The sequence below is a fragment of the Halobacteriovorax sp. YZS-3-1 genome (assembly GCF_047084945.1).
GTDB lineage: Bacteria > Bdellovibrionota > Bacteriovoracia > Bacteriovoracales > Bacteriovoracaceae > Halobacteriovorax_A > Halobacteriovorax_A vibrionivorans.
On sequence record NZ_JBKIYI010000001.1, the window covers coordinates 173,015 to 230,685 of the forward strand.

Consider the following 57,671-nt stretch of genomic DNA (forward strand, 5'->3'; position numbering starts at 1 on the left):
AAACTTTAAAAATGAATCAGCAGATCGAAGAAATTACAGTCGCTGCTAGAGAGCAAGAAAATGGTGTTATTGAACTAAGAGATGCTATTCATCTAATCAATAACTCAACTCAAAGAAGTACACTTGTCGTTTCGCAAACACTGAAACTAGCAAGTACTATTAATGATTACCTAAAAGACTTAAGACACTCAATTCATAAAACTAAAACTGAAAAGCATATTGTAACTTCTTCAGCAATCGAAGAGATTCCTTGGGATAAAAAATATGCAATTGGTATACCGAAGGTAGATAGCGAGCACGAGGAATTATTAAAAAGAATCAACACTCTTATCCGTGCGATGAACACTCAACAAGGTATCGCTAAAGCTTTTGAGGATTTAAAAGGATACGTAGTCTTTCACTTTGATGAAGAAGAAGAATATATGCGTTCAATAAACTATCCATCTTATGAATCTCATAAGAGAGTACACGAGAAGCTTCTTTCAAATGTTGCAAAGTTTGAAGCGCAGCTCAAGACTGGACAAGTTGAAAAAGATAAGCTTGCAAGCTTCCTTAAAAACTGGCTATTCACACATATTATGGGAATTGATACGAAGTATGCAGATCATGCTAGGCAACAAGGTGTTAAACTCGTTGCCTAACTAAGAGAAATTAAAACTCTCTAAAGAACACTTTAGAGAAACGATTATAGTCTTCAAACTGAGGCATATGCCCTAAGCCTTTTAGCTCAATGAGCTTAAGCTTAGGGTTTTCTTTTTTTATTTCTCGACCTAAATTTTGATACTGTCCTAACTTTCTCTTAACACCTTTTCTTTTCCAACCTCGTCCAGGACCTGTTCGATCGCGAGTACCTAATATTAAAACCGTCTTGGCTTTAATTTTAGGAAATTTAACAACGATATTATCTTCAAATATAGGTCCATAAGTTAAGGCCGCATTCCAAGCAACAACTTCATAATCTGGTCCATTTAACTGACCTTTAAATGGAGTTAATAATGCTTCATATGAATTTGACCAAGCTCCATCATAATAATTTTTTCGCTGATAGGCGCGGGCCTTATCGACTGTTTTATTCATTTCACTTTTAAAGAAAAATTCAGGGTCTTTATATTCGACATAATCAAGATATGCTTCTAAGCCAATTGGATTTACGAGTACAACCTTTCTAATGTCTCGATACATGGCCCCCATATTCACAGCAAGCATTCCCCCCATTGAATGACCAACAACGATATACTTACGCACTCCTAGTGATTTTATTAATCCATGAGTATTCTTTGCTAGCTGAGGAAAACTATAATGATAGTTGTCTGGTTTCGAGCTTTTTCCAAATCCTATTTGATCTGGAATAATAACTCGATAACCTTTTTTCACAAGATCATTTGCAATTCTCTCCCAATAAAATCCTGCAAAGTTTTTGCCGTGAAGTAGGACAGCAACTTTTGACTTTGACTTACCAATATCCATATATCTCATTTTTAACTTTTGCGTTTGAGTTGAGAATTCATATGTTTTAACTGGAAATGGATATTTAAATTGAGATAATTCTGCATCAAATGAGAGTTCGTTCTTAGATGAAGAAGCACAAGAAGATACAAAAATTAATATGATTAGAAGATTGAATATTTTCATGTTCTGTCCTTTTGTTATTTTAAAATTTTAAAAGGAAACATGTATTTGTGTAAAGCTGGCCTACACAAATATGACGAAACAGTTGTTTAAATTAGATCTTCAAAGAAGGCACCGTATTCATTCTCAGGATGGCGAATATGAATTTCTAAAATCCAAAGATTCTTCTTTGGCTTTATATCACTTGAACCAAGGCTTCCACGGAAATAGACAGCATGTGGAAAGTCCGCTAAACGATGACCACTCATTTTTAAGTTAAGTTCATAACCTAAATCTCTAGCGTATGATTGCGCAAACTCATATAACTCAACTCCAGTAAGGCCCTCATCGCGACATTTATTGGCAGTAGTATGAAAAACATCTTCACTAGCTTTTTTAATTTTCAAATATTCTGGATTATTAGATGTTACGAAGGTTTCACCGTAATCACCTTCGTGGCCATCAAAGACGGGACCGATATCAATAAAGAAGAGATCATCTTCTTTTAGAGTTACACCTTCATCAGACTTCTCTCGAAAAGACTTTACTGTGTTCTTTCCAATACGAAATTTCGTTGGATGCCATTTCTTCTCTACACCCTTCCTGGCCAAAACTTCATCTATTAGCTTTTGACCATCATCTTCTGTCATACCGACACAAACCAAAGCAGAGACTTCTTTAACGGCCTCAATCGTTAGCTTTCTTGCATTTAAATATTTATCAATATCAAATGAACAACCAACATCTTGAATGGTTTTAGATTGATCTTTCATATAATTGTTTTTGATTGTTTATTAGAAATGGAAAAGATTTAAAAATGGCGGAGAAGGCGAGATTTGAACTCGCGGTACCCGTAAGGGTACGACACCTTAGCAAGGTGCTGGATTCGGCCACTCTCCCACTTCTCCACATAGAAAAAAAGTGGCGGAGGACACAGGATTCGAACCTGCGGAGCTCGCGCTCAACGGTTTTCAAAACCGCCGCTTTCGACCACTCAGCCAATCCTCCGCAAAATACAAATTTTGCATTCGTGAGATATATTATTAAGATTCTTGCATACATTTGTCAACGCTTTAATTGATTTATTAAGCTCATAATATTTCTACGATCAGGCGCGTTAGGACTTAATGTTAAATAACGATTAAATTTATCGATAGCAAGATTCGGTTGTCCAAGTTCTTTATATAGGAAACCCATCATCTTATTTAAGTCTGCATCAGTCGGATTTAAGCGGTATGCGCGCTGAAAGAACTGCAGAGAAGGCACAAACTCACGTGTTTGAAATGTAAGCTTCCCCATTGAAAATATCGCATCAAAATAGCGTTTATTAATCTGAATAGCTTTAGAAAGATTTGCCTTGGCCTCTTGAACTTTTTTGGCCCTTAAATAAATTTCGCCTAGAATATAGTACCCATATTCAGAGTTTGGATGCATTTCTATCTCTTTCTTAGCAAATGCCTCGGCCTGCTTATAATTATTTTGCTCAAAGAATATTTTTGATCGGTAGTAATTAATACGAGGATAAGTTGGAAGTCTCTTTTCTAAGATATTAATATGCTTAGTTGCATTCGCATATTGCTTTAAATGAATATAAGTAATGATAAGTTTTTCACGTATTAATAAATTTCCTGGCTCATACACAAGTAACTTTAAAGCATTTTCAACCAAGTCATTATAATCTCTTTCTATTTCAGAAACCTCGACTAGGTATGCATATAGTGCACCATCTTTTTTATTAAGACGATCAAGAACTTCTTTCATTTCTTTAAATGCTTCAAAGTCCTGATCACGGTAATAATAAACTGCAATTTGACCATATAACTTAGGGTTATCTCTATGCTCGAGAAGCTCCTGTCTTAAGTAACCAATGGCAGTTCTTACACCATCTGTTTCATATAAAACCTTACTATTAAGAATTTTATAATCAATATTTGAAGGGTTTAAACTCATGGCCTCATTTAAGAATAATTTTGTTTGTTTAAACTTTTTATTCTTAAATGCAATCTTTGCCATTTCAAAGAATGCTTCATCACTTAACGGGTTAATTTGAGAAGCTGCTTTAAACTTATCAAATGCCATTTTATCATTAGCAATTAGGTTATAATAATGAGCAAGTAGCATTTGAAATTCAAATGTTTCTCTAAACTCCTCACTAGTTGAAAGTGCAGATAATAATCTCTTGGCCTCATCTTTCTTATAAGACTTCAGATTTGCCATAATTAGAGCATAATTGATTCTAGGATTAACAGGGTGAAGTGCTCTTAGCTTTGTAAGTGTCTTTATAGCAAAATCAAAGTATCCACGCTTAACTTGTAACTCAGCTAAATATAGTTTTGCATCGATACTTGTTTCATCTAAAGATACTGCTCTTAGGGCCAATTCAAATGCTCGGTCCCAATTTAGAAGCATAACTTCATCTTTAGACTGTCTAATCAGAACTTTAATCTTACTTGTTGAAATAACCTTTTGTGTTAGATCACTTCCGGCAACGTCTAAAGTAGCGAGGGTGTCTCTAAGAGATTCATCATCATAAATTTTTAATGATTGTTGGAAAAGCTTCGTTGCTCCCTGGATATCCTTATCATATGCTTTTACAAATCCCATAAACTTGAGACCTTGTGCAAAATTATAAGGAGATCCCCCACCATATTTTGCTGTTAAAATAGCACCAACTTTCTTTAAGGTATCCATTTTTTCAAGCTCTAAGAGAAGCTCCCCATAGACTATTAAGAATCGATAATTATTTTTAAACTTATTCTCATGTTTTTGAATAAGTTTAAGGGCATCAGTACTATTTTCATTAAGTAGTAGGTAATTAACCATTGCATCGATTGACTCTACTGTTTTCACCTTAGCGCCACTTAGTTTTTCGTAAACGATTTTTGCTTTGTCTAACTCCCCTGCTTTTAATAGGTAATTTAGATATATTGAAAATAGTTTTACAGAGGGTTTATTAGACTTTAAGTAATTATATCTCTCGATTGTAAAGATTGCTGTTTCATACTTTTTAAAAAAAGCATAAAACTGTGCTGCACCTATTACAACATCAATATCATTTAATAATTTACTTTCCTCAATACGCAAAAGCTTAGAGATAACTTGCCCAGCTTTCTTTGTTTTTTGAGTGTCTATCAACAAATCACTATAAACATGAATAAGTTTTCCTGATGCTGGGTTCTTGTTAAACTTGTAACGTAGAGACTCATAGAACTTTTGGGCCGCAGCTACGCGTGAGACATAATCATCTTTTTGAAATAGTTTAAGCCCCGCAATATAGCTTTCTTGGGCCTTCTTTGGAGCTGCTACCTCTGTTGCGACTGGAAAGACAATCTTTGGAACAACAACTGTCTCGATATCTTTCTTCTCATCTGGCATTAAAAAAATGAGGGTAACAACCAAGAAAAGGGCCATCGTAAGATTTCTTCTCTTATTACTGGCTTCTTTCTTTGTCTTTTTAGACTCAAGCTTAGGCTGCTCTTTTGGCTTCCCCTTCTTTTTAAGGTTTCTCTCTTCTTGTTTAATCTTTAATTCTAAGTCACTGTAATCTTCAGTCTTAGTTGGCAATTGCTCTTTTTTAAGCTCTTCTAGATTGAACATAGCTGTAGCTGCATCATCCTCGACAACCTCTTCTGGCTCCTCTACAACCTCTTCAGCTTTCTCTTTTTTCTCATCTTCTTCATCATCAGATTCATCAAGTACATCTTGCAGATTATTAACAACTACTGTTTTTTCTATTTCATCACTTTCTTTCTCTGGTGGCTTAAAAGCTGGCATTTTAACAACTACTGTTTTCTCAACACCTGCATTTTGTGCTTCAATTTCTTCCTGTTCTTTCTTGGCCTTAAACTTCTCTTCGATTTCATCGTAGTTAATATCGAGCTTCTTATCCTTAGAGAACTTGAATTCATTGAACTCTGTTTTATCTTCACCAATTAATGTGTGATGCTTTTGCTCACTATCAGTTTGTGCATATCTAACCTCTTCTTGAGGTTCATCTTTGTCAGTATTCTCACTTAATTTTAAAGGTTCATCTGAGTTTATTTTTTCAAAGAGATTTGAAAGCTCTGGAATTGCACCCACCGGTGCCCAGTCTCCTGTAGGAAACTTCTGAAAAAGGCAGTTTTGATCGATAGCATCTTTTTCGCCTAATTCAACAAGTTCAGAGAATATAAAAGGGCCCAAAACCTTGTTCGACTTGGTTTTGACACGAAACTTAATCATATGACTATTATCTTAAGTAATTGAAATTAAATCAAACAATCGCTTTGCGTGGACTATTTTGCACAATACCAAATAGGTTTTGACGATAAGCGAGTGTAACAATCAAGAATATCACTGAAAGTAGCTGTAAATTCGTTAAGTAAGTATTGTGTAAGTATGCGACATAGCCAATTAAAAATAAATAAAGGACATGGACAATACTCAATAACTTGGCAACGATCTCTGACTGCTTAGACTTATAAGAAAAAACAAGAAGATAAACTATTAAAAATAGTTGATAAAAACTATCAATTCCAAATACAGGTAATAAGATAATTGCACTGGCCATACAAATCGACATCAATTGAATGGCCTGATATTTCTCATCAATTTTAATAAATGAGAATGCTACTTGTAGAAACAGAAATAATAGATAGAAATAAGGACTTAATTCTATATTTAAAGCTATAAATCGATTTAAAACAGATAAACAGAAAATATACTGGAGAATAGAAAGAAAAGGTGAATCCTTCTCTTTTGGAACCAATAAAAGAGTGGAAACCACTAGAAGTATTTCATAAAAGAGACTTCCAAGTTCTCCACCTTGAAACTCTTTAACAAAGAAATAAACTACAGCAATTATAATCCACGATAGGTTATAAAATAAGCTATGCTCACTTTTCTTATCAGTATCAAAAAAACAAAACATCCCAAGTAAAAGAACGATATCCGTTACACCTGTAAAGTTCCATATATTAAAAAGAGAAAACCATAATAATGTAATGGCCTTAAATAATACTCTCGAATTTCCACGACTATTTAAAAAGAATAGTGAAAATGAAACTGAACATATAGCAAAATAACTTCTATCGACAGAAGAGAAGATGAAATCTCTAAATAGAAAGTAAAATGATGATAAGAATACGAAAGCTAATACAGATGTTCTCTGTTTAGAATTAATTGAAGTAACCTTAATAAGGAAGTTATTTAAGAAATATATAACTGGATAAAGCAGAAGAAGAAAATAGAAGTTAGACTGCATGATTAACCTCCACATTATTCTTATTGTATTCAACAAACACAGTAAGTACCACAATTAGTGGTATTAACAAGGATTGCGCTGACAAAAATGACATTGAAATTATAATTGTAGCAATTGTCACATTAGAAGTTATTATCTTCTCTTCATTTGAGCGATATTTATCAAATAATATAGAAATACCTAGTAAGCTATATGCTGTTAATATCAACGATAACGTTACATCTCCCGAGAGAATGATTAAGGCCAAGGCCATAACATTGATAGAGTTTCTAACCTTTCCTCTTACATATAAGAAAAGAAGTAAAAGAACACAAAAAGGGATCAAAAATAAATGTACTGAGCTAATCGTTGAATTAATATCCAACAAGACAAAATATTGGAATAGAAATAAATTTAACAATGATATCTTTTTTGTAAACGAAAGTATTAAGAAAGCAGATACAACAAAAGTTAGATTACTAATTACAATGTCATTCTTAAAAATTAAAAGAGCTAATAAATTCAAGATTGCAAATAATAAGAATTTAACATTTTCAATTTTTAATATAGCAAAAAATGCACCTGTAAAAATAACAAAGGGCAAAATAGTTGCTGAGGAGAATGCAAACACTGAAAGAGGCAGACTAATAACTCTATCTAGAAAACTTTCTTCTCGTACAAGTACTGCGGCTATTAATGTTCCAACAATTGTTGGAAGTCCAAACTTAAAAGACATACTAAAATACGGAAACGGCGTTTCCACAGTATAGCCATTTAAGAAAAATGAAATAAGAATTGAGCCAATTAAAACAGCTAAATATATAATAAGATTCTTATACTTCATCCTGCCACCTGCACAATTAAAACTAAGAAATAAATGGCCGTAACAATTAAACTAACCGTTCTTACTGTCTTATATGGTACTGAAATATGTGACAGTATACTCTTCCCTTTAACTACTTGATTTTTTTGAGCAAGAGATCTTCTCTCATTATAAAAAATATTATTCATATAAATGAGTCTTTTTTTATTAGATAAATGTAATTGTGTCGAAATAGGCTCAATCACTGCTCTAAACTTATAACAAATCACGATAAATGTAATACCTATCACTAAGTAAGATGTAATTGCATGTAGATAGAATTGGTCATTAATAGAAAATGCCTTACTTGAAAGTAGAAACAAAAGAGAGCCAAAAACGCTAAAGAAAACAAGTGAATAAAAGCTTTCATACCATTTGCCACTCATCTCAAATGAGGTCAATTCATCGCTACCTAAAATATAAACAAAGAAAGTAAGTATAATTGACAGAGCAATAAAGAATGGATTTTGAGTTGAAAATGACATTGCTAGAATTCCAATCAATCCAAGATGAGATAAAGCATTAACTAGAACATACTTATCAAAAACCGCAATTTCCCTAGCAGAAATTTTTATACATGTTTGAAAAGATCTAATCATATAATAAAAAACGATAAGACCCATTAATTGAGATTCAGAATTTAAGAAAACACTCACGATTGCAGTTAATACAAATATGATCTTAAAAATATTTTCTTTATTTAATAAGCTCAAAAAGATTAAAAAAGAGAGTCCAATTAAGAATTGGTTTAAGTTTTGTGTTACATACTGAATATCACTAGTGAGTAGGTAAGAAAGAATCACTCCATCTGTAATCGCAAAGTCCTTATTATCAGTGTCTAAAAAAGATAATAATAAATAAACAGAGAATAAGTATTTAAAGGCCAAAGTTTTATCAACGAGCGTAATAAATGCGATAATCGCAAGTTTAAGAATATTAAGCGACTGTTTCTTATAGCTACCTAAATTCAGATATACACAAGAAGCAAAAGCTATAATCTTTATATTGATATCAATTGGAAAGAGTAAGATTCCAAATGGTAAAATTTCGTAAACATTTCGTTTTTTTTCATCAATAACTAAAAAAGATAAAATGAACGGGAAAATAGAATTAAGGTAATTTATCTCCATACCAGAAAAATATACGACAACAATCGAAAGTATAGGTATTAAAGAAATAAATGAGCGTCCCCAGTTATTAATCTTTGATGAGAAGTGAACCGCCAATAGTGTAAGTAAGAATAAAGAGACATTAAAATAAATCAATTTGCCCCCTGTCTTACACGAAATTCCTTAAACAGAGAATTTATCAGAAGAAAGATTGGCGCTACATAGATAAAAAGCATAACACCATCGCTTAAAGATATAGACTCCTGAACTCTAAGGTCGATTAGTAAAAGAAAGATTGCAATATTTGAAAACAAAGAAAAAAGCTTCTTTGTAAATCTCTGTGTAAATAAATAAACTCCGATATTAATAACAAAAACAATTGTTAGGAGTGTAAATGTATCGATATTATGCATTCTCTTCATCTCCATTTAGGTTCACTAGTGACAGAAATGCAGTAAATACTAATAAAACACAAAACTTTAATAGGATTGGCCAATTAATATGGGTATCAACATTGTAGTTATTGATTATGCTAATAAGATTATTATCGTTATTTAAATGATAAATATTAACAGAGAAAACTCCCAGTAAGATAATGGTAAACAGTATATAAGGCGTATAAGAAAACTTTTTAAACTTTACTTGAGTTGTGGGAAAACAATATTCTATTAATGTTATAAGAAGAATAAAAACAACAAGAAATAGACCTAAAAAGTAAATAAGTACAGTTGAAGACACTCCCATCAAACTTACCAACAAAGATGAAAGGGCAACAGAGTAGAGCATCATTGTGTAGCGACCTTTTGAAAAAGCCGCAAATATGAAAAGCAATATAATGATAATATTAGAAAACATTAAAAGCCTTTAAACTACAAAAGATTACAAAAATAAAAAATGAAGTTAACACTCTCTTTTTAGAAGAAGTTATCAAACTTTGATAATCCCTTAGAGGTTGAAACTTAATATATATATTACTCAAAATAATTGATATTACCTGTAATACGATTACCAAAACAGTTAAAGCTCCATAATGGATATAGCCTGGACTAAACTTTGAAATAATTAGTTTTGAAAAGTCGCTTCCCGTAAGTATCAAACTTATAACAAAAAGGATGAATCCACATTGATATAACAATCTTATATATGAGGATTTTATTTCTAAGTATTTCTTATCTGAATAAATTGAGCCTGACTTTATCATTTGCAGCTCAGTTGAATAAAAGAGGATACACAATGGCAGTAGGAAAATAGACCTTAAAATAATTGAATCAGACTGAACTAAGAACCAAGTTAATACAATGATACTAATCAAAATTAACTGCGACAAAGTGATCTGTGTAATCTCTATAACCTCTCTTCTTATCAGTGATAATCTAAAACGATAAATCCCTAAGAAGATCGTTGAAATTATCATCATGAAATAGAACGGAAGAATATAAGAGAGCTGATTTGTTAATATAAAGAAAATTGATAATGTTTGAAAAAATAGAACAGATAAAAGTATTACAAAAAAAGAATTAAAACTTAGAGCATCTACTTCTTGTGCTTTATGAGATGCAATAAGATACTTCTTGAGACTGTATGTAGGCGCAAAGTCTTGTGAGTTTACAAGTGCACCAACAAATTGAATTAAGATCAGCCATAGTGGCAAAGTTATCATTAACTCCAAGAACTATCCCTATTTCTTAAAAGACTATAAAATTAATAATATTAAAATTGTAGCAAGGCCGGCCAATATTGAATACGCTTCTTTATAAAATTCTAGATTTCCTGCACCAGTAATAATAACTGTAATCATTGCAAGAACTAAAAATACAATCGCGTATTTAAACACAGATTTTAAAGGGACAATATTTGAATTCGCAATATTAGTTTCGTTATGAACTTTACGAAATGGGCCGCCAGACTTCTTTGGCTTGAAAAACAAAGGGTAGCCTAAGACTACCCCAAGTAATAAAAATAAGATTGTAGTTGTCAGTAGTACTAATTCCATACTACTTAATTAGGAGCAAGGCTCCATTGGCAAGAGAAAGTAACTTTTGCCAGAAGATACCAATAATCAGTACTGGTGCAGTGTAAACACCAATAATAAGTTGATTAACAAATCCAAGACCTGCAACCTTCTCATCTGATTCAGCATCTTTCAGTACCATCACTCTTACAACTTTCATGTAATAGTAAAGCGAGATAACTGAGTTAACAGCAGTGATAACAGCTAGTACATAGTACTTTTGCTGAACAACTGCAGCTAAGATATTAAATTTTGCAACGAATCCCGCTAGAGGTGGAAGACCTGCTAATGAGAACATTGTAATTGTCATAGCGATTGCAGCAAATGGATGCTTTTTAATAAGACCAGCAAAACGATCGATATGATCATTACCGTAGTGATCTTGAATAAATGAAGCAATATAGAATGCTACAAGAGTCATGAAAAGGTATGTTACCGCGTAAAAAAGGATAGCTGTTGCACCCATTTCACCAAGAACAATGGCCCCTAACATCATTACACCAGCGTGTGAGATAGAAGAGAAAGCTAGCATTCTCTTAATTGATCTTTGTCCAATTGCAGAGACATTACCTACTGTCATAGTTAATGATGCAACTACCATTAGCAAGAAGATCCAAGAATGTTTAAGCATCCCAACATCCCCTGCAAAGAAGATTTGAGTTAGTCTCGTAAATGCTGCAATACCTGCAAACTTCGGAACTAATGAGAAGAAAGCAGTTACAGGAAGAGGTGAACCTTCATAAACGTCTGGTGACCACATATGGAATGGTACACAAGCAATTTTATATCCAATACCAACAAAGAATAATAAGAACGAAGGAATCAGAATAAGTGTTTGATCTTCAGTTAATGCAGACATCATTGGGATCATCTCAGAGAAATTAATTGTTCCAAGAGTTCCAAAGATGTGACTCATACCAAATAACATCATTCCTGAAGTTGCACCACCATATAGTACATACTTAAGACCTGCTTCAGTAGAGCGCTCATCATTTTTCTTAAGAGCTGCCATTGCATAAGAAAGGATTGAAAGTGTTTCAATACCAATAAAGAAAATTAGCATGTTGTTTGCAGATGCTAGAAGCATACCACCAACTAAGATTCCCATTGCTAAGATACCAAACTCAGCTTTCGTACCTTCATAAAGATCTTTAGAAACTTTAGAAAGATAAATTGCCCCTGCCGTACTTAAGATCATAACAATCTTAGCAAAACCAGAGAAATGGTCCATGACAACAGACTTTGTAAAAATATGTGTTGCATCAGTACCAAGACCTTTAACTTGATAAATCAGAGCACATAAAAGTCCAATCATCGAACTCCAGTAAAACATTTTTTTCGAGCTCCCCTTATCATCATTTCCGTAAGTAGCTTCGATGAGGATTAAGGCCCCCATCGTGAAGCATACTAAAAGCTCCGGAATATAATGTGAGATACTCGCTAAATAATTTAAAGCCATCACTTCACCTATTGACTATTAAAAAGTCGCTAATAATGAAACTAGTTTACCTACAGAAGCCTTCATCATGTTCAGTAGTGGAGACGGATAAATACCGAATACAATTACTGCCACACAAAGTGGAAGCATGTAGAAGATTTCTCTAGCATTCATATCTGTGTAAGATTTATTTTCTTCAATAACTTCACCAAAGAACATTCTCTTGAACATCCATAGTAAGTAAGCTGCACCTAGTAGTAGACCAAGAACTGCAATTACAGTGATTGTTGTAAATCTATCGTAGATCCCTAGGAAAATTAAAGCTTCAGAGATGAAACCTGAAAGTCCTGGTAGACCCATTGATGCGAACATCGCGATGATGAAAACAATTGAGTATTTTGGAAGTTGTGTATAAAGACCACCAAAACCTTTTGTTCCATCTGGTCTAACGATCCATCTGTGGTGTGATCTTTCATAAAGAATACCAATAAGAAGGAACATCATTGCAGTTGAAGTACCATGGTTGAACATCTGTAGAACAGCACCATTCATACCTTGAACAGTCATTGCTGCAAGACCTAACATTACGAATCCCATGTGAGAAACTGAAGAGTATGCAACAAGTTTCTTAACATCGTTTTGTGCCATGGCACAGAATGCACCGTAAATAACGTTAATAAGACCTAGCCACGCAATAGCATCTGCAAAGTAAACAGAAGCTGATGGGAAAATTGGGAACGCAATTCTTAAGAAACCATAAGTACCCATCTTAAGTAGTACACCGGCAAGGATAACTGAGATCGCTGTTGGTGCCTGTACGTGAGCGTGTGGTAGCCAAGTATGGAAAGGAAATACTGGAACTTTAATAGCAAAACCAATGAAAAGTGCTACGAAGAATACTTTTGCAAATGGTAGGGCCATTCCGAATAGTTCAACAGTTTCGTTTACAAACTTACCACCAGAAAGAGCTAGAATATTGAATGAGTCAACACCTTGACCTGTTACGAAGTATAGAGCAACCATACCAACAAGCATTAGGATTGAACCAAAGAATGTATATAAAAAGAATTTAACAGCTGCGTATTCTCTATTTTCTCCACCCCAAATTCCGATTAAGAAGAACATTGGAATAAGCATTACTTCCCAGTAAACATAGAATAGGAAGAAGTCTAATGCGAAGAAAACACCAAAGACAGTCGACTGAAGCATTAGTAGTAATGCAAAGTAACCCTTAATTTGCTTCTTAACAGTCCAAGAAGAAAGGATACAGATCGCAAATAAAAGCGCTGTCAGTAGAACCATTGGAAGTGAAATACCATCAACTCCAAGGTGATAGAAAATATTAAACTGCGGGATCCATGCTTTCTTAATGGTAAACATTTCCTGCATACCTGGAACAGTATTGTCGAATTTTAAATATAGACAACCTGATAAAACAAGTGTGATCACAGTATTTATCAATGACCATACTCTGATTGCCGTCTCTTTTGCCTTAGGTAATAAAAGTACCCCAAGAACACCGATCATAGGCATCCACAGAATCCAACTTAATAGATTAGAATGTGCGTTCACTGTAACTCCTTAATTCTCTTATAAAGCTAAAATATAACCAAATAGTACTAAAAATATAATTGCGATGTAGAACTGGATCTTTCCGTTCTGAATAGTTCTCAAGATAACGTTAAAAAGACGTACACTTGCACCTGTTCCATCAACCATAATTGTGTCGACAAATAAATTATCGAACCAAGCCGAAATTCTCATTGTAAAACGAGTTACTACGGCCCAACCATCAATTGCAAATCTGTCATAGAATCCCATGTCAAATTTAGCTAATAGGTTATTAAATGGAAGAAGTCCTTTCTTGATTAATCCATCAATATAGAACTCATCCATAAAGTATTTACCCTGAAGTGTTCTGTAGTAACGGTTGAATGTATTAACCCAGAATCCTGGATTCCATTTACCCCACAGATACATCATCATAGCGATGAATACACCAGTAAAAGCAATTACAATCGACATACCAGCACCAATATAGTGAACCTGGTGAATGTGATGTGCTTCTTCTTCAGAAAGACCGTAAGTAGAGTCATACTTAGACTTAGTAAATGTTCCTTTTTCACGAACATCAATTGAGCCTAGAGCTTCTCTCTTATAATTTTCAAACTGACCTTTCTTAGGCTTTTGAATTAAAGTTTGGAACCACTCATATTTACCGTTTGCCTTATCAGCAACCTTAACAAATCCTTGACCTGTTAAAGAACCTGAGAACCATACACCTAGTGTAAATACAGCAAGTAGTAATAGTGGAAGGTTTCTATTCCATGAAAACTTTTCTTCATGGCAGTGATCGTAAACTTCTTTGTCTCTTGGCTTACCGTGGAAAGCAAGGAACATCATACGACACATATAGAATGCAGTAAGTAGTGCACCCATGAAACCAAGTACTGCTGGAGCAATCATAACTGGTGAATGAAGTGCTTCAATTAATGCATCTCCTAGGATTCTATCTTTAGATACGAAACCTGAGAAGAAAGGAATACCTGCGATTGCAAGAGTACAACACCACATTGCAAACCAAGTGAATTTCATTTTATGTCTTAGACCACCCATTCTCGGCATTTCTTGTACGTGAGCATGTGTGTGGTGATCATGAAGTGAGTGAATAACAGAACCTGCACTTAAGAATAAACAAGCCTTGAAAACAGCGTGAGTAATTAGGTGCATGAAAGCAGCATTATAAGACCCAACACCAATACCTAGTACCATGTAACCAAGTTGTGAAATTGTTGAGAAAGCAAGAACCGCTTTAAAGTCTGTTTGAACAAGAGCGATAGTCGCTGCACCGAAAGCAGTGATACCACCAATATAAGCAACAAAAGTTAATAGTCCACCAGCATCAAGAAGTGGATAAATTCTTAAAGATAGATAAACACCAGCAGCAACCATTGTTGCAGCGTGAATTAGTGCTGAACATGGAGTAGGACCATTCATCGCATCCGGTAGCCAAACGTTTAAAGGGAATTGAGCTGACTTACCGATTGTCCCCATGAAGATACACATACCAGCAAAAGTTGCTAAAGGAATTCCAATAACGGCCTTACCAACTAAACCACCAGCATCAATTGCATTATAAAGATCAACGAAGCTTACTGAACCAACAACAGTCCAAAGAGCAACAATACCTAGAAGGAAGAAAACATCCCCTACTCTTGTTGTCATGAAAGCTTTTACGTTAGCTGCACCAGCAACTTCTTTTTCATAGTAGTGACCAATTAGTGAGTATGAACAGAATCCCATGATCTCCCAAAAGATAAATACTGAAAGTAAGTTATCTGAAAGTGATAGACCAAGCATTGCTGAAGTAAAGAGTGACATATAAGTGAAGAAACGTCCGTTTCTACCGTAGTTCATGTCATCTTTCATATACCAAGTTGAGAAAATGTGGATCAGTGTTGCAACGGCCGTAACCATCATAACTAGAACAGCAGTCATATTATCGATGTAGAATCCCATCTTAACTGCGAACTCTTGACCACCACCATTTAGGTCAAACCAAGTGAATACTTTGTGAATGTGGTAGTTAGCTGAATACGTTCCAAAAACGAAATCGCTAAAAATTCTCCACGCATAAATTGTCGAACCTGCGATTGCTGCACAACTGATTGCAACGGCCGTTCTCGTAAAGCGTGATGCAATAAATGCATTAATTACGAAAGCAAAGAACGGTAGTAAAACAATTGGAGCAATACTAGAAATCGTATAATCCATTTTCTTCCCTTATATCTCTTAATTAACTTTGTAGTTCAGTAGCGTCATCAATGTGAATCGTATCTTTAACTTGGAAGAAACGAATCACAATCGCTAAACCAACTGCCGCTTCTGCTGCAGCAATAACAATAATGAATAATGACATTATATGACCGTCAATATTCTGGTTTGCAAATCTTGTATAAGCTGCAAAGTTTAAACCTGCAGCGTTTAGAATTAATTCAATTCCTAGCATGATTGCAATAATATTCTTTCTTGCAACCATAACCGCAACACCGGCCAAGAATAAGAAAAAAGAAATTAACAAGTATGATGTTAGTGAAATCATTTTCTAATTCTCCTTGGTCTAGAAATTACAGCTGCACCAACAAGTGCACCAAGTAGAAGAATCGATGAAATTTCGAAAGCTAAAACATGGTCTGTAATTAATTTAGTTCCAATCTCATTTACTGTTGGCTTAATACCTTCAAGCTCAACATGCTTTTGAACTTTAAGAACTGGTGCAAGTATCTTCATTAGAACAAAACTCATAACAATCATCATAAAGCCTGCTGTTGCATAAGTTTTTGTTGTTCCCATGGCTGCAACTTTCTTAAGTCCAAACTTATTAAAAGCTTGTTCAATACCACCAGTTAACATGATGGCAAATAGCATAAGAATTACAACACCACCTGCATAAACAACTAACTGAGTTGCTGCTAAGAAGTCAGCGCCTAGAGTTGCATAAAGCCCAGCTACTCCAAAAAGAGAAAGTAGAAGGAAAATACATGCATGCATTAAATTTTTAGAAACGGCGACTAGGAATGCTCCTATAATAGTTGCCGCAGCTGAAATTAAAAACATTGTGTTAATAAACATCTCAAATATCCTTAAATATTAGTGTCCGCCCGCACCAGCTGATGCAGATGCGATTACTTTTCCAAGGATTGCCCACATTGACTTACCATTAAATAGATAAAGCCATACAGCACAACCAATTAAGTTAAATAGTGCAATTGGAGTTAAATATTTCCAACAAAGTACCATTAGAGAATCAACTCTCATTCTTGGTAGTGTCCATCTAATCCAGATTACAACGTAATAAAGTAGTAAAGTCTTAGTTACAAAAGAACCAAGTTGTAAGAAGTTTCCAACTTGCTTTCCAATCATAGGATGTGCGGCTGGAACTAGTTTGTTTACGAATTCACCTGTCCCAAGTCCAAATGGTACTTGATAACCACCAAGGAAAAGAGCAGCAACAACACCGCAAACAACAAATACTTCAATATATTCTGCAAGTGCGAAGAATGCGAACTTCATACCTGTGAATTCTGTATGGTAACCAGAAACAAGTTCTGACTCAGCTTCCGGAAGGTCAAATGGCGCCCTGTTTGTCTCAGCTAAAACACCAATGAAAAGAATAAAGAAACCGATAAAAGTAAATGGATTGTGTAGAACAAACCACTGATGAGGTAGACCACCTTGAGCTTCCGTTATTCCCTTAAATGAAAGAGAACCTGTCATTACAACAATTGCAAGAAGCGAAAGTGTTACTGGAACTTCATAAGAAATAATTTGTGAAGCACCTCTCATACCACCAAGCATTGACCACTTTGAGTTTGAAGCGTAACCACCAAGGAAGATAGCAACACCAACAAGTGAACTAACACCTACTAAGTAGAAAACACCAACGTTTAAATGTGTAAGAGTAAAGCCACTTGAAAATGGTACAACTGCTAGTGACATGAATACACCAACAAGTGCCATCATCGGTGCCAGATTAAACATAAATTTATCTGCATCACGTGGTACAACATCTTCTTTTAAAAGCATCTTCACACCATCAGCTAAAAACTGAAGGATACCAAAAGGACCAACTCTGTTTGGACCTTGTCTCATTTGTAGATCGGCAGAGATCTTTCTTTCAGCATAAGTCCCAAGACCACCTACTGCAGAAAGTGCACCAACAATCACAAGTGAAAAAACTAAGAAGATTAAAAAAGTTACAACTCCAGTTGCATCAAAACCTAATAGCTTTGATAAACCATCAACGGCCATAGAAAAGCCAGGAGCTTGTGATAAATACGATACTATCGTTTCATTCATTATTTATCCTTCCCATCTATATTTGCTTCATAAGACTTAACCCAATCAAGGTCACCCTTTTTCCAGCAATAAACTAAACCTAAACTTAGAATAATGATGAACATTAGTAGTGATCCAAGAACTGCACCACCTTGTCCAATGTCGACGAAGTTTTTATAAACTGTTGCCACCGGAAACATCAAAGCGCCCTCTACGTCAAAGATAAGAAAGACTAAGGCAATAACGTAGAAACGAACATTAAAGTTTGACCACGCTGCGCCTGTTGGCTCCTCACCACATTCATAAGGTGTTTGCTTAAGTTCCGTTGGATTATTTGGTCTTACTAAACGACCAACAAGCAATGTACCAACAAAAGCCACTACTGCCACGACTGCTAAAATTAACACCGGCATATAGACGTCAAAGTTCTGCGACATCGATAATTCTCCATGTATAAGTAAAGTAAGTTTCCAAATATTACACGATTACTAGCACTTTGGAAATAAATTGGCCCTTCTTTTTTTGAGTAATATCTTCTATTTAGTAACGCATGGGCCAATGCATAAATTCTTTTTCATGACATGAAATTATGTTAAAAAACGACATGGATTTATTTACACCACTGCGCACAAAGCTATTATCTTGGTTAGACACTAAGCAACATGACCTCACTATTGATGGTATAAACAGGGAGTACTGGGCGTTCTTCAAGTTTTTACTTAATCAAAATAAGAGCTATGATCATCCACCAAATTTATTGATTTTCGAAAATCAAGATGAAGCTGAACAGTATTATGAATTAGTAAAATCTAGTTTTTTAAAAATAAATCTTGTTTTTTATCCTGGGCTTGACGCATCACCATATTCTGGAATGTATTCATCAGAAAGTGCACAACTTGCCCGACACTCAGCATTAAAAAAAATAATATCAAGAAAAAATAGTGACCTAACAGTCATTACATCAATAGAAGCATTATCTTTAAAAGTACCTCCAAAAGAATTTTTTAATGAAACAACTTTTAAAATTGAAGAATCAGATATTATCTCTCCAGATGAATTAGCTGGAAAATTAGTATCGCTTGGCTACACTTCTTCATTCACTGTTGAAGAGCAAGGTACATTTTCTAAGAAAGGTGAAATCTTTGATATCTATCCAGTAGGAATGCACCCGATACGTATTCACTACTTTGATGAAATGATTGAGGAAATTTTTGAAATCGATAAAGAGACTTTAAAAACAATTAAAGACAAAAAAGTTCAAAGCTTAACGATTACTCCAGGCCCTTCAATTTTTTGTGAATCTCATTATTCAAATAATCTTCGCGATAATCTACCAAGACCAAGGGCCAACCAAAGAGAACTTCTTGAAGCTAGAAATGAATTATTTTCAAAACTTTCAAACGGAATGCTCTTTGAAAATCACCCAGTCTACACACCATTATTTTTTAAACCAAATGAAACAGAATCATTACTCGATTATATTGATGAAAACTGGTTAACTATCGTTTTTGATCGAGATAATACAGAAGATAATCTCACAAATTATTATGATGAATTATCAACAGATTTTGAAGAAACTGAAGAACTACTTCCTTCACCAGAATATTTCTATGACTTATCAACTATCGATCGTTTACGTAAAGAGAATGTTCTTAATTTAAATCATCTAAATATTAATGCTCAAATTGATCATGATACTAATGTAGTGGATCTAGGTCTTGCACCTTTTAAGTCTTATATCTCTAAGTTTGATATTAATTATCATTCAAAAAAAGAGTTCTTATCTGGATTATTTGATCATTTAAAAAACGACTTTAAATATTCAGGTAAAATTATTTTTACTATTCAAAATGATAATTCAAAAAATGAGATCAAACATTTAATTGAAATGTTTGAATTGTCTGGTGAAATACAAAGTAGAATTGATTTTATTAATTTTAAACTGACTGAGGGATTCTATTACCCTAGCGATAAATTACTAGTTATCTCAGACAGTGATCTCTTTGCTATTCGTCGAGATAAAGCAAAAGTTTCTAAGATTAAAGATATTGATCTCTTTGCTGAACAATTAGCATCACTAAAAGAAGGCGACTATGTCATCCACTCTAAACATGGTATTGGAAAATACTTAGGTCTTGAGGCCATGGATATTGGCGGTTCAAAATCCGACTACCTTGTCATTCTATATAAAGGTAACGATAAAGTTTTTGTTCCTATCTATAAAATGAACCTTATCCAAAAGCACGCTGGTGGTGAGGTCAAGGTCAATGTCGATAGTTTAAGGACAAATAAATTCTCTGCGCTTAAAGCACGTGCTAAAGACTCTGTAAAAAAACTAGCTTTTGATCTTTTAAAGTTACAAGCTGAAAGGGCGTCAACACAAGCCTTTTCATTTTCACCACCTGACCATGATTATAAAGAGTTTGAGTTATCATTTCCATTTAATGAAACTCCTGATCAGAAAAATGCTATTGATTCAGTAATTGATAAAATGCAGGCAAAGTCTGCAATGGATTTTCTTGTTTGTGGAGATGTTGGATTTGGAAAGACGGAAGTTGCTATGCGTGCAGCTTTTAAAGCAGTACTTGATGGAAAACAAGTTGCAATACTAGTTCCAACAACAGTTCTAGCTCTTCAGCATTATAATTCATTTGTTAAAAGATTTGAGAAGTTCCCTGTTCGTATCGATTACTTATCACGTTTTAAAACTGGTAAAGATGAAAAAGAAACAAAAGAAAAACTTGAAAAGGGTGAAATTGATATTATCGTTGGAACACATAAGCTCCTCGGTAAAACGATCAAATTTAAAGACCTAGGACTTGTTGTTGTTGATGAAGAGCAACGCTTTGGGGTTGCCCATAAGAATAAATTAAAACTTTTAAAATCATCAGTTGATTTCTTAACTCTAACTGCAACACCAATTCCTAGAACACTACAACTTTCATTCTTAGGTTTAAAAGATCTTGCTTTAATTAAGACCGCCCCACCAAGAAGGCAGTCGATTAAAACTTATCTTATAAAAGAAGACGATCACACTATACAGTCGGCAATTAATCGAGAACTTAAACGAGGTGGACAAGTTTTTATTGTTCACAATCGAGTTCAAGATATTGAAAACTATACTGCATATATTAGAGAGCTAGTACCGGATGCCAAAATCGTTTACGCTCATGGACAGCTACCGGAAAAAGAGCTTGAATCACGCATCTCTGCTTTTTATAACGGTGCTTACCAGATCCTAATTTCCACAACTATCATCGAATCTGGAATTGATATTCCAAATGCAAATACTATGATTGTGGATCGTGCCGATCGATATGGCCTTGCTCAATTACACCAATTACGTGGACGCATTGGACGCTCTGATAAAAAAGCTTATTGTTACTTTGTTGTTCCAAATAATCGCAATATTACAGAGGTTGCGGCCAAACGATTAAAAGCTCTACAAACTTATGCAGACATGGGAAGTGGTTTTCAAATTGCAAATTGTGATCTTGAGATTCGCGGGGCCGGAGATATACTTGGTGCTCACCAATCAGGGCATATCGAAGCAATTGGTCTCGAACTTTATATGGAACTTTTAACTGAGGCCATTCAAGAATTGCGAGGAGAAAAGAAAATCATCAAAAAGGATATTGAAATCAATACTCCTTTTGCGGCATTCATTCCAGCTCACTTTATCAGTGAGTCGAGTGAGAGACTTAAATATTACAAGCAACTATCAAACTCCACATCAATTGATGAAATCACAGCTCTAAAAGAAACAATCTTTGATATCTACGGGCCAGGTCCTGAAGAATTTAATCAATTGATAGCAATTCTTGAAGCACGTTCATATCTAATGCCATGTGGAATAAAATCTGCTCAACTTATGGATAATTCAATCATTTTTCAATTTGATCGCGACATGGTTGAGGCCAATGAAGAGCTTAGAAATAATATTTTGAACAACTTTCTTGGTATGCCACGTAAATATCGTTTCACTCCAGACTTTAAGTTGATTTTTACCAATAAAACGACGATATCTCCGAGCTCTTTAGTCGAGTTCTGTCAGGAAATTGCGGAAAAAATAGTTCCATCTTAGTGAAATTTATAAGTTTTTAATAAATTTGGTACAATTAAGATAAAGAAGGAACTAAATTTCAATAATTTGAAAAGGATATCAATATGTTCGGTAAAATCATTCTTGGTTTACTAATCACTTTAGGAGCTCAAGCTGCCCCTAAAAAGATCGTTGCAGAAGTTAATGGCGAAAAGATAACAAAAGAAGAGCTTGATCAAGCGTATCTTCTTAATAAATATGTTGTCTCTGAAGACCCAGTAACAATGAAGCGTGTACTAACTGATCTTATCAATAAGAAACTAGGTTTAGAAAAAGCAAGAAAAGCAAAGCTTCAAAATGATCCAGACGTTAAAAGAAAAATGAATGAAGTTTTATTTAACGCACAAGTTTCTAAAGATCTTGAAGATGAATTTAAGAAAATTAAAGTGACAGATAAGGATGTTAAAAAATTCTATGAAGAATATCCTGAATATCGTACTGCTCATATTCTTCTAAGAGTTCGCGTTGCCCCATCTCAAAATGAGATTGAAGCAGCACAAAAGAAAATTTTTGAAATTCATTCAGAAGTTACAAAAGAGCCAACTAAATTTGCTGAATTAGCTAATAAGTATTCTCAAGCGCCAAATGCTCATACAGGTGGTGACCTTGGGTACCAACCAGCATTCTTTATGGCACCTGAATACTTTGCAGCAATAAAAGGTCAAAAAGATGGATACATTACACGCCCTGTTAGAACTCAACTTGGTTACCATGTTGTAAAGGTTCTAGGAGTTAAGAAATTTGATGAGATCAATATGGGTGTTTATAAAAAGTTTGTTTACGATAGAAAGAGAGATAAAATCATTGCTAATTATTTCGAGAACTTACGTAAAAAAGCAAAAATTAAAATTTTAGACGAAAAACTAAAGTAAATAGCGCAAATAATTTGCACAAGCCTCATGGGCACGATAAATTATTGTTCTAGTAAATAATGATACTAAGAACGATAAATAGAGGTGTTCATGAGGCTTTTTTTATTACTGGCCCTTACTTTTTCAACATTAAATATCAATGCAAAACTTCTTGATAAAATAGCGGCCGTTGTTGATGATCATATCATTACAAAATCAATGATCGATCGTGTTAAAAAATCACTCCCTATTCGTCAAAACATTTCTCCTTTTATCTACAAACAAGAAAATTTCACAGATAAAGAAATTGCTGAGTTATTTATAAGAAAATTTATCATCCGCTCTACACTTGCTGAGCAAGGATATGTAATTTCAGACGCTACAGTTGAGAAAGAAATTAAAAGAAAAGAACAACGCCTTGGCCTTAGTCGTGCAGATCTAATTGCATTCTTAAAAAAGAATAATACAAATTTTGACGAATTCTTTGAACTTAACAAAGAAGCAATTGAATTTAATCATTTTAATTCAGTTGTTATTATTCCTCTCATCTCTGTAAGTGAACAAGAGATAAAGAATGAATTCTTTAAGCAAAATGTAAATAATAAGACTGTTTCATATCGTTATACACTTGTGGACTTCTCAATTGATCCTTCAATTGTACCAAAGAGTAAGTATGCGCATTTTAGAAAGTCGATGCAATCATTCCAAAAAGGTGGACCACTTCCAAATGAGTATGGTTCGATCGAAACATCAACTCTTGGAGACATTACAGCTGATGGCCTAACAGATAAGCTACAACGTCTTTTAAATAAAACACAAGAAGGTGAATTCACTCAACCAATTGAGATGATGGGTGCCACACATATTTTCTACGTAAAAACACGTGATGTTGTTGAATCATCACTTTATCAACAATCAAAACCACAAATCCGTGCCAAAATCTATGAGAGAAAGGCAAAGGAAGTTACAAAAATGTGGTTTGAAAGAGAAAAGTCGAATCACTACGTTAAAACATACTAATGATCTATGTAACAGCTGGACATGAGAAGGGAATTGGCCTTGAGGTTTTCTTAAAAGCCTACTCTCTTCTATCATCGGCACAACAAGAACAATTTCATCTCTTTGTTGGTGAAGAATTTACAAAAGAGCTTCCTTCATCTCTTAGCTATACAGCTGTGAAGGCTCCCTATTCTCACAATGCTTTAGAGCTTGCATGTAATAAATGTGGGCCAAACGATATATTAGTTACAATGCCAACCACAAAGGATGAATTATTCTTTGATGGTAAAAATGTATCAGGCCATACAGAGTACTTTAGAAAGAGATATGACAACGAGAATATCGTTATGTTCTTTAAATCATATGAGGCAAACGTCTTACTTATTACAGATCATATACCTCTTAAAGAAGTTCCTACCAAAATAAATTCTGATCTTATTCACAAAAAAATCAATATCTGCGTTGATAACTACACAAAATACTTCGGCAATTTAAATGAAATTATCATAAGTGGTATCAACCCACATGCCGGTGAAGGTGGTATACTCGGTGATGAGGAAAAAGAAGTCACAAATGCCATCAAAGGCTTAACAGTTAAACAGAAAGTCAGTGGTCCACTACCTGCTGATGGACTTTTTATTAATGACTGCTTTGCTCATGATAAATTATTTGTGTATATGTATCACGACCAAGGACTTGCACCATTTAAAACAATGTTCAAATCAAAAGGTGCAAATATCACACTAGGCTTACCATTTCTAAGACTTAGTGTTGACCATGGCACGGCCTTCGATCTTTATGGAAAAGATTGTGCTAACTATATGGGCTGTTACTACGTATTAAAACTTGCCCTAAAGGTATAGAAAATGAAAGATGAAATTAAAATTGTAAAAGCACGTGTTCATAATTTGAAAGACGTAACGATTGATATTCCAAAGAACAAATTAACAGTCATCACTGGGCCATCTGGATCTGGTAAAAGCTCACTTGCTTTTGACACTGTCTATGCTGAAGGACAACGTCGATATATCGAATCTCTCTCATCTTATGCAAGGCAATTCTTAGGTCAGCAACAAGCTCCAGATGTAGAGTCAATAACAGGGCTATCTCCAGCAATTGCAATTGATCAAAAAACAACTAATAAGAATCCGCGCTCAACTGTTGGAACAATAACTGAAGTCTATGACTATATGAGAGTTCTCTATGCAAGAGTTGGAGATCTCTACGACCCAAATAATGGAGAAAAAGTTATAAGCTATACTCCAGGTCAAATCACTCGAGATTTAATGGAGTTACCTGAAAAAACCAAACTTCATATTACGGTAGAAATAACTGATGAAACAAAGAAAGAATTAGAGCAACAAATGGCCAAATATCTTTCGATGGGATTTTCACGATTTATAGTAAATGATGAAATCATGCTACTTGATAGTAGCGAAATAAAGTCACTCAAAGCCACCGATGAAATTCTTGTTGTAATTGATCGAATCCTTGTTAAGCCGGACATCGAAAAGCGTCTAACAGACTCTGTTGAACTTGGCCTAAAATTAGGGATGGGGATCATCCACGTTATGATTGATGATGAATTTCACACATACTCAGAAATCAATATGTCTCATGTTACAGGTGAAGTCTTTCCTGATTTAGAACCAAGACTCTTCTCATTTAATTCACCTGTTGGAGCATGCCCAAAGTGTAATGGACTAGGAGAATCAAAAGAATTTGTCTTAAGTGAGTTAATCTTTGATGACTCCTTACCTGTTCTAAAAGGAGCAATTCCCCTACTGACTAAGAAGAATAACTTTCTCTATAAAATGGTCGAGTGCATGCTAAAAGAAGAAGGCTTCGATATTAAACAGCCTCTTTCAAAAATGCCAAAGAAGATATTTAAGATTTTATCAGAGGGAACAGATAAGGTTTATACTTATAAATTTAAGTCAGAGAATTCAAACTTTGAATTTTCAAAGCCATTTCCTGGACTAATAAATTGGCTCAATAAGAAATACAAAGAATCCACATCTGAAAGAGTACGCGTTGAGCTCGAAAAGAGCATGAAAGTTCAAAAATGTTCAGAGTGTGAAGGAAAGCGTCTTAATACAATAGCCCTTAGTACGAAAATAGCTGAAAAAAATATTATAGAATTATGTGATATTCCCCTCAGTGAAACATACGACTTCTTTAAAGAACTTAAGCTTGAAGGAATCAAAGAAAAGATTGGGGCAAAGTTATTAACTGAAATCACTTCTCGACTAAAGTTCTTAAATGACGTTGGACTTGATTATCTAACCCTTAATCGTTCAGCTAGAACCCTAAGCGGTGGGGAATCACAACGTATTCGTCTTGCCACACAAATTGGTTCGGCACTATCAGGTGTTCTCTATGTTCTCGACGAGCCAAGTATCGGACTCCATCAAAGAGATAACGTTCGTTTAATACAGACCTTAAAAGAATTAAGAGATCTCGGAAATACAGTACTTGTTGTAGAACACGATGAAGACACAATGAAGGCAAGTGATTATATAATTGATATGGGTCCAGGTGCCGGTTTACACGGTGGAGAAGTTGTTGCCCATGCCACATCAAAAGCATTTCTAAAGAAGAAATCACTTACTGCTGATTATTTAAATCACAAGCAAACGATACCGATCCCACAAGAAAGAAGAAAATTAACAAAACATATTAAATTGAAAGGTGCTCAACATAATAATCTTAAAAAGATTGATGTAAACTTCCCACTAGGAGGGCTAGTTTGTGTAAGCGGTGTTTCAGGCTCAGGTAAATCAACTCTAATTCACGAAGTTTTAATACCAGCAGTAAAAAGCCACCTATCAAGAGCAAATCGTTCAATCTATGAAAAGGCAAATTACAAATCAATCACAGGCCTAGATGAAATTAAAACTGTTATTGAATTAGATCAATCTCCGATTGGAAGAACACCACATTCTAACCCAGCAACTTACTCTGGACTATTTGATGATGTAAGAAAGTTATTTGCGGCAACTAATGAGTCGCAAATTAGAGGATATAAACCGGGGCGATTTAGCTTTAATGTTAAAGGTGGACGCTGTGAAGAATGTGAAGGTAATGGTGTGCAAAAAATTGAAATGCACTTCCTGCCAGATGTCTATGTAACATGTAATGAATGTAATGGACGACGTTATAATAACGAAACACTTTCGGTTTTATATAAAGGTAAATCAGTAGCTGACATCTTAGAAATGACAATTGAAGAAGGATATGAGTTTTTTAAAAACCATAGACGATTGGGACGTATCCTAAAAACAATGAATGATGTAGGCCTTGGTTATATGACTCTTGGACAGCCTGCAACTACCCTTTCTGGTGGTGAGGCCCAAAGACTAAAGCTTGCAAGAGAATTAGCAAAGTCTACAAAAGGTCATACATTATATGTATTAGATGAACCAACCACAGGACTGCATTTCGAAGATATTAATGTTCTTTTAAAGGCCATTAACAATCTAGTTGATAGTAATAACTCCGTTATTATTATTGAACACAATCTTGACGTACTTAAGGTTGCAGATGAACTTATAGACCTTGGCCCAGAAGGTGGCCACAGAGGTGGATCAATTGTCGCCACAGGAACACCAGAGGAAGTTGCAAAGTGTAAGGAGTCACATACCGGAAGCTTTCTTAAGGGGATCTTAAAATGATTGATGAATTCTATAATCTTAAAGATAAGAATTTAATTAAAGATAACTACTGTATTGCTGAAACTGAAAAAGTCGTATGCAAAGCACTAAGATCAAAACACCAAGTTGAAAAAATTCTTGCAACTCAAGAATTTTATGAACGTAATAAAGAGCTTATTGATGATAAGTGCGATCAAGTCTTTATAAAAACAAAAGAAGAACTTCAAAATATAACGGGTATTAAATTACATCATGGGATTCTTGCAAAGGTTAGAACAAGTGGACTTCTAAATATAAAAGAGCTTGGTGATCGTATCATTATATTTAACGGTGTTACATCACCAGAAAATGTCGGCACAATGACTCGTGCAGCGATGGCCTTTGGCTTTGATAGTATTATTTATGATGCTAAAAGCGCATCGCCTTATTTAAGACGTTGCATAAGAGTATCAATGGGTAATGCTTTTGAAGCGCGTGTTGCGAAATCACTTAACCTTGTTAACGATATCTCACTGCTTCAAGAACTAGGGTATACAGTTATTGCCACGGCGAATGAAGAAGGTGCAATTTCAATTCAAGATTTTAAATATCCGCAAAAAACATGTCTAATTATTGGTAATGAGGGAAATGGAATGGATCGTGAAGTTATTGATGCTTGCGATAAAAAACTTTTTATTCCTATCACAAACTATGTTGCACATTTAAATGCAGCAAGTGCTGCATCAATTTTTCTTTATCATTCTATCTTTTAATTCAGGATTTATTAACCTGACAAGAATCATGTTTAACTATAATTTAGACCTCGAAGCTCTAACCACACACCGATAGAGTTTTTAATCATTTTTCGTTTTTCCATAAAAAAGGCCACTATTATTAGTGGCCTTATTTTTTATCTGAATGTAATTTTTCTTATTCAATTGAACCAAGTAAAGTGGCCATCTCAATTGCTGACATCGCTGCTTCCCAACCCTTATTACCGGCCTTCGTTCCTGCTCTTTCAATTGCTTGCTCAATTGTATCGACAGTAAGAACACCAAAAGTTACTGGTACATTAGTATCAAGTGAAACTTTTGAGATACCTTTTGCAACTTCATTTGAAACAAAATCAAAGTGTGGAGTTGATCCTCGAATAACAGCACCAAGAGTAATAACAGCGTCATACTTTTTAGAAGCCGCTAACTTTTGTGCTACAAGTGGGATTTCAAATGCGCCTGGAACCCAAGCAATATCCATATCTTCAACGTCTCCGTCGTGTCTTTTAATACAATCAATTGCACCACCTAATAACTTACTTGTAATTAGCTCGTTAAAACGGCCAGCAACAATAGCAAATTTTTTCCCTGATGCATTTAAGTTACCTTCTAAATTTCTAGGCATGTGTTTCTCCTAAATCTGTGACACCTTTTGAAGGCGCCTCATGTTCACGTCTATATTTTATTAAGTCTTTAATTGTTATAAATTTTAAATCGTGCTCTTTAGCAATTTTGGCCAATTCTGGTGCCATGGCCATCGTTCCATCTGCACTCATGATTTCACATATAACTCCTGCAGGATAACAACCAGCAAGTCGCGCTAAATCCACAGCTGCTTCTGTGTGGCCATCTCTTTCAAGCACTCCACCATCTTTTGCAATTAATGGAAATATATGTCCCGGCTTCATAAAGTCTGAAGCTTTTGTATTCTTATTTGTTAAAAGATTTGTTGTTAAAGCACGATCCTGACAAGAAATACCCGTACCACCATTTGCTGCATCAATTGAAACAGTAAATGCTGTATGATGAACAGAATCATTTTGCGCAACCATAAGTGGTAGCTCTAATTCCTGTGCACGAGATTTTGTAATCGGTGTACATATTAAACCGCGTCCAATTGTTGCCATGAAGTTAATTGCTTCTGGCGTAATACGGTCTGCCGCCATGATGAAGTCTCCTTCATTCTCACGGTTTTCATCATCGATAACAATAACCATCTTACCGAGACGAATATCTTCAATGGCTTCTTCAATAGTATCAAATTCAATCATTTAAAAAGGACTCCAAATTATGTGTGCTTGCATCATTACTACGTCTAGCACCATTAAAAAGCAAGTTTTCAATATATTTTCCAAGGATATCAACTTCAATATTTACAAGACTTTGCACTCTACGATTTCGTAAGACAGTGTTCTGCCAAGTATGTGGAATAATTGAAAGTTGGAATGAACAATCGGCTTTAAAAACGTCCGCAACAGTTAGAGAGATTCCATCAATCGTAATAGATCCTTCTTTCACAATATATTTCATTTGCTTCGGACTTACTTTAATAGTCACTAAATAATTATTCCCACGACTTTGAATTTGGATAATTTGCCCAACGTCGTTAACATGGCCTTGTACAATGTGACCACCCAAGCGATCACTAGCACGAAGTGCTAATTCAAGATTAACTTCATCACCAGTACGAAGGCTTCCTAAAGTGGTCTTTTCCAGACTCGTATGAACTGTTTGAACGACAAATGTTGAATCCGTTAGCTTCACAGCTGTTTGGCATGCTCCATTGATAGATACTGAATCATCAATAGCAATCTCTGGAAGAAGTTCTTTTGAACTTACTTCAATAAGCTTGCCTTCCGCATTTGAGCGAACACTTACGACTTTTCCTATTTCTTTTACTAGTCCTGTAAACACTATGACCTCGGGTCGATCTCAAACATTGCTTGAGAACCAATATTTTTAACTGCAACATTATTAAAGTTTAAAGCGTCGGCCATTGAATCTAATTTTTCATCATAATAACCGATTCCATCTCCAAGAATTTTTGGAGCAACAAAGATTGTCATCTTATCTGCAAGCTTTTTCTTTAAGATTGAGGAAGCAAGCATCCCTCCACCTTCGACTAAAATTGAATGAACACCAATTGCTTTTAACTGAGCAAAGGCATCTTCAATGACAACTTCATTCTCATCACTTTTAGCAAAGACTATTCTAATCTTTTTATCAGTAAAGAATTTAACTACATCATCCGCCGCACCTTGGTAATCGGCTCCCGTAGTTATAATTATTGTCTTATGTGTATATTCGTCATTAAAGATCTTCGATAATGGATCCATTTTAGAAATTGAGCCCATCACAATTCGAAAAGGGGTTTTACCGCTTTCATCTAGGCCAAAACGAATATTTAAACTCGGGTCATCATTATTTAGAGTTTTTCGGCCAACCATGACTGCATCATATTTCTTACGATAAGCGTGAACCATCTTGCGTGCATTTTCATCTGTTATCCACTTCGAATCACCAGTAATTGTTGATAACTTTCCATCTAATGTTTGAGCAAGTTTAAGGTGAATATAAGGTAGCCTTTTAGTCATAGACTTAAAGAATACTTCATTAAGTTCACCGGCCTCTTTTTCAAGTACTCCAACTTTACACTCAATACCTGCTGACTCGAGAATCTTAATTCCATTTCCTGCGACTTCAGGATTAGGATCAAGGCAGGCCACAACGACTCTTGAAAAGCCGTGTTTTAAAATTGCGTTAGTGCAAGGAGGTGTTCTTTTCTTTGTATGACAACATGGCTCTAAGGTAACATAGATCGTTGCTCCTTTTAGCTCTGCCTTATGATAGTCGCGGACATCTGAGATTGCTTCTGGCTCAGCATGAGGTAGGCCTGCTTTTTTATGCCAACCCTTACCTAAGATAATTCCATCTTTTACAATAATTGCTCCAACCATAGGGTTTGGTGACGTTTGCCCCTCACCTTTCTTGGCCAAATCAAGTGCCATACGCATATATGCAATATCTCGAGAATCCTGCTTTTCCATGTTCCTGATTTACCATACTTGGCCATAGGGTTCCAGCAGACTTTTTCGCATCCCTGACATCGCGGACTTTTTACATTTTACAGTTAATAATCATGAACGCCACCAAGCTAAGTGCCCAAAAACACATTAAGTAATCACTCTTTTTACACCCTATAAATAAATTTCACTAAAGCCCATAAGCGTTCATTTTTTCGATAAATTACCAATATGAATAAGTTAATTGCACCAATCATTCTCATTCTAGCTTTTACAGTAACGTCATGTTCTGATGACGCGAAAAAAGCGATCAATAATATAGCTTCTCAAAGTGAGGAGACACTAGGTGGAATCTCGCACGACAGAACAATTCTCAATCCAAAATTAGGAAACTTCTGCGATGGCCACGAGTGCCCAGAGGGTATCGTTGCTGTTAAAACAGAAAAGAAGAAACTTACTTGTTCGGGAATCGTAAAATCTCAAAGCGAAGTTTTGATTTCAGAAAATTGTGCCACAGAAAATGAGGCATTCAATATTCAAACAACAGACGGCAAACTAATCAAGGTCACATCTGTCGAAGATGAGCTCTCAAATGAATTCGGAGACAAGATCTTAAAACTTAACCTCGAAAAAGAAATACCTAATACAGCAAATATTGAACTTCCAGAAATTGATAATAACGAAGTACAACTTAACTATTTCAATGAACTAGGCGAGCTTCAATCTCAAGATTGTGAACTTACATACGCATCCCTTGCCTATGCCAACTCATTTGATAACGAATCACAACTTCTTAACATCAAAAATTGCGAAGGCGTCCGCGACGGTGCCCTAATCTCACAGAATGGAAAGGTGATTGGTTTCCTTACAAAGAAACATAACGAAATTGAGTTGTACGAAGGGATTTCTCTAAATGGAGAAGAGATTGAATCAACAATACCTTTGAAAATAGACTCGTTAAGCTTAAATTATGATAGCGACGACATTCTAATATTAGGTTTATATGCTTCTGTAATGCCAATTTTGGAAGGTGAATACAGTAATCAAGAGATCATATTTGATAAACATAATTTTATTTTTGATATAAGAACAGTTTGCCTTAATAGTAAATTAAAAGAAGCTTATGAAGATGAAACCATAAAAATCAAGTTTAATAATAAATTATATGAGTTTAATGGTTTTACACAATTAGAAGTCCTTAAAAACATATCATATATACCTATGGAATTAGGGATGATAGTCGACTTTGGTCAAACAACTGCAAACTTCAATAAAGCTCACAAACATATTGTATACAGAGGTAGTTTATCCGAGCTAGTAAAACCTCGAAATATCTCAAATAACTACAAGGGTGATAAAACTCATTATTTGATTACACCAGTGAATGATAATAGATACTCAACTACAAATATAGAAACATGTTACTAAAGAGCCCCAAAGGGCTCTTTTAATTAATAATCGAAGTCATCAATAATATAATTTTCAAACTTCACTTTGTTTAAAATTCTTCTTTTAATTAAACTTTTCGACATATTGCTTCTAACCTTTTTCATTCTAGTTGATACGCCTTCAACCTCAAATTGCTTGTCCTTAAACTTATCAACCAAATCAATATTAGCTACACTTAAAATACGCGACTTAGTTTTTAATATCCATCTATCTGTTAAGGAGTCATAATCAAAGTCCCCTAAGGTACGAAGAGTATTTGTGCCACCTTCAGTAGAGAGCCTTTCCGAAATAGAATCTAGATTTATTATGTTTTGTGTAAGCCTTAACGTGTTTGTTCCACCTTCAGTTGCTGCACTAACATTGATATATATACATATTAATATAATTATTTTTTTCATATAAACCTCTATTAATTGAGTTTCTTAAATAAATTATTCATATAACAGATATCGTTCCCACGATTGTCTGGGTTTTTGAGAATTTTCTTCATTTTGTAAGTATATTCAGAAACTATCTCATTGATTTCCTGTTTAACTTTTTCCAAGTCAACTGATTCATAAATAAAATCATAAACACAAGAATCAATATTGTTATTTACTCGATGTTCATTATATAAATCATCGTGAATTATAGAAGCTACTTTCAGACCAATATCAGTACTCATCTTAAAATTCATTTCTTCTTTATAATAAAACCTTCCATTCTTGTTTATTAAAACCCCTTTAGCAGCCAAGTTCATAAATACCTTATGCCCTTTACGACCATACTCTTGTAGTATGTCTGATTCACTTAAGCCATTGTAAGTTGTTGCAAACATCATCATCTTGCATGTTGACCTGTCTTCGAAATACTTCTCAAAATTATTATCTAATTTTTCAAGCTCATTATTCTCATGAAAATGCCCATAAAGACTTTCATGCACCTCAGGGAAGTACTCGCGTACGAATTCCGCTGTGTCCTTTTTACTGGCAAGGCCATTGAGGACTGTTACACAAATGTCGAGTCCTGGATTTTTAACGTCACCCATTTCAAGGCGGTGGAATGTCGAAGGTGGAAGTCCCAATCTTCGAGCGATTTGATTACTACTTAAGCGGGAATGCTCTTTCTTGTATTTTCTGATCTTATCCCGCAAAACCTCGTTAACCGAAGGTCTTTCTAAAAAAACCTTGTCCATTTTGCTTCTCCCTCATTTTCGCTTTTTGATTGATCACTGTTCATACATTGCCAATAAATTTTTTTCATTATTAATGTAAAAAGTATCAATAAGCGTTCTTGTTAAGTATTTGATAGAGCATAAATAAACTTTAGATAGTGAAAAATCTGATTTTTTTCACTAATGAAATGAAATATTCCAGATTGGAATGGAGTAATTTATAAGCACTAGTAAATACGTGAGAGCAACTATAAAATAAATACAATATATTTTATAAATATCTGTAATTACATCAAGGTATAACTTTAAAATGCTTATAGTTTCACTACTTATATTCATAGCCTACTATTTCATAGCTATTAAAAAGAAGCAGTCTTATTTCTACACAGTACCAATTATATTAATATTTACATTTCTCTTTGCTGGCTACATCGTTGCTGACAGCCTAACTGGAGATGGAATTAATGAAGCTGTAAAATTTCAACTTATGACAAGTTGGACTGGAACGGGATATGGCGAATTTATTCCGCAACTTGCAGGTGCACTTTTTTGTATTCTTATTACTGCACTCCTCATTCTCTTCAGCATAAAAAAATCGAGGAATAATAATGTACCATTTGCAACCCTACTTGGAATACTAGCAATTACAAGTAACCCAGCGACACAAGATCTTTATGAATGGATAAGGCCATATACACATTTCGATGAAATCAAAAATATAACTATTGAAGATATTCAAAATAAAAACCTTAAAATTATACCACCACAAAAGAAAAAGAGTTTTATCTATATTTACGCTGAGAGTTTTGAGAGAAGCTTCTTCGATGAAAGTATCTTTCCTAATCTTGTAACACAACTTAAAAAGAAGGATATTCCATATATCGACTTTACAAATATTCACCAAGTCTATGGCACTAATGCAACGATGACGGGAATGGTTGCGTCACAGTGTGGTGTTTTTCCAACGACAAATATTAAACAAGAATTCATGCCTGGTATAAATTGTATTAGTGATATTTTAAGTCAGCACGGATATATAATGGAGCTTATTCAAGGTGGAGACTTAAGCTTTGCAAGTACCGAAAAGTTTTATAATACTCATAAATTCTCGCGTCTTATTGGAAAAGAATATTTTGAAAAGAAATATCAAGGAATGAATAATTTTAGTCAGTGGGGAGCATATGATGAATACGTACTAGCTGAAGCAAAAGAGAGATTTAAAGAATTGGCCAGCCAAAGCAAGCCTTTTGGATTATTTATCACGACACTAGATTCTCACTATCCCCATGGACATAAATCAAATTACTGCAAACTAAAGTACGCTAATGGGAAAAACCCATACTTAAATGCCATAAAGTGTGCTGACTACAATCTTTCAAACATGATTACAGAGATCTTTAATGATCCAAAGATTAACGATACGATTATCATACTAGCTTCGGATCATCTCGCCTTAAAAAACGATGCCAGTAAATTACTTAATAAAACAAAGAGAAGAAATCTTTTACGTTTTTATAATGTCGGTAGATCACAAAGTATTGCAAAAGCCGGCTCTACTCTTGATAACGGAAGCACCCTTTTGCATCTACTTGGCTTCAATGTAAACTTGGGCCTTGGTACGAATTTACTAGGAAATGAAAAATCCTTAGTTGAAAGATTCAGTGGTAGAACAGATAACTTTCTAAGAAGTCTTACTCCAAAAATAGAAGAAGCATCATTCAGAAACAGTAAGTAGCTTTCTACTTAAAGACTTTTTCTCCATAAGATAATTCTCACTAAATATTATATAATCCATTTTATCCCAAAGACTTGTAACTAATTCATCTTGATCTTCTAAAGGATGCTCTTCTTTTGGGTCCGTTATTAAGTTATATAATAGTTTTCTGCCAGACTTCTTTTGCCAAACTAGTTTATAAGGCCATTTTACAGCACTTAAAATAATTCCATTATATGGCTGAACTAAAAGAGCTGTAGAACCTTTATTGTCTAACATCGAAGTTCCTGCTGAATTAATCTTAGTACTAACACCCATTAAATCCAAAACTGTTGGAAAGATATCAACAAGTGAATATGTCTTATCTTTGATAATTTTTGGCATGATTTCACCTTTCCATATTGCGAGGAAAGGAATCTTAAAGAACTCTTGAAAATATGAAGTCTGTGCATCGTAGAAACCATGTTCACCATTAGGATAACTATGATCAGCAGTAATAATGATCAATGAATTGTCATATAGTTCAGCATTCTTTAGCTCATCTACTAAAGTACCTAAATACTTATCAGTCACATTGAGTGAGTTTAAGAAGGCTTCTTCTTTACTATTTTGTTTTGGAAATAGTTCTCGTTGATCAACTGGTACATTGCCGAACTTCATATGATGAGAAACAGTGTGTATTGTAGCAAAAATCGGTTTCCCACTATTTTTATTAAATTTTTTTATATTTTTAACGAATTGCTTGTAAGAGAGATCATCTTGAGGACCCCAACCCCAAATATTTTCTCTTTTCTGCTTTTGACTAAACTTTTCAATATCCGTTTTCAGAACATGATCAAAACCTATATCAACCATAAAGTTATATGTATTATCAAAGTTTACGTTTTGATAACACTTATGAAAGTAAGATTCATATCCAAGCTTTGCTAACTCTTTTGGCATACAATTTAAAAGTTTTGCATTTAGTTCATACGATGCTTTTCCATGTATTAAAGGAATTTGTGAACAATAAGTCGCAAATTGCCCTTTTATTGTTTGAACAGAATTTCCATAAAAGTCCTCAATATAGAGTCCCTCACCAATCAGACTATTAAAAACTGGTGTAATTTCCTTACCCGTAACGGTTTTCTTATTTACGTAAAGTCCGTTGAAAGATTCTATTGAAATCAAGATAATATTCGGTTTTCTAATTTGATCAAACTGCGAGTCAATTATTTCTGTGACTTCATATTCACTCTTTGCCTTCATTGGTTTAAATGATTCAACAATTGATTTTACAGAATATGAAATTTCACCGAATGGATATGGAATACAGAAAATCAGAGCAAAATATGAAGCTAAATATAAAATTCCTTTAAACTGGCTCAAGCCTCTCTTTAAACTGAAAACCTTCCATTTAAATTGAAATAACAATAAAATTGGTATCAACGCTAGAGTCTCATAGAAATCTTTAAGCTTCATTGTATTTAAAATAACGTCACCGCTGGCAGCATTAAACGTCTCTCTAAAGTTGGAAACAAATACAACTAAATCAAAATTCGTCTTGACTCGATAATGATATTTTCCTGCGATATAATAAAGACAAATAAGAAATATACTAAGACCAACTCTCAAAAATACTGGTTTGATAAGCTTATTAATAGCTTCGCTATATAGAAAAATAAGTAAAAAGCCTACTGCCAAAACGAGATAATCTGTTACATGTAGACCATTATAGAGACGCCACTTTATAATTAGCCAAGCATTAAAATAAAAGTAAAGTAACCATAGGGCCCTAGTTGTAAAAAACATGATTTCATATCTTAACAAAATCTATGCAAAACAAAAAGAAAGTAATTATTTCAAGAACTTGTTCGAATGTATTCTAGAGAATACCAAAAATCTTTCGTAATCTTAAAGTAATTACATTAAAGAAAGCTTCGAAAATGATACCGCCTCCCATTTTTGACTCACCGTCCCTACGTTCGTAAAAGATAATAGGCACTTCTTTAACACTCAAACCCTTTGCCCACACTTTATAATTCAACTCTAATTGAAAAATATATCCATTTGAGATAATCCCATCTAAATCCAAGGATTCTAAAGCCTTACGAGTAAAGCACTTAAAGCCACCAGTCGTATCCTGAACAGGAATCCCCGTCATGAAACGCGTATATATAGATACACAGTAAGATAGTAGAAGTCTTCTAAATGGCCAATTGATAATTCGAATTCCATCAATATAGCGAGAACCAATAACAAGGTCATTTTCCTGTGCTGCTGCTAGAAGGTCTTTAACCGCATCTGGATCATGTGAAAAGTCACAGTCCATTTCAAAGACAAAGTCGTATTTATTTTCGAGGGCCCACTTAAATCCAGTGATATAGGCCGTACCCAGTCCAAGTTTTCCAGTACGCTCAATTATATGGAGATTTTCATTTGATTCCATCTTCTTTTTAACCACATCTGCAGTTCCATCAGGTGAACCATCTTCTATAATAAGCAGTGAGACCTCTGGATATTTTCCAAAGATCGTATCAATCATACGCTCTATATTATCAATTTCATTGTAAGTTGGAATTATGATCAATGATCTATTCCATGGAAGTTGGCCAGTGCTCACCTTTTTCATCTCCTATGACTGAAAGAACTATAAGAAAAGATCACTATCTTTTCAACACCTTTTACAACCTGTATAATCAAGCATTGCAGACTTCAGGAATTCATATGTTTTATTTTTTCAACATCTATTTAAGTATTGTTTTATTTCTTATTGCCCTAACGATTACGCTTCGTTCCAAAAACAATAATAAAATATTATCACAAATAACGGCCTCCCTCACTTTTATCTTTTTTACGATGAGTAATATCTTTATCGTAAGTAATTACTTTACTGGTGTAGGGCTAAATGATGTTGTCCTCTATCACTTAAGACTTGATACAGTAGAAGCAGGAGTTGGTGAGTACACAAATATTATTATTGCTAGTGCTGCAATGATCATCTTATCAATTTTCTTCACTTACAAAATAACAAAGAAGAAAGTTGCTAATCAATTTGCTCTTATCATTTTATTCTTGGCCATTTTCACTTCTCCACTAACTCATAATATCTATACCCTAGTAAAACCAAATGAATTTCATGACATAAAAGTAGAAATTAACAAGGCCGGAGATGAAATTGCGAAAATCAACGATAAGAAAAACCTCATCATTATCTACGCTGAAGGCTTTGAAAGAACTTATTTAAATGACGAAGTCTTCCCTGGAATGACACCAAATATGAGAGAATTGGAAAAACAATCTCTTTCATTTACTAATATGTATTCGAACTATGGGGCAACGTGGACCATTGCAGGTATGGTTGCTTCACAATGTGGTGTTCCTCTAGTTGCAGCCGGTGAGCAAAACTCAATGGAAGGCGTCTTTAACTTCTATGGTTCTGCGGTCTGTCTTCCAGATATTTTACATAGTAACGGATACATTGGTGCCCACCTTAAAGGTGCTTCAACTATTTTTTCTGGTACTAAAAATTATCTTAAAACGCATAAGTATGACATTGTAAAAGGAAAGGAAGAGCTTAAAAAGAAATATCCAACAGCTAGAACAAACTCATGGGGATTTTACGATAAGAATATCTTTGAAGAAGCTAAATCAATTGCAGATACATTTGCTAAAAAGGGAACACCATTCTATTTAACAATGAATACTTTGGACACTCATCATCCACGTGGCCACGTCTTCCCTTCTTGTAAAATTAATCATAAAGAAGGTGACAGTAGACTTGTAAAAGCATTTAAATGTTCAGACTACTATATTAAAGAGTTTGTCGATAAAATTAGAGCAAGTGAATATAGCAAAGATACAATTATTGTTGTGATGTCTGATCATCTCTCAATGAGAAACCTCCTGTCTGATAAGTTAAAAGGTTTAGAGCGTAAAAACTTATTTTTGATAAATTTTCATAATAATGAAAGGAAAGGTTTTGTTGAAAAGGCTGGAACTCATCTTGATATCGCAACAACATTGCTCTCACAGCTTAACACTGAATACAAGGTCGGTCTTGGGGTAGACTTAACCTCAAGTCCACAATCTCTTTATGAACAATATAAAGAAAAAACAGACTCCTATTTAATAGGTATGAACAAAGAATTTATAAAGCTATGGGCAATCAAAGGAATTAACAATGGGATAAAAGTCCAAGATGATTTTATCTATGTTGGTGATAGTAAGTTTAAAATGCCTATCATTTTGTATTACAGTGAGACAGGGGTAATAACTCCAGCCTATCATAGAAATGAAAAGAAGTACCCTTCTGAAATAAGCAAGAAGCCACTTGGGCAAGCATTCACATGGATCGACTATTGTGACTCCATTGAAGAAATTTTAAATTACAAAGTCCCAAGCAGTGAATATTGTACGGTTTCAGGAAAGCTTGGAAGTGAACTAAAAGTTGAAGCACTCACGAAAGACTTCCACTTAGAAAAAGAAGATATTCTAGAGATCACTAGAACAAAATATGACCCTAATAATTTTAAAAATTATAAAAAATTAATTTCATGGAACTTACATGGACCACTCAGAAGCTTAATTGAAAGCACAAAAGATGGTGATATTATCGAATACAAAAGAGTTCCGAACAATTTTGATAAGGCCTTTAATCGAATAAGTTTTAAAAGTGCAAATGGCCAAACTAACTTTTATCGCTATATTAGTAACGAAAGAATCAAGAATAGAGTCACTATAAAAAACAAAGAATATAAAGCAAAGCTTATAAAAAATGAAACTACCACTACCAAGAAAATTGTAAATTTCACACAAGAACTCATCTCCACTTTTACAGGTGAAGAATTTCAACCAACAGTATCAGGTGTCCTAAAGTTAGAATTAGTTAACTAATAGATCAATGCTTGGGGTGGAATTTAATTTCCATCTCAAGGCCACAAGCCTTTGCATACTTATTCAATGTTGAAAGTTTTAAATCGAGACGATTTTCAATTTTAGAGACATCAGGCTGATCTATACCTATTAAGTCTGTTTGCTTAAGCCCAAGTGATTTTCTTAAAGCTTTTAGATCGATGTCGTAGTAGTCATTCTTCTTGATGGCCGTCTTGGCATACTCTAAGAACTCTAAGTCTAAGTTATCATAACTCATTAAAGTTTCTCCCCGTTTCTTCCGTAAAACAGTTGTAATGAATTTAATTGTATCATCTTTTGAGTTTTTTGCGAGCATTCACTTGAATGCATACGTAAATGATCAAGTATTCATTTGATGGCATATTTTCTCTCCAGACAACCGTGATATGCCATCAAGTGAATATTCTTTATCTTTTTCCACACAATATTCACTCAAGTGCATAACCTACTAAAATTTACGCAAAATATGTACATAAGTGCATTTTTCATATGCCGTTAAGTGAATATTTTATATTTCAGTATTCACTAAGCATCTGGTATTATTCCAGTCTATGAATTTAAAAGAATTTATCACGAATCCTATTGAACTCGAGTACTTCGAGGGGCTTCTTTCTCAACTTAATGAGAAAAAAGAACAACTAAGAATTGCTACTCCTGAGAATGACACAGGGGTTTACCCTACAGCAATTGCACCTCGAGAATTAATGCGTCGCGAACTTCCTTTTTATTCATACGAAGATATCAAGCAACGATATTCAACAAAAGAAATAGTCGACTGTACTTTATGGCTTAGAAAAATGCACGGAGGTCTTGGCTCAAGCCTTGATCGAAGTGAATATCTAAAAAAATATGGCCGCACAACTCCAGGCTCAAAATCTACAGATCTTTATATTGAAACAAAAGAATTTGGAGATATCTCACTAGCTGAAGCTCAAATCATTCAAGCTTCAAAGAAAACAAGCTCATTCAAAAAAGTGGTCCTACAGGACCTTGTTAATAATGATGTAAAACCAATCCTAGATAAGATGTGGGAAAAGCATTCTCAACTCTTAAATGAAAACTTTTCTCGCCTTGAATCAGTGGTTCAACAAAAACTCCCAACAATCAAAGATGGCAAGCTTTCAACTGAGAGACTTGCACCTGCAGGCCATGGTATCTTTGGATACGAAGTCTTTAAAGGCCCAAGGCCTTGCGGCGATAATATTGTTGCCTGTATTGGAAATGGAGAAGATCTAAGCTCCACTCCAGATCGAGCTATTGTCAACTGGATGCTAACTGAGAATATTCCAGTTGTTATGGTAACTACGACAAAAACTGACCGTGATATGAAAGGTGGCCAAATTGCTCTAAAAGTCGAAGGCGATAAGACTTTTCTTACAATTGTAGAAAAAGCACAAGCTGAACAAGCTGGACAATTAGAATACTTTGAAAAGCTGGGTCTTCGCGAAGAAGATGATGACGCGTTTTTTAATACAAATTTAGTAATCGTTAATTTTAATGCGGTTAAAGATTATAAAATAGCACTTCCTGATTTGATCAAAAATCAAAAAGGTGAGTTTTTACAACTTGAAGGTGCGATGGGTTCGGTGCTCTTGAACTCGGATCGGTTGGCCAGGAAGAATGGTCAACAGTTTGTTCATATACTTAATGTGAACAAAGAAAATAGGGCCAAGTTTTTTAATCCGATTAAGAAGATGGACGATTTTAGTTATATTTTGAATTATCTACAACTTGATAATTTTATTTTTCATTTTAGAAGCAGACATGAATAGACTACTAAAGCTAATTAAAAAAAATTTCATTATCATTAAGTTAATTATTCTTATCACTTTTCTGTATCTAGTTTATAACAGTGGAAATATAAATATACACTTAATTAAATCTGGAATTTCAAATAAAACTCTAATTGCTTTATTTCTATTTTTAACTTTTATTCAACAATATATTGGTGCAATACGAGCAAAAATCCTACTTGGCCTAGAAAATAAAAGCAACCTTTCAGCATGGGATATTAATCAAATCACTTGGTCTGCTTCCTTTGTAAGTTGTATATTACCTGTAAGTATTGCAAGTGAAGTCTATAAAATAAGTGAATTAATAAAAGAAAAAAAGTATCAATCTAAAGATGACATTATATACATGAGTATATTTACTAAGGTTTTAACATTAGTATCCTTAGTAATTCTTACACTTGTATCATATATAATATTCTCACTTAGTTTTGATAGTAATCAATTACTTATATTACTCTCTATAATTACGATATTATTTTTTACTGCATTTCTTTATAGATTCAAAATATTAAATTTATTACAAGTAATTTATCGCTATATAATTGATGTATTAAATATTAAAAATCAGTTCATCTTTAATAGAGCTTTTAATTTCAAAAACTACTATATAAGATTATTTCGAAATCCCATCAAATCAACAAAGCTAGTAATGCTCAGTTTACTCATACAATCATTAAACATAATTACATTTCTACTCATAATTTATTACTCCTTAAATTTACCAATTAAAAATGTATTAGAAGCTTCTACAGTTATTCCTACAGGGATCTTCATTTCACTCCTTCCAATTTCAATACAAGGGCTAGGGACAGGAAACTTTGCTTTTTCAGAACTCTTAAGAGGTATTGGAATAGACAATGGCTCTGACATATTCACTATTTATTTTGCTATGTCATATATTTTTAACTTTATCGGCTTAATACCATTCTTGATTAGAATGAAGGTTAAGAGATAGATACTTTCTCTTTCACGCTATTAAAATTCAAAAATAGTAAAATAAAAATATAAACAGGGTAGAAATTACTACCAAAGCTACAAGATAAAGTTACAAAGAAAAAGATCACTGAGGTATTATATAAAGAAATCCTATCTTTCAAAAACTTCATCAAAATGAAGCCTAAAAAAATACCATATAAGACTATTCCATAATCTGTTATTAGCTCATAATGGATATTATCAAAGACTCGCATTATAGGATAGCCCAGGTTATTATTGACTGAATTTGACGTGTACCTCTCTAAAGCTCTTGCAGAATATCCAATTCCATTAGGTAGTAAGTTTAACTCATTTAAAAAGACTTCCCTTCCTAAATGCCTACCACTCAATAACTGAATCGGTAGAAAGAATATAAATACAGGAAACACCAATAGCGAAGAAACAATAAATACATCTAATTTTTTTGATTTATTCTTTGATAAAGCATTTAATACAACTGCTGAAACCATAGAAATAAATAAGCTTCTAACTCTTAAGATAATCATCAATATAAGCGAGACTAAAGATGCACTCTTTTTATTTCCATAGAATAACTCTACAAGGGAACCAGCTACGATAAAAAACACGATCTCTATTGTCGCAGCATTTGAATTAATAAAAAATGGTCTTGCATTGACTATTATCATTCCTCTATTTTTCCAAGTCGAAAAGTCATTATAATCATTAATATAATTAATTATTACATCAATATTTTGTATAAGAAAAATTGTTAATGGAATAAGTATGAACAAGGCTACTATTCTTATTGTATAGTAGAGATACTTTCGAAATATTAAACAAAATGAAATATCTTGGAAAAATTCACGTAATGCTACTAAGAAGAATGGTAATATAATAGCATGCCCAACATAAGTAGCCTCAGTGGAAAAGATAGCAAGCAAAACTAAATTAACTAGAAGAAAAAGAATTAATTCTTTATTTCTACCTATTAATTCCTTTAAATTATTCGATTGTAAAAAAACAATGAGCGAAAACAAAACCACAAAAAGAGGAAATATTGGAAAATCTGAAACTTTCACACTTCTAAATAAACAAATTGCTATCAGTAAAATGCATTGCAAATGTGGTATTATATTAGATTTTTCTAATTTCATTAGAGACTAATTAATTTCTTTTAACGTCTGTAACAACTTAAGCATTTCATCTTCACTCAATCTATGAGTATTATGTGAATTATACTCACCAGCTTGTGTTATAACTTCTTCACCATCCTCGAAGAAACGATCATAGTTAAGATCACGGTTATCACTTATAATTTGATAGTATCCACCAAGGTCACGTGCTTTAACCATTTCCTCTCTTGTAAGAAGAGTCTCATATAATTTTTCACCATGACGAGTACCGATAATCTTAACTTCTGTATCAGGTGAATTTTTAAATTTTTTAATGGCATTTGCTAAATTTTCAATAGTTGAAGCTGGAGACTTCTGTACAAAAATATCTCCGTTCTCACCATTTTCAAACGCGAAAATCACTAACTCAACCGCATCTTCAAGAGACATCATGAATCTAGTCATATTTGGATCAGTAATTGTAATTGGTTTACCATTTTCAATTTGTTCAATAAAAAGTGGAATTACAGAACCACGTGAAGCCATAACATTTCCATAACGTGTTCCACAAATAACTGTCTCATGTGTATCTGCAATACTACGGGCCTTAGCAACAAAAACTTTTTCCATTAAGGCCTTACTCATCCCCATTGCATTGATTGGGTATACTGCCTTATCTGTACTTAAGCATATAACTTTCTTTACACCACAATTAATAGCTGCATCTAGAACATTTTCAGTTCCAAAAATATTTGTTTTAACAGCTTGAAGAGGATAGAACTCACATGATGGTACCTGCTTTAAAGCAGCAGCATGAAAAACATAATCCACCCCATGCATAGCTGTAAGGACACTGTTGTAATCCCTAACATCACCTATATAGAATTTAATTTTTGGGTTATTATATTTCTTTCTCATGTCGTCTTGTTTCTTTTCATCACGAGAAAAAATACGAATTTCACTTAACCCAGAATCAAGAAATCTATCCAAAACAGCATTCCCAAATGAACCTGTACCACCTGTTATTAATAATTTTTTATTATCAAACATATAATCCTCTTATTTTTTCCAAATATTTCTATTCACATAACCTGTATAGCTCTGAATTATCTTAACAACCTGATAGCTTACAAATTCATTTCGATAATCTTCGATATCACTATAATATCGATCTGGGTTATTGACTGTTATATTAATTGAGTTAATGACAGAATCACGATCTAAGTCTGACATGATTAATGTTCCAGCATCCATTCCTTCTGGCCTTTCATGAGCTTGCCGTATCGTAATTGCGGGAAAGTTCATCAATGAAGATTCTTCAGTAATTGTTCCACTATCAGAAATTACACATTTTGCATTCTTTTGAAGTAAATTATAGTCTAGATAACCAAGTGGCTTCATAAATTCTATCAGACTATTAAACTTTGAACCTGTTAGTCCTTCTAATTTTTTTCGAGTTCTAGGATGTGTCGAAACGATAATTCTTTTACCAAAGTGCTCCGCAATTCCATTAAGTGAATCAAGAAGAGAGCTAAAATTACCTGCATAATCAACATTTTCTTCACGATGAATACTAACTAAGAAGTAGTCATTCTTATCAAGAGTTAAGTCATTTAAAATATTTGAATTATCTATATCTTGCTCAAAGTAATTCAAAACCTCTTTCATAGGGCTACCAGTTTTAATTATTAACTCTGGCCTTACGCCTTCATTTATTAAATATCTTCTTGAATGCTCAGAGTGAACCATATTTACATCTGAAAGATGATCAACAATCTTGCGATTTAACTCCTCTGGTACCCTTTGATCAAAACATCTATTTCCTGCTTCCATATGAAAGATAGGGATTTGTCTCTTTTTGATCGAAATTACGGATAAGCAGCTATTTGTATCTCCATATAAAAGTACCGCATCAGGCTTAACCTCTTCCAGAAGCTCATCTGTTTTAATTAATACTTCTGCTATTGTTTTAGTAGCACTCTCTTTTGCAGACTCAAGAAAGTGATCCGGTTTTCTAATCTTTAAATCATTAAAAAATACTTCGTTGAGTTCATAGTCATAATTTTGTCCTGTATGAACTAACACATGTTCAAAGTGTTCATCACACAATGGAATAACTCGACTCAGTTTTATAATCTCTGGTCTTGTACCAACTATAGTCATTAATTTTATTTTTTTCATTATCTTCCCATCTCTTTATAAAGAGAATGCATCTCTTCAACTAAATAATCCCAAGATTCTGGTTGGTAATTAAATTCCGCTCTAAATTTATCTGAATTTAGACTACGGTCAATTTTAAAGTCCTCATATGGAATTATATTTATTTCTTTCTTATAAACGGATGCTATTTTTTTTAATAAATCATACTTGGAAATTGGTTCTGTTGATACATGATAAAGTCCTGATACTTCTCCTTGCATAAATTTTGGAAGAATAATCTTTTCTATTACTCTTGCAAGTGAATTTGTAGGATAGCCAGAGTACATAGCCTTAGTGAAGCCTTTGCATTCACTCTCTTGAGACAAGAACCAATCTACAAGAGATACATTTGACTTAATCTCATGGCCAATTATTGAAGTTCTAATTGTTAATGTATGATCATAAGAAACTTCACCCAAATACTTTGAGAGACCATAAAGGTCACGGCTATCCGGAACTGACTCCTCTGTATAATTACCATCATCTCCAGTAAAGACACAATCGGTACTAAAGTGAATCATCTTTGAGTTATATTTTTTACAAATTGAGGCTAACTTATGAGGCCAAAGAGCATTTGTGAATATTGATATTTCATTATCACTAGACTCTTTTAACTGCTTAATGACTCCTACACAATTTAGAACTAAATCAGGTGCAAATTCTTTGAATTGGTTTTCAATAAGTTCAGTATTTTCAATATTAAATCCGGTTTTAACTTCTGGATGCCATGACTTACTCCTGGCAAGTCCAAGTGTTTCAAACTTCTTTGAGAAGTGACGATAGAGAGATTGGCCCAACATTCCATTCGCGCCGATAATTAAGATTTTCATAAACAAATACTACAGATTAAGCACTGCTTATTCAACTATTTACAACTTCTTGAAGTAGTTCCTCTATTCTTTTAATTACCTTTTCTTGCTTGAAATACTTAGCGTATGCGTTAAATGCTCTTTCACCCATTTCAAATCTTTCTTCAGAAGAAATACTTATAAGCCTCTTAATATTCTTAGCTAGCTCATCTACATCTTCAGAAGGAGAAATAACACCTACTTGTAATTCATTGATCAAATTAGCACCTGCACCGTCGAGAGATGCTATTATTGGTTTTTTTGCCATTAAATAAGATTGAACCTTAGACGGCACTACTAATGAAAAAGCAGGATCTTTCTTAAGAATAACGGCTAAAGCATCTGCTTTTTCAAATAGATAAGGCATATCTCCAGCAGGTTTTCTTCCGTAGAACTTAATCAAATTACTATCGCTATATAAATTCTCAAGTCTTTCTTTCTCTCTACCATCTCCCACTACAGCTAAGTGAATTCTTTCATCATTCAACTCAAGCACTGCGTCAGCAAGTGTTTCAAGCTTTTGAGCTACACCGATATTGCCAGCAAAAGTTATAACAAACTTATCATTTGGAATTTCATCTATCCACTTTGGACAATCCTCGGCTTTATCTTCCTTTGCCCAGTTAGGAACCCATTCAATTCGCCCCTTATATCCGTACTTTTCTAAGTTTATACGAAAGTCATTAGATTGAATAAGCATTAAGTCAGTATTCTTATATATCCATTTAACAATACTACCTAATACTCGACCTAAGAAACTATTGGGACTTCTATTTGTGATAGCAAAAAAGCTCTCCGGCCATAAATCCTGTAACCAAATAACAACTTTTCCACCTCTTAGCTTTGCAAAAATAATAGCAGGTATTGCTGTAAATATAGGTGAAGTTGCAAAAACAAATGTTACTTCTGATTTTTTTAATCTAAAAATAGATAATAAAGAACCAACGATTGAAGTAAAATAATTGAATACCAACCTGAGAAGCCCTGATTTTCTCGCAAGTAAAGGATATCGAACTATCCTTATTCTGTTTATAGTTTCATTATATGGACCCAGTAAATTATACCCTGGATAAAAGCCCTCTTTTGAATAATTTGGTAAACCAGTCAATACTTCAACCTGATTAGAGTACGCTAAAGATTCGGCTAAATCATTTATAAGAAAATTTTCGGGCTTATATACATATGAGAAGATGGATATTTTCATGAATAAAAATGACATAAATAACTGTATAGTTTAGGATTTGAACTATAAATTTATATGCTCCCGATTTATACTCTAGAAGGGGACTTGTATTATTTAATACTGTAATTTAAAATGAGATATTTGGCAAAGCTTCATACCTAAACATTTTAGATATAGAATAAGTTAAACCAATTAAGATTACAAATCAGTTAATGGATAGGTGGTATTACATCAAATCGCAATCGAGTAAAAAGAACAACGTACGCGCTACTATAATAATACCTTATTATAATCGTCTAGACCTACTCGAAAAAGCTATAGACAGTGTAAGGAAGCAAACATTTAACAATTTTGAAGTAATACTTATAAACGATGGCTCAACTAAATGTTTTAATATTTCTGAAATAAAAGATATTAAGATTTATCAAATCAATATAGAAAACTCTGGACCTGCAGCAGCAAGAAATAAAGGTATAAATCAAGCTCGTGGAGAATATATATTTTTTCTCGATTCGGATGATCAGTTTCTTCCCGAAAAACTTGAAATTCAAATTAAATATATGGATAAAAATCCACAAATTGCCCTTTGTCACACCTCATATTTTTATATCAACAAGGAAGAGGAAATTTTAAATACTATAAATCCTTCAATATGTGATGACTTTTGCTACCCGAGAATTATTTCCCACTGTCCAATTGCAATGCCTACTGTTTGCGTCAAAACTGAAGTTATGAAAAAGTTTTTATTTCCAGAGACTATGAGAGTAGGAGAGGACACAATCAATTGGATTAGAATTGCATCAAAATACAGGATCGGGTATATAGGAATTCCCCTATCTAAAGTTTTATTACATTCAAGTAATTCTGCACATAATGTAAAAGCAAAACTAACTGTAACGATTAACATTATTAAAGAAATATATTCAAACCCGAGCCTAAATGCACTTTTTCCATTAATAATTAGAATAATTAGAACTATAGCTTTTTCTATTTATAAACCGAACGTTATAAAACCATCAAAAGACACACTATGAGCATAAGTATTATTACTGCTACATTCAATTCATCGAAAACCTTACCACTACTAATAGAATCACTAAAAGGTCAAATAGACAAAGATTTTGAGTGGATTATTTCAGACGGTGCATCAAATGATGAAACTCTAGAAGTATTGAATAATATTAGCGGCTTGAATATAAAAATTTCCTCGCAACATGACTTCGGAATATATGACGCAATAAATCGTGCCATTAGAATATCAACGTACGATTACTATTTAGTTGTTGGATCTGATGACATTCTCGCACCAGAAGCTGTTAAGGTCTTTAAAGAAGCTATATTATCAAAACCAGTCGATATTGTTGTTGCAAACATATCGATGGGAGCAAACAAAATAACTCCAAAAAATCTTCCGAGTTGGTATTGTGGCCAATTTGCGTACATTTCAGGACATTCAGTCGGAACACTAATAAAAAAAGACCTACATTCTAAATATGGTCTTTATTCCAAGAAATACCCCATCGCTGCAGATCAACTATTTATTTTAAAAGCATGCATGGATGGTGTAGAAATACAGTATATAAATAAAATTGTTGGTGAATTCGGAGATATGGGCGTTAGTTCGGTTGATACTCTTGGCATGATGACGGAATATCTTAGAGTTCAAATTGAAGTTGGCCATAACAAAACAATTCAACTTCTATTGTTTGCAGCTCGTATAATCAAAAAAATATTAATATAAAAAAACCATACGACATATTGATATTTAATCTTCTTTTTACAGCTTTCTATTTTTAGACATTTAGTCTATATATTATTATACGCATTTTTAAGAATTAACATTAAGAAAATGTTAAGTTATTCAATCTTTTTTAAAAATACATTGATATCTTTAAATAAACAATGCTTCTCATTAAACTCATCGAAGCTATAATCCCACCATTTTTCTTGGTTCAATCTATCTATAACCTTTTGTTCAAATCTATGCTTTAAATATTTTGCAGGAACCCCACCTACAACTTCATAATCTCCAACATCTTTAACAACAACAGCACCAGCTGCGATAATAGCTCCGTTTCCAATAGTAACGTTATCGACAATTATCGCGTTCGCTCCTATCCAGACATCATTTTTTATGATTACTCTCTTTGATTCTGCAAAAGCTTGCTTATCTACAAAGGTTTTACCACATTGCTTATTTAAAGAATAAAAACAAGGATGCGTTGAAACAAATTCAGAAGTAGGATGTGTACCCAAGCCAATTTTCACACTTGGCCCAATACTACAAAACTGACCAATAGTAGCATTATTAATAGAAACATTATTTGAAGTATATGTCATTCTACCAATAACTGAGTTTGTAATTGAAGAAAAATCACCAATATAGTTATGTGATGAAAATTTAACCTTATTTAGTGTAATCATATAGCCTAATTTAAGTTCTTCATTTCTAAATGCGATAAAGATATTTTTTATCTCACGGTATAAAAAAACAATAAATGTATTTTTAACTAATCTTCTAATCATTGAATAGGCTGTTGAAAGTAACACGAGGAAATATATTCAACAAGCCCCCCTGTGAAGCGTTTATAATATTGGTTTTAGAGTTTAGCCCTATCTCTTTATATTTTTTAAAGATTTTATACTGCCTCAAGTATTCAACAATATGAAAATCTCCATTAAACATACGCTCTAGACCATTTGATTGATGCTGGGCTGTTTTATAAATTCTCATTTCACATTCTTTTTTATATAAAATATAGTCATGATCAACACCTAGTAAAAATGTATCCTTAAAACCCATAAAATTTGCCGCAATAATGCCATAAATACTTGCTGTTTCAGCTGCATAAATAGAGTTTGCCATATCCATTCCTGAAATATTAAAAGACTCATAATCAAACTCTTTAGATGCACAAAACCACATTATCTTATGATTTTTAAATAGCCCGTACTCATCAATAATTAGTTTTGTATTTACCTTATTACTATCTAAGCCAAGTATGAGTGTTACATTTTTAGGAATATAAAATTCCATTTCACTCAACCAATTAACCCACTCTTCTTTAGTCTGTGGAGGATGAATGGGTGCTACAAGATGATATTTTTCACAACTACCAGTCATTATCTCTTTAAAATCTTCATGAACGTAAAAATTATTTAAAGAAATAACATTTTCCCCTCTTAACTTTCTTAAATTTTCCTTTTTTATAGAATTACCACTACCTAGTAAAAAAACGCGCTGATTTGTATGTATATCCTTCAGTTTATAATTACTTCGAACTAATTCACGAAATCTTAAAAATGTTATATATGATACAACCCATCGTTTTATAACTAAAATAATTGGTGGTATTAAGGTTTTTAAAGTCTTTTTAAGCATTTATCACACACTTGAAAATTAAAGTATCTGTACATTTATTATGTACTAAATTGTTATTATATGCTTGAATTAACTCTTTATCTTCTTCAAATTGAGTATAAACATTTTGTCCATTTGGTAATGAATTATTTAGCCAGTTTAAATGATTTGCTAAGCTATATCTTTGGAAGTAAATTTCTTCCTCAACACGAAAGCCTGCGTACTCTACAATTGATTTTAAACTTTCTTTAGTATGTAGAATTAAATGCTCACTCCATAAAGTAAACTTTTTAAAAGCTTCATTATTATAAACCTCCAATAATACATCTTTTGCATGTGGAACTTCAATGTAAATAACACCATCTAGAGTCATCTTACTTTTAGCAAGTTTTAAAAAATCGATTTGAGCAGGAATATGCTCTAAGACATGAAACAAAGTAATGAGATCCACTTTTTTATCAAAATTATCTAAAGAATCATAAATATTCATATTCAATTCATTTAATAATTGTCTAATTTCATTTTGAGGTTCTACACCGAAAGTATTAATATCTAAGTTCTTAGCTAATTCTAAAACTCCACCAAGACCAGTACCTATATCAAGCCATTTTTCTGGATTTTCTTTTTTTACAATCATTTTAAATCGACGTAAATCATCTTGTCGAGTTTTCAAGAGCGCATCTTCTCTACTTTCAGAACTCCAATAATCAACGCCTTTTCGTTCATTATACTTTTCGATCGAACCCTGATCTATATTTTCTAAAAAAATAACTCCCGTTTTTCTTTCTTTAAAAACGTTAATTTTTGCATCTCTTACAGAATCAGAATAGAGTTGAAATTCTGATGATTCATCAAAAATTCCAGTTTCAACTAAATCTCTATAAACCTGATTTTTGTGCTTCAAGTCTTCTTCTAATTTCATTGTTATACTCAACCTTCAAAGTTTTATAATAAATAAGTGCAGATACTAGCGTTGCAATTGAGAAATAAAATATATCTCTAAAATAATAAGCGCTGATCAAATTTAAAATTATATTAATACATATAATAACCAACTGGTGTTTGATAATTTTCTTCTGCATTCGATTGCAATTCATATAATATATGTACATATTACACCTTGACAACATCCCAAAAGCAGCAAGTAATATTATAAATGTAAAATAAGCTTCATCATACTTTTTTACAAAATATTTCGTTATTAACGGATAAAACAATGATGCGCCTACGAAAGCAAGAGTTAATAATCTCAAATGAAATCGATTAACTTTTTTTATCAAAAGGTCTGCTTTTAAAAACCTTTCTTCTACAACTAAGCGGTAAAGCAGCTGTGCATAAGGGGAAAAGTAGGAAAGAGATAGCACCCATATATTTATCGCTAAGCTCGAGCAAAAGCCATAAATAGCTAAATCCTCAATAGACATAAAGCCTTTAATAAGTATTTTATCCAAGCTTCTAAATAATAAATCGAATAACCATGATATATATATTAAAAATCCTATATTAAAAACTTCCCTAAGATTAACTTTATACTGTCTAGAAAAAAATCTAAAGTTATATTCAGGCACTAAATATAATATTAGAAAAAAAGTCAATATAGAAGCAATTAAATGCCCTTCAAATATACCCCTCAGACTTTTGTTATACATAAAGAATGATAAAACAATTATAACCCTTAATAGTTCATCAAATACTTTAACATAAATAGATCTTTGTAGTTTCAACAAGCTTCTTAAATACAAATTTAAATTTTCTATTAATTTTTTGAAAAATAGATCTACTAAAATTATGAGAGTTAAAGTGGTATCTAGTTCAAATACAGGAATAAGTAAAAATATAAATGAAACAGAGTGCAATAATAAAGATGAAATATTAAAATCATTAAAGTAATCCAATACACTCTCATTAGATGAAATTGAGTGCTTCGGTATTAAGACAGCAGCTCCATTCATTAAACCAATCTGCATCATCGGAATATATGATATAATAAGATTTACATAAACTAGCTGCCCAAAGTTAATTTCGGTCAACTCCTTACCAAGGATTAAAAACATCATAAAAGACAATATTTTAGATAATATTGTTATTAATATATTTTGAAATGATATTGTTTTTATTTAATTATCCTCATGTATAAAGTATTATATTACAATAATACTTTATTTCTAGGATTTATATGAATATCGCATTTATCCCATTGCGAAGTGGAAGCAAGGGAATAAAAAATAAAAACATTAAAGAAATTAATGGAAAGCCTTTATGTTATTGGACTATTAAAGCTTGTCAAGATAGCCAAGTAGTAGATCGAATAATTTTAGCTATTGACTCTTTTGAATATAAAGAGATTATTAAATCTTTCAATCTTTCTAAAGTTGAGTTTTATCAAAGGTCAGAAAAAACAAATCAAGATACATCATCAACTGAATCTGTAATGCTCGAGTATTTAGAAGATAATAAAACTATTTCTAATGAAGACTATTTCTTCTTGATTCAGGCTACATCACCTCTAACAACATCGAAAGATATTGATATTGCTTATGAACAACTGATCAAATCTAAAAAAGATTCTTTACTTAGTTGTTGTGAACACAAGTCTTTCTACTGGGATAAAAGCGGAAATCCTTTAAACTATAATGTTTTCGAACGTCCTAGAAGGCAAGATATGACAGGAACTCTACAGGAAAACGGAGCAATTTACATAAGTAAAGTTAAAGATATTCTAACTTCAAAAGTTAGAATATCTGGTAATATCGATGTTTATATTATGCCTGAATACACTTCATATGAAATTGACGAAGAATATGATTTCATTATAATAGAAGAGTTGCTAAGAAAGTATTCATAGCTACTCAACAAAATCTCTTATAATTTTTAAAGCCTTTTTAGCTTCATAATTATTATTAACATGTCCTTGCCAAATTTCGGGTATCCATGTTCCTTTAAAGTTTTTTATTATACTAAATAAGCTTTTAAAGTCGATGTCGCCAGTTCCGATTTGAGTACCTTCGCCCTCAACTCCAGTCGCATCTGAAATATGAAGATGTTCCACATAAGGCAATAGCTTTTCTACATACTCGTTGAAATCAATTCCTAAATAGGTGGCGGCCATATATCCATGAGAAGTATCTAAACATAGACGTTCACCAGTCTCTTCACAGAACTTAATCAACTCATCTGGTTCTAAAAAGTAATGTCCTCTCCATTGACCACCATAATACCACGGATATGGAGGCATATTCTGAGCAATTAGACCCGTATTCTTTAAATCTAAATCAGAAAAATGCTTATATATATGACCTTCGGCTATCTTTAATGTATTTGGCTTATCATTCAAAGACATAGCACCACAATTAAAAACAATTAATGGTTTATCTTTTGAAAAATATTTAGAAATTTGACTAGTTATATCAATTACTCTTTGCAATGTATTTTGTGCCTTCAGTCTTCTCTCGATATCCTGATTACAAATATCAAAAAGCTCTTCACCAATATATTCACAACAATGTATTCTTAGTATAATATTTTTTAACTTATCACTATATTTTTCAAACTTATCAAACGGAATATCTAGAGTTGTATCTTTATATGTAAAATGAAATTCTAAACAAGCAGGATCATAATCTAAGACAGTTTCAAAATCATGATAACGTACTACATAACCTTGTTTTGCCCAGTTAACTGATGTTACAATTTCTGAATTCTCCTCGTCAATTAAATCTGATTCATAAAATATATCACCTTCATTCATATCCCTTTTAGACTTCATTCCTAAAAGATCAAAATATGATTGAACAGATAAGCCGTTATCTGGTCCCTTAGCTATCAGCATTTCACTAGTAATTATTGTTCCTGCCTTGATATCAGTTTTAGCAAATAATGATTTTCTAAAAACCATACTATTTAAACGTTCACCTTGAGATATAGCTTCATCTCTTACTTCTAATGAGGCTTCTACTTTTCTTATTTCTGTACAAAGCTCTTTCAACTCATTAGGTAGAAGCGAAAATTTATGATCTGGGCCTCTTAAGTTTTTATCTAAAGTTATATGCTTTTCGATAATACTAGCTCCTAGAGCGACAGCAGCTAAAGACAACGAAATTCCCTCATCATGTCCAGAATAGCCTATATCTACACCATATCTTTTTCTCAATTCTTTAATTCTACTCATATTGGCATCTGTATAATTTACAGGATACGATGAAACACAGTGAAGTAAACTAAATTCAATGTTCTTTGATTTTAAATAATCTACTGTTTTATCTATTTGTTCATATGTAGACATGCCTGTCGAAATAATAAGTTTTTTATTGAATTTACTCAAATGATCAATTAGATAAAGGTTAGTTAAATCCGCGGAAGCTATTTTAAAACTTTCAACACCAAGACTATTTATAAAGTCGGCACTTTCTGTATCAAATGGAGTACATATAAAGTCAATATCAATTGATTTTGCAAAATCATTAAGTGTAGACATTTCAGCTTCTGATAATTCATAATCTTCAAGTATAGGTATTAAGTACTGGAAGCCTTGTTCAAAGTTTTTTAAATTTTCTAGAATTTCACTCGAGTAGACTTTACTCAACGTTCTCTTTTGGAATTTAACTGCATCACAACCACTATCCTTCGCTATTCTAATTAATTGTTTTGCATTCTCAACTGATCCGTTATGGTTCAATCCAACTTCACCAATAATATAAACATTTTTATTCATTTTTTAACTCACATTCTATCATTTCAACTAACATCTCTTCAAAAGTAGTTGTTGCAATCCAACCTGTATCTCTTTCTATTTTCTTTGGACTTCCTTTGCAACTTACAGGCTCATTCTTTCTAATAAATTCTTCTCTAACTTTTATATAGTCTTCAGGATCTAAATTAAAATATCCTAGTACAAAGTTTGCCATATCTATAACTCTTTTGCTTTTACCTGAACATATTAAATAATCTCCCGAGTCTTCCATATCCATTAATGCAACCACAGCACTCATATAATCTTTTGCATGTCCCCAATCTCTCTCAACAAACAAGTTACCTAATTCTAAAACAGAACTTTCACCTTTATAAATAGCAATTACATTTTTAATAATTTTCTTACTTAAAAAAATATCTTTTCTTCTACTCGATTCATGATTAAAAAGAACACCATTTGTAGCAAAGATACCCATTTCAGATCGGAATGCTTTTACCATGTTATATGCATAAGCTTTAGCACAACCATAAGGATTACGTGGTGCTAAAGGCGAGTCCTCAGTAAAAACTTTACCATTAGAATCACCATAAATTTCACTACTAGAAGCTTGAAAAAACTTAATTTTAGGGTCGACTTTAACTATAGCTTCTAAGATATTACTTGGAATAACTGCTGTAGCTGCTAATGTTTCACTAATTAAAGACCATGACATTTGAACCAAGGGCTGAGCAGCCATATTTAATACTAAATCTGGTTTAACTTCTTCAAAAATTCTTACCAGCGACTCAATAGTATAATTACTTGTGAGTAATTTGATTTTTCCTTCAAGATGCTCAATATTGCCAGTAAACTTTGGATTAGAGCTTGTCGTTA

51 protein-coding genes, 2 tRNA genes and 1 pseudogene (2 of these 54 running past the window's edge) are annotated in these 57,671 nt (G+C 33.3%); 16 read left to right on the forward strand and 38 right to left on the reverse strand.

Features of this window, described 5'->3' with window-relative positions; genetic code table 11:
* Positions 1-641 carry the final stretch of a bacteriohemerythrin gene (locus ACMAZI_RS00870; RefSeq protein WP_412473963.1) on the forward strand. Its footprint begins 853 nt before the window's first position, so 641 of the gene's 1,494 nt are visible here — the last part of the coding sequence; the start codon falls outside the window, past its left edge; its stop codon occupies positions 639-641.
* A gap of 10 nt (positions 642-651) precedes the next feature.
* On the opposite strand, the gene ACMAZI_RS00875 is transcribed toward ACMAZI_RS00870, so the two are convergent.
* From ACMAZI_RS00875 to ACMAZI_RS00900, 6 genes are all read right to left on the reverse strand, one after another.
* A complete protein-coding gene (locus ACMAZI_RS00875; RefSeq protein ID WP_114706059.1) occupies positions 652-1,632 on the reverse strand; it encodes an alpha/beta fold hydrolase in 981 nt (326 codons plus the stop codon).
* A gap of 86 nt (positions 1,633-1,718) precedes the next feature.
* Complete coding sequence (locus ACMAZI_RS00880; RefSeq protein WP_114706058.1) at positions 1,719-2,381, reverse strand: M24 family metallopeptidase; 663 nt, start codon at positions 2,379-2,381, stop codon at positions 1,719-1,721.
* A 45-nt stretch (positions 2,382-2,426) separates the two neighbouring features.
* Positions 2,427-2,516, reverse strand: a tRNA-Ser gene (locus ACMAZI_RS00885).
* 14 nt (positions 2,517-2,530) lie between these two features.
* Positions 2,531-2,616, reverse strand: a tRNA-Ser gene (locus tag ACMAZI_RS00890).
* Positions 2,617-2,673: 57 nt separating this feature from the next.
* A complete protein-coding gene (locus tag ACMAZI_RS00895) occupies positions 2,674-5,829 on the reverse strand; it encodes a hypothetical protein (RefSeq protein ID WP_334677780.1) in 3,156 nt (1,051 codons plus the stop codon).
* A 31-nt stretch (positions 5,830-5,860) separates the two neighbouring features.
* Positions 5,861-6,850, reverse strand: coding sequence for a hypothetical protein (locus tag ACMAZI_RS00900; protein ID WP_114706056.1), 990 nt, complete (start codon positions 6,848-6,850; stop codon positions 5,861-5,863).
* 23 nt (positions 6,851-6,873) lie between these two features.
* Between ACMAZI_RS00900 and ACMAZI_RS00905 the strand changes: the two genes are divergently transcribed.
* Positions 6,874-7,599 (forward strand): hypothetical protein, encoded by a 726-nt coding sequence (locus tag ACMAZI_RS00905; RefSeq protein WP_412473962.1) that lies wholly within the window; start codon positions 6,874-6,876, stop codon positions 7,597-7,599.
* A 70-nt stretch (positions 7,600-7,669) separates the two neighbouring features.
* On the opposite strand, the gene ACMAZI_RS00910 is transcribed toward ACMAZI_RS00905, so the two are convergent.
* The 12 genes from ACMAZI_RS00910 to ACMAZI_RS00965 are packed head-to-tail and all read right to left on the reverse strand — an operon-like array spanning position 7,670 to position 18,524.
* Complete coding sequence (locus ACMAZI_RS00910; RefSeq protein WP_412473961.1) at positions 7,670-8,956, reverse strand: hypothetical protein; 1,287 nt, start codon at positions 8,954-8,956, stop codon at positions 7,670-7,672.
* Positions 8,953-9,213, reverse strand: coding sequence for a hypothetical protein (locus ACMAZI_RS00915; RefSeq protein WP_114706053.1), 261 nt, complete (start codon positions 9,211-9,213; stop codon positions 8,953-8,955). The genes ACMAZI_RS00910 and ACMAZI_RS00915 overlap by 4 nt, the downstream gene beginning before the upstream one ends.
* A complete protein-coding gene (locus ACMAZI_RS00920) occupies positions 9,206-9,655 on the reverse strand; it encodes a hypothetical protein (protein ID WP_120403978.1) in 450 nt (149 codons plus the stop codon). Before ACMAZI_RS00920 ends, ACMAZI_RS00915 begins: the two co-directional genes overlap by 8 nt.
* Positions 9,645-10,460: a hypothetical protein gene (locus tag ACMAZI_RS00925; protein WP_120403977.1), complete on the reverse strand. Its 816-nt coding sequence runs from the start codon at positions 10,458-10,460 to the stop codon at positions 9,645-9,647. The genes ACMAZI_RS00920 and ACMAZI_RS00925 overlap by 11 nt, the downstream gene beginning before the upstream one ends.
* A gap of 33 nt (positions 10,461-10,493) precedes the next feature.
* Entirely contained in the window at positions 10,494-10,793 is a 300-nt protein-coding gene (locus ACMAZI_RS00930; RefSeq protein ID WP_114706050.1) for a hypothetical protein, read from the reverse strand.
* Between the two features lies 1 nt (position 10,794).
* Entirely contained in the window at positions 10,795-12,270 is a 1,476-nt protein-coding gene (locus tag ACMAZI_RS00935) for an NADH-quinone oxidoreductase subunit N (RefSeq protein WP_334677784.1), read from the reverse strand.
* 18 nt (positions 12,271-12,288) lie between these two features.
* Positions 12,289-13,821 carry a complex I subunit 4 family protein gene (locus ACMAZI_RS00940; RefSeq protein ID WP_233500237.1) on the reverse strand — a complete coding sequence of 511 codons (1,533 nt, stop codon included), beginning with the start codon at positions 13,819-13,821 and terminating at the stop codon, positions 12,289-12,291.
* A gap of 18 nt (positions 13,822-13,839) precedes the next feature.
* Positions 13,840-16,023 (reverse strand): NADH-quinone oxidoreductase subunit L, encoded by a 2,184-nt coding sequence (locus tag ACMAZI_RS00945; protein WP_334677785.1) that lies wholly within the window; start codon positions 16,021-16,023, stop codon positions 13,840-13,842.
* Between the two features lie 22 nt (positions 16,024-16,045).
* A complete protein-coding gene (nuoK, locus tag ACMAZI_RS00950) occupies positions 16,046-16,351 on the reverse strand; it encodes an NADH-quinone oxidoreductase subunit NuoK (RefSeq protein WP_120403974.1) in 306 nt (101 codons plus the stop codon).
* Positions 16,348-16,881 carry an NADH-quinone oxidoreductase subunit J gene (locus ACMAZI_RS00955; protein WP_114706045.1) on the reverse strand — a complete coding sequence of 178 codons (534 nt, stop codon included), beginning with the start codon at positions 16,879-16,881 and terminating at the stop codon, positions 16,348-16,350. Before ACMAZI_RS00955 ends, nuoK begins: the two co-directional genes overlap by 4 nt.
* An 18-nt stretch (positions 16,882-16,899) precedes the next feature.
* Complete coding sequence (gene nuoH, locus ACMAZI_RS00960) at positions 16,900-18,108, reverse strand: NADH-quinone oxidoreductase subunit NuoH (RefSeq protein WP_114706044.1); 1,209 nt, start codon at positions 18,106-18,108, stop codon at positions 16,900-16,902.
* Positions 18,108-18,524 (reverse strand): NADH-quinone oxidoreductase subunit A, encoded by a 417-nt coding sequence (locus tag ACMAZI_RS00965; protein WP_114706043.1) that lies wholly within the window; start codon positions 18,522-18,524, stop codon positions 18,108-18,110. Before ACMAZI_RS00965 ends, nuoH begins: the two co-directional genes overlap by 1 nt.
* 152 nt (positions 18,525-18,676) lie before the next feature.
* Here ACMAZI_RS00965 and mfd point away from each other — a divergent pair, with 152 nt between their 5' ends.
* From mfd to ACMAZI_RS00995, 6 genes are all read left to right on the forward strand, one after another.
* Positions 18,677-22,171: a transcription-repair coupling factor gene (gene mfd, locus ACMAZI_RS00970; protein ID WP_120403973.1), complete on the forward strand. Its 3,495-nt coding sequence runs from the start codon at positions 18,677-18,679 to the stop codon at positions 22,169-22,171.
* An 83-nt stretch (positions 22,172-22,254) separates the two neighbouring features.
* Positions 22,255-23,061 (forward strand): peptidylprolyl isomerase, encoded by an 807-nt coding sequence (locus ACMAZI_RS00975; protein WP_120403972.1) that lies wholly within the window; start codon positions 22,255-22,257, stop codon positions 23,059-23,061.
* Positions 23,062-23,151: 90 nt separating this feature from the next.
* Positions 23,152-24,060 (forward strand): hypothetical protein, encoded by a 909-nt coding sequence (locus tag ACMAZI_RS00980; RefSeq protein ID WP_120403971.1) that lies wholly within the window; start codon positions 23,152-23,154, stop codon positions 24,058-24,060.
* Complete coding sequence (locus tag ACMAZI_RS00985) at positions 24,060-24,902, forward strand: PdxA family protein (protein ID WP_120403970.1); 843 nt, start codon at positions 24,060-24,062, stop codon at positions 24,900-24,902. The genes ACMAZI_RS00980 and ACMAZI_RS00985 overlap by 1 nt, the downstream gene beginning before the upstream one ends.
* Before the next feature lie 3 nt (positions 24,903-24,905).
* On the forward strand, positions 24,906-27,713 hold the full coding sequence (gene uvrA / locus ACMAZI_RS00990) for an excinuclease ABC subunit UvrA (RefSeq protein ID WP_120403969.1): 2,808 nt from the start codon (positions 24,906-24,908) through the stop codon (positions 27,711-27,713).
* Complete coding sequence (locus ACMAZI_RS00995) at positions 27,710-28,444, forward strand: TrmH family RNA methyltransferase (RefSeq protein ID WP_120403968.1); 735 nt, start codon at positions 27,710-27,712, stop codon at positions 28,442-28,444. Before uvrA ends, ACMAZI_RS00995 begins: the two co-directional genes overlap by 4 nt.
* Positions 28,445-28,601: 157 nt before the next feature.
* Here the strand turns inward: ACMAZI_RS00995 and ribE are convergent, their stop codons facing one another.
* From ribE to ribD, 4 genes and pseudogenes are all read right to left on the reverse strand, one after another.
* Positions 28,602-29,069, reverse strand: coding sequence for a 6,7-dimethyl-8-ribityllumazine synthase (ribE, locus tag ACMAZI_RS01000; protein ID WP_114706036.1), 468 nt, complete (start codon positions 29,067-29,069; stop codon positions 28,602-28,604).
* A 37-nt stretch (positions 29,070-29,106) separates the two neighbouring features.
* A pseudogene (gene ribB / locus ACMAZI_RS01005) lies at positions 29,107-29,715 on the reverse strand (3,4-dihydroxy-2-butanone-4-phosphate synthase); the annotation flags it as partial.
* On the reverse strand, positions 29,708-30,358 hold the full coding sequence (locus ACMAZI_RS01010; protein ID WP_412473959.1) for a riboflavin synthase: 651 nt from the start codon (positions 30,356-30,358) through the stop codon (positions 29,708-29,710). The gene ACMAZI_RS01010 and the pseudogene ribB, both read right to left, overlap by 8 nt.
* Entirely contained in the window at positions 30,358-31,491 is a 1,134-nt protein-coding gene (gene ribD, locus ACMAZI_RS01015) for a bifunctional diaminohydroxyphosphoribosylaminopyrimidine deaminase/5-amino-6-(5-phosphoribosylamino)uracil reductase RibD (protein ID WP_412473958.1), read from the reverse strand. The genes ACMAZI_RS01010 and ribD overlap by 1 nt, the downstream gene beginning before the upstream one ends.
* A gap of 207 nt (positions 31,492-31,698) precedes the next feature.
* Between ribD and ACMAZI_RS01020 the strand changes: the two genes are divergently transcribed.
* The gene (locus tag ACMAZI_RS01020) at positions 31,699-32,895 is read left to right on the forward strand and encodes a hypothetical protein (RefSeq protein WP_412473957.1); all 1,197 of its coding nucleotides are present in this window, start codon (positions 31,699-31,701) and stop codon (positions 32,893-32,895) included.
* A gap of 23 nt (positions 32,896-32,918) precedes the next feature.
* Here ACMAZI_RS01020 and ACMAZI_RS01025 read toward each other — a convergent pair whose 3' ends face one another.
* Positions 32,919-33,314: a hypothetical protein gene (locus ACMAZI_RS01025; protein ID WP_412473956.1), complete on the reverse strand. Its 396-nt coding sequence runs from the start codon at positions 33,312-33,314 to the stop codon at positions 32,919-32,921.
* Between the two features lie 11 nt (positions 33,315-33,325).
* The gene (locus tag ACMAZI_RS01030; RefSeq protein WP_412473955.1) at positions 33,326-34,090 is read right to left on the reverse strand and encodes a hypothetical protein; all 765 of its coding nucleotides are present in this window, start codon (positions 34,088-34,090) and stop codon (positions 33,326-33,328) included.
* 289 nt (positions 34,091-34,379) lie between these two features.
* Between ACMAZI_RS01030 and ACMAZI_RS01035 the strand changes: the two genes are divergently transcribed.
* Positions 34,380-35,804, forward strand: a complete 1,425-nt coding sequence (locus ACMAZI_RS01035; RefSeq protein ID WP_412473954.1) for a sulfatase-like hydrolase/transferase — start codon at positions 34,380-34,382, stop codon at positions 35,802-35,804.
* Here the strand turns inward: ACMAZI_RS01035 and ACMAZI_RS01040 are convergent.
* Both ACMAZI_RS01040 and ACMAZI_RS01045 read right to left on the reverse strand, forming a co-directional pair.
* Entirely contained in the window at positions 35,784-37,574 is a 1,791-nt protein-coding gene (locus tag ACMAZI_RS01040) for an LTA synthase family protein (protein WP_412473953.1), read from the reverse strand. The two genes, ACMAZI_RS01035 and ACMAZI_RS01040, sit on opposite strands and share 21 nt — an antisense overlap.
* Before the next feature lie 73 nt (positions 37,575-37,647).
* Positions 37,648-38,385, reverse strand: coding sequence for a polyprenol monophosphomannose synthase (locus tag ACMAZI_RS01045; protein ID WP_412475103.1), 738 nt, complete (start codon positions 38,383-38,385; stop codon positions 37,648-37,650).
* Between the two features lie 236 nt (positions 38,386-38,621).
* Between ACMAZI_RS01045 and ACMAZI_RS01050 the strand changes: the two genes are divergently transcribed.
* Positions 38,622-40,658: a sulfatase-like hydrolase/transferase gene (locus tag ACMAZI_RS01050; protein ID WP_412473951.1), complete on the forward strand. Its 2,037-nt coding sequence runs from the start codon at positions 38,622-38,624 to the stop codon at positions 40,656-40,658.
* A 4-nt stretch (positions 40,659-40,662) separates the two neighbouring features.
* On the opposite strand, the gene ACMAZI_RS01055 is transcribed toward ACMAZI_RS01050, so the two are convergent.
* Entirely contained in the window at positions 40,663-40,914 is a 252-nt protein-coding gene (locus tag ACMAZI_RS01055; RefSeq protein WP_199506612.1) for a helix-turn-helix domain-containing protein, read from the reverse strand.
* A gap of 313 nt (positions 40,915-41,227) precedes the next feature.
* On the opposite strand from ACMAZI_RS01055, the gene ACMAZI_RS01060 reads away from it, so the two are divergent.
* Positions 41,228-42,448 carry a UTP--glucose-1-phosphate uridylyltransferase gene (locus ACMAZI_RS01060; protein ID WP_412473950.1) on the forward strand — a complete coding sequence of 407 codons (1,221 nt, stop codon included), beginning with the start codon at positions 41,228-41,230 and terminating at the stop codon, positions 42,446-42,448.
* Complete coding sequence (locus tag ACMAZI_RS01065; RefSeq protein ID WP_412473949.1) at positions 42,441-43,424, forward strand: lysylphosphatidylglycerol synthase domain-containing protein; 984 nt, start codon at positions 42,441-42,443, stop codon at positions 43,422-43,424. The genes ACMAZI_RS01060 and ACMAZI_RS01065 overlap by 8 nt, the downstream gene beginning before the upstream one ends.
* Here ACMAZI_RS01065 and ACMAZI_RS01070 read toward each other — a convergent pair.
* The 5 genes from ACMAZI_RS01070 to ACMAZI_RS01090 are packed head-to-tail and all read right to left on the reverse strand — an operon-like array spanning position 43,414 to position 48,783.
* Positions 43,414-44,559 (reverse strand): hypothetical protein, encoded by a 1,146-nt coding sequence (locus tag ACMAZI_RS01070; protein ID WP_412473948.1) that lies wholly within the window; start codon positions 44,557-44,559, stop codon positions 43,414-43,416. The genes ACMAZI_RS01065 and ACMAZI_RS01070 overlap by 11 nt on opposite strands.
* A gap of 6 nt (positions 44,560-44,565) precedes the next feature.
* Complete coding sequence (locus tag ACMAZI_RS01075) at positions 44,566-45,567, reverse strand: polysaccharide biosynthesis protein (RefSeq protein WP_412473947.1); 1,002 nt, start codon at positions 45,565-45,567, stop codon at positions 44,566-44,568.
* A gap of 9 nt (positions 45,568-45,576) precedes the next feature.
* Positions 45,577-46,698, reverse strand: a complete 1,122-nt coding sequence (gene wecB / locus ACMAZI_RS01080; RefSeq protein ID WP_412473946.1) for a non-hydrolyzing UDP-N-acetylglucosamine 2-epimerase — start codon at positions 46,696-46,698, stop codon at positions 45,577-45,579.
* Complete coding sequence (locus ACMAZI_RS01085; RefSeq protein ID WP_412473945.1) at positions 46,698-47,546, reverse strand: dTDP-4-dehydrorhamnose reductase family protein; 849 nt, start codon at positions 47,544-47,546, stop codon at positions 46,698-46,700. The genes wecB and ACMAZI_RS01085 overlap by 1 nt, the downstream gene beginning before the upstream one ends.
* Positions 47,547-47,577: 31 nt before the next feature.
* Complete coding sequence (locus tag ACMAZI_RS01090; protein WP_412473944.1) at positions 47,578-48,783, reverse strand: glycosyltransferase family 4 protein; 1,206 nt, start codon at positions 48,781-48,783, stop codon at positions 47,578-47,580.
* 176 nt (positions 48,784-48,959) lie between these two features.
* Between ACMAZI_RS01090 and ACMAZI_RS01095 the strand changes: the two genes are divergently transcribed.
* Together ACMAZI_RS01095 and ACMAZI_RS01100 are read left to right on the forward strand one after the other, a co-directional pair.
* Entirely contained in the window at positions 48,960-49,781 is an 822-nt protein-coding gene (locus ACMAZI_RS01095) for a glycosyltransferase family 2 protein (protein ID WP_412473943.1), read from the forward strand.
* Positions 49,778-50,488, forward strand: a complete 711-nt coding sequence (locus ACMAZI_RS01100) for a glycosyltransferase (protein WP_412473942.1) — start codon at positions 49,778-49,780, stop codon at positions 50,486-50,488. Before ACMAZI_RS01095 ends, ACMAZI_RS01100 begins: the two co-directional genes overlap by 4 nt.
* A gap of 116 nt (positions 50,489-50,604) precedes the next feature.
* Here ACMAZI_RS01100 and ACMAZI_RS01105 read toward each other — a convergent pair whose 3' ends face one another.
* Genes ACMAZI_RS01105 through ACMAZI_RS01120 form a run of 4 tightly spaced genes read right to left on the reverse strand, consistent with a single transcriptional unit; the run spans position 50,605 to position 54,225 of the window.
* Complete coding sequence (locus tag ACMAZI_RS01105; protein ID WP_412473941.1) at positions 50,605-51,273, reverse strand: CatB-related O-acetyltransferase; 669 nt, start codon at positions 51,271-51,273, stop codon at positions 50,605-50,607.
* Complete coding sequence (locus tag ACMAZI_RS01110) at positions 51,266-52,129, reverse strand: hypothetical protein (protein ID WP_412473940.1); 864 nt, start codon at positions 52,127-52,129, stop codon at positions 51,266-51,268. The genes ACMAZI_RS01105 and ACMAZI_RS01110 overlap by 8 nt, the downstream gene beginning before the upstream one ends.
* Complete coding sequence (locus tag ACMAZI_RS01115; RefSeq protein WP_412473939.1) at positions 52,122-53,030, reverse strand: class I SAM-dependent methyltransferase; 909 nt, start codon at positions 53,028-53,030, stop codon at positions 52,122-52,124. Before ACMAZI_RS01115 ends, ACMAZI_RS01110 begins: the two co-directional genes overlap by 8 nt.
* Positions 52,987-54,225, reverse strand: coding sequence for a lipopolysaccharide biosynthesis protein (locus ACMAZI_RS01120; RefSeq protein WP_412474440.1), 1,239 nt, complete (start codon positions 54,223-54,225; stop codon positions 52,987-52,989). The genes ACMAZI_RS01115 and ACMAZI_RS01120 overlap by 44 nt, the downstream gene beginning before the upstream one ends.
* Before the next feature lie 59 nt (positions 54,226-54,284).
* Here ACMAZI_RS01120 and ACMAZI_RS01125 point away from each other — a divergent pair, with 59 nt between their 5' ends.
* Entirely contained in the window at positions 54,285-54,953 is a 669-nt protein-coding gene (locus ACMAZI_RS01125) for a cytidylyltransferase domain-containing protein (protein WP_412473938.1), read from the forward strand.
* Here the strand turns inward: ACMAZI_RS01125 and ACMAZI_RS01130 are convergent, their stop codons facing one another.
* Both ACMAZI_RS01130 and ACMAZI_RS01135 read right to left on the reverse strand, forming a co-directional pair.
* Positions 54,954-56,819, reverse strand: coding sequence for an N-acetylneuraminate synthase family protein (locus tag ACMAZI_RS01130; protein ID WP_412473937.1), 1,866 nt, complete (start codon positions 56,817-56,819; stop codon positions 54,954-54,956).
* On the reverse strand, positions 56,812-57,671 hold the 3' portion of the coding sequence (locus tag ACMAZI_RS01135; protein WP_412473936.1) for a GDP-mannose 4,6-dehydratase. 94 nt of this gene lie beyond the right edge of the window; 860 of the gene's 954 nt are visible here — the last part of the coding sequence; its start codon lies beyond the right edge, outside the window — the gene reads right to left on this strand; its stop codon occupies positions 56,812-56,814. The genes ACMAZI_RS01130 and ACMAZI_RS01135 overlap by 8 nt, the downstream gene beginning before the upstream one ends.

Coding starts and splice junctions, on each gene's coding strand:
- ACMAZI_RS01065 (WP_412473949.1), top strand. CDS start 42,441: ATGAATAGACTACTAAAGCTAATTAAAAAAAATTTCATTATCATTAAG.
- nuoK (WP_120403974.1), bottom strand. CDS start 16,351: ATGATTTCACTAACATCATACTTGTTAATTTCTTTTTTCTTATTCTTG.
- ACMAZI_RS01035 (WP_412473954.1), top strand. CDS start 34,380: ATGCTTATAGTTTCACTACTTATATTCATAGCCTACTATTTCATAGCT.
- ACMAZI_RS01075 (WP_412473947.1), bottom strand. CDS start 45,567: ATGTTTGATAATAAAAAATTATTAATAACAGGTGGTACAGGTTCATTT.
- ACMAZI_RS00880 (WP_114706058.1), bottom strand. CDS start 2,381: ATGAAAGATCAATCTAAAACCATTCAAGATGTTGGTTGTTCATTTGAT.
- ACMAZI_RS01100 (WP_412473942.1), top strand. CDS start 49,778: ATGAGCATAAGTATTATTACTGCTACATTCAATTCATCGAAAACCTTA.
- ribD (WP_412473958.1), bottom strand. CDS start 31,491: ATGGAAAAGCAGGATTCTCGAGATATTGCATATATGCGTATGGCACTT.
- wecB (WP_412473946.1), bottom strand. CDS start 46,698: ATGAAAAAAATAAAATTAATGACTATAGTTGGTACAAGACCAGAGATT.
- ACMAZI_RS01025 (WP_412473956.1), bottom strand. CDS start 33,314: ATGAAAAAAATAATTATATTAATATGTATATATATCAATGTTAGTGCA.
- ACMAZI_RS00985 (WP_120403970.1), top strand. CDS start 24,060: ATGATCTATGTAACAGCTGGACATGAGAAGGGAATTGGCCTTGAGGTT.
- ACMAZI_RS01105 (WP_412473941.1), bottom strand. CDS start 51,273: ATGATTAGAAGATTAGTTAAAAATACATTTATTGTTTTTTTATACCGT.
- ACMAZI_RS00955 (WP_114706045.1), bottom strand. CDS start 16,881: ATGTTTATTAACACAATGTTTTTAATTTCAGCTGCGGCAACTATTATA.
- ACMAZI_RS00900 (WP_114706056.1), bottom strand. CDS start 6,850: ATGCAGTCTAACTTCTATTTTCTTCTTCTGCTTTATCCAGTTATATAT.
- ACMAZI_RS01110 (WP_412473940.1), bottom strand. CDS start 52,129: ATGCTTAAAAAGACTTTAAAAACCTTAATACCACCAATTATTTTAGTT.
- ACMAZI_RS01055 (WP_199506612.1), bottom strand. CDS start 40,914: ATGAGTTATGATAACTTAGACTTAGAGTTCTTAGAGTATGCCAAGACG.
- ACMAZI_RS01085 (WP_412473945.1), bottom strand. CDS start 47,546: ATGAAAATCTTAATTATCGGCGCGAATGGAATGTTGGGCCAATCTCTC.
- ACMAZI_RS01090 (WP_412473944.1), bottom strand. CDS start 48,783: ATGTCATTTTTATTCATGAAAATATCCATCTTCTCATATGTATATAAG.
- ACMAZI_RS01130 (WP_412473937.1), bottom strand. CDS start 56,819: ATGAATAAAAATGTTTATATTATTGGTGAAGTTGGATTGAACCATAAC.
- ACMAZI_RS01020 (WP_412473957.1), top strand. CDS start 31,699: ATGAATAAGTTAATTGCACCAATCATTCTCATTCTAGCTTTTACAGTA.
- ACMAZI_RS00980 (WP_120403971.1), top strand. CDS start 23,152: ATGAGGCTTTTTTTATTACTGGCCCTTACTTTTTCAACATTAAATATC.
- ACMAZI_RS01030 (WP_412473955.1), bottom strand. CDS start 34,090: ATGGACAAGGTTTTTTTAGAAAGACCTTCGGTTAACGAGGTTTTGCGG.
- uvrA (WP_120403969.1), top strand. CDS start 24,906: ATGAAAGATGAAATTAAAATTGTAAAAGCACGTGTTCATAATTTGAAA.
- ACMAZI_RS01095 (WP_412473943.1), top strand. CDS start 48,960: ATGGATAGGTGGTATTACATCAAATCGCAATCGAGTAAAAAGAACAAC.
- ACMAZI_RS00915 (WP_114706053.1), bottom strand. CDS start 9,213: ATGCATAATATCGATACATTTACACTCCTAACAATTGTTTTTGTTATT.
- ACMAZI_RS01070 (WP_412473948.1), bottom strand. CDS start 44,559: ATGAAATTAGAAAAATCTAATATAATACCACATTTGCAATGCATTTTA.
- ACMAZI_RS00975 (WP_120403972.1), top strand. CDS start 22,255: ATGTTCGGTAAAATCATTCTTGGTTTACTAATCACTTTAGGAGCTCAA.
- ACMAZI_RS00930 (WP_114706050.1), bottom strand. CDS start 10,793: ATGGAATTAGTACTACTGACAACTACAATCTTATTTTTATTACTTGGG.
- ACMAZI_RS01060 (WP_412473950.1), top strand. CDS start 41,228: ATGAATTTAAAAGAATTTATCACGAATCCTATTGAACTCGAGTACTTC.
- ribE (WP_114706036.1), bottom strand. CDS start 29,069: ATGCCTAGAAATTTAGAAGGTAACTTAAATGCATCAGGGAAAAAATTT.
- ACMAZI_RS00935 (WP_334677784.1), bottom strand. CDS start 12,270: ATGGCTTTAAATTATTTAGCGAGTATCTCACATTATATTCCGGAGCTT.
- nuoH (WP_114706044.1), bottom strand. CDS start 18,108: ATGAATGAAACGATAGTATCGTATTTATCACAAGCTCCTGGCTTTTCT.
- ACMAZI_RS00945 (WP_334677785.1), bottom strand. CDS start 16,023: ATGGATTATACGATTTCTAGTATTGCTCCAATTGTTTTACTACCGTTC.
- ACMAZI_RS01115 (WP_412473939.1), bottom strand. CDS start 53,030: ATGAAATTAGAAGAAGACTTGAAGCACAAAAATCAGGTTTATAGAGAT.
- ACMAZI_RS01050 (WP_412473951.1), top strand. CDS start 38,622: ATGAGTAATATCTTTATCGTAAGTAATTACTTTACTGGTGTAGGGCTA.
- ACMAZI_RS00875 (WP_114706059.1), bottom strand. CDS start 1,632: ATGAAAATATTCAATCTTCTAATCATATTAATTTTTGTATCTTCTTGT.
- ACMAZI_RS00895 (WP_334677780.1), bottom strand. CDS start 5,829: ATGATTAAGTTTCGTGTCAAAACCAAGTCGAACAAGGTTTTGGGCCCT.
- ACMAZI_RS01040 (WP_412473953.1), bottom strand. CDS start 37,574: ATGTTTTTTACAACTAGGGCCCTATGGTTACTTTACTTTTATTTTAAT.
- mfd (WP_120403973.1), top strand. CDS start 18,677: ATGTTAAAAAACGACATGGATTTATTTACACCACTGCGCACAAAGCTA.
- ACMAZI_RS00995 (WP_120403968.1), top strand. CDS start 27,710: ATGATTGATGAATTCTATAATCTTAAAGATAAGAATTTAATTAAAGAT.
- ACMAZI_RS00920 (WP_120403978.1), bottom strand. CDS start 9,655: ATGTTTTCTAATATTATCATTATATTGCTTTTCATATTTGCGGCTTTT.
- ACMAZI_RS00965 (WP_114706043.1), bottom strand. CDS start 18,524: ATGTCGCAGAACTTTGACGTCTATATGCCGGTGTTAATTTTAGCAGTC.
- ACMAZI_RS00925 (WP_120403977.1), bottom strand. CDS start 10,460: ATGATAACTTTGCCACTATGGCTGATCTTAATTCAATTTGTTGGTGCA.
- ACMAZI_RS01125 (WP_412473938.1), top strand. CDS start 54,285: ATGAATATCGCATTTATCCCATTGCGAAGTGGAAGCAAGGGAATAAAA.